36 protein-coding genes and 3 pseudogenes (2 of these 39 only partly in view) are annotated in these 57,671 nt (G+C 73.0%); 23 read left to right on the top strand and 16 right to left on the bottom strand.

What is annotated here, in order from left to right; translation table 11 throughout:
* From ACIGQF_RS02370 to ACIGQF_RS02430, 13 genes and pseudogenes are all read right to left on the bottom strand, one after another.
* Positions 1–1,049 carry the start of an ABC transporter permease gene (locus tag ACIGQF_RS02370; RefSeq protein WP_399704353.1) on the bottom strand. 1,492 nt of this gene lie to the left of the window's left edge, so 1,049 of the gene's 2,541 nt are visible here — the first part of the coding sequence; its start codon is at positions 1,047–1,049; its stop codon lies off the left edge, out of view.
* A complete protein-coding gene (locus ACIGQF_RS02375) occupies positions 1,049–1,834 on the bottom strand; it encodes an ABC transporter ATP-binding protein (protein WP_399704355.1) in 786 nt (261 codons plus the stop codon). The genes ACIGQF_RS02370 and ACIGQF_RS02375 overlap by 1 nt, the downstream gene beginning before the upstream one ends.
* Positions 1,835–1,947: 113 nt before the next feature.
* Positions 1,948–3,648, bottom strand: coding sequence for an MFS transporter (locus tag ACIGQF_RS02380; RefSeq protein WP_399704358.1), 1,701 nt, complete (start codon positions 3,646–3,648; stop codon positions 1,948–1,950).
* Positions 3,645–4,436, bottom strand: coding sequence for a thioesterase II family protein (locus ACIGQF_RS02385; protein WP_399704360.1), 792 nt, complete (start codon positions 4,434–4,436; stop codon positions 3,645–3,647). Before ACIGQF_RS02385 ends, ACIGQF_RS02380 begins: the two co-directional genes overlap by 4 nt.
* A gap of 308 nt (positions 4,437–4,744) precedes the next feature.
* Positions 4,745–6,004: an LLM class flavin-dependent oxidoreductase gene (locus ACIGQF_RS02390; protein ID WP_399704362.1), complete on the bottom strand. Its 1,260-nt coding sequence runs from the start codon at positions 6,002–6,004 to the stop codon at positions 4,745–4,747.
* Between the two features lie 44 nt (positions 6,005–6,048).
* Positions 6,049–6,564: a flavin reductase family protein gene (locus ACIGQF_RS02395; RefSeq protein WP_399704365.1), complete on the bottom strand. Its 516-nt coding sequence runs from the start codon at positions 6,562–6,564 to the stop codon at positions 6,049–6,051.
* A 49-nt stretch (positions 6,565–6,613) separates the two neighbouring features.
* Positions 6,614–8,089: pseudogene (locus ACIGQF_RS02400) on the bottom strand (type I polyketide synthase); the annotation flags it as partial.
* On the bottom strand, positions 7,980–24,011 hold the full coding sequence (locus tag ACIGQF_RS02405) for an SDR family NAD(P)-dependent oxidoreductase (protein ID WP_399704368.1): 16,032 nt from the start codon (positions 24,009–24,011) through the stop codon (positions 7,980–7,982). The gene ACIGQF_RS02405 and the pseudogene ACIGQF_RS02400, both read right to left, overlap by 110 nt.
* Positions 24,012–24,081: 70 nt before the next feature.
* The gene (locus ACIGQF_RS02410; RefSeq protein WP_399704371.1) at positions 24,082–25,398 is read right to left on the bottom strand and encodes a methylaspartate mutase; all 1,317 of its coding nucleotides are present in this window, start codon (positions 25,396–25,398) and stop codon (positions 24,082–24,084) included.
* Positions 25,395–25,880, bottom strand: a complete 486-nt coding sequence (locus ACIGQF_RS02415; RefSeq protein WP_399704374.1) for a cobalamin B12-binding domain-containing protein — start codon at positions 25,878–25,880, stop codon at positions 25,395–25,397. The genes ACIGQF_RS02410 and ACIGQF_RS02415 overlap by 4 nt, the downstream gene beginning before the upstream one ends.
* Positions 25,877–27,115, bottom strand: a complete 1,239-nt coding sequence (locus ACIGQF_RS02420) for a type III PLP-dependent enzyme (RefSeq protein ID WP_399704376.1) — start codon at positions 27,113–27,115, stop codon at positions 25,877–25,879. The genes ACIGQF_RS02415 and ACIGQF_RS02420 overlap by 4 nt, the downstream gene beginning before the upstream one ends.
* Positions 27,112–28,587, bottom strand: a complete 1,476-nt coding sequence (locus ACIGQF_RS02425; RefSeq protein ID WP_399704378.1) for an AMP-binding protein — start codon at positions 28,585–28,587, stop codon at positions 27,112–27,114. Before ACIGQF_RS02425 ends, ACIGQF_RS02420 begins: the two co-directional genes overlap by 4 nt.
* 176 nt (positions 28,588–28,763) lie before the next feature.
* The gene (locus ACIGQF_RS02430; RefSeq protein WP_399704381.1) at positions 28,764–29,612 is read right to left on the bottom strand and encodes a mycofactocin-coupled SDR family oxidoreductase; all 849 of its coding nucleotides are present in this window, start codon (positions 29,610–29,612) and stop codon (positions 28,764–28,766) included.
* A gap of 172 nt (positions 29,613–29,784) precedes the next feature.
* On the opposite strand from ACIGQF_RS02430, the gene mftA reads away from it, so the two are divergent.
* The 12 genes from mftA (at position 29,785) to mftE (ending at position 42,174) form a co-directional block, all read left to right on the top strand.
* On the top strand, positions 29,785–29,967 hold the full coding sequence (gene mftA / locus ACIGQF_RS02435; RefSeq protein ID WP_399704384.1) for a mycofactocin precursor MftA: 183 nt from the start codon (positions 29,785–29,787) through the stop codon (positions 29,965–29,967).
* Positions 29,968–30,058: 91 nt separating this feature from the next.
* Positions 30,059–30,298 (top strand): mycofactocin biosynthesis chaperone MftB, encoded by a 240-nt coding sequence (mftB, locus tag ACIGQF_RS02440; RefSeq protein ID WP_399704387.1) that lies wholly within the window; start codon positions 30,059–30,061, stop codon positions 30,296–30,298.
* Positions 30,295–31,548, top strand: a complete 1,254-nt coding sequence (gene mftC, locus ACIGQF_RS02445; RefSeq protein ID WP_399704389.1) for a mycofactocin radical SAM maturase — start codon at positions 30,295–30,297, stop codon at positions 31,546–31,548. Before mftB ends, mftC begins: the two co-directional genes overlap by 4 nt.
* Positions 31,545–33,602 (top strand): mycofactocin system FadH/OYE family oxidoreductase 1, encoded by a 2,058-nt coding sequence (locus tag ACIGQF_RS02450; protein ID WP_399704392.1) that lies wholly within the window; start codon positions 31,545–31,547, stop codon positions 33,600–33,602. Before mftC ends, ACIGQF_RS02450 begins: the two co-directional genes overlap by 4 nt.
* On the top strand, positions 33,599–35,575 hold the full coding sequence (locus ACIGQF_RS02455) for a mycofactocin system FadH/OYE family oxidoreductase 2 (protein ID WP_399704395.1): 1,977 nt from the start codon (positions 33,599–33,601) through the stop codon (positions 35,573–35,575). The genes ACIGQF_RS02450 and ACIGQF_RS02455 overlap by 4 nt, the downstream gene beginning before the upstream one ends.
* Entirely contained in the window at positions 35,572–36,546 is a 975-nt protein-coding gene (locus tag ACIGQF_RS02460; protein ID WP_399704398.1) for a mycofactocin-associated electron transfer flavoprotein alpha subunit, read from the top strand. The genes ACIGQF_RS02455 and ACIGQF_RS02460 overlap by 4 nt, the downstream gene beginning before the upstream one ends.
* Positions 36,539–37,882: an FAD-dependent oxidoreductase gene (locus tag ACIGQF_RS02465; RefSeq protein ID WP_399704401.1), complete on the top strand. Its 1,344-nt coding sequence runs from the start codon at positions 36,539–36,541 to the stop codon at positions 37,880–37,882. Before ACIGQF_RS02460 ends, ACIGQF_RS02465 begins: the two co-directional genes overlap by 8 nt.
* On the top strand, positions 37,879–38,190 hold the full coding sequence (locus ACIGQF_RS02470; RefSeq protein ID WP_399704403.1) for a ferredoxin family protein: 312 nt from the start codon (positions 37,879–37,881) through the stop codon (positions 38,188–38,190). Before ACIGQF_RS02465 ends, ACIGQF_RS02470 begins: the two co-directional genes overlap by 4 nt.
* A 6-nt stretch (positions 38,191–38,196) precedes the next feature.
* On the top strand, positions 38,197–39,138 hold the full coding sequence (locus ACIGQF_RS02475) for a mycofactocin-associated electron transfer flavoprotein beta subunit (protein ID WP_399704405.1): 942 nt from the start codon (positions 38,197–38,199) through the stop codon (positions 39,136–39,138).
* Complete coding sequence (locus ACIGQF_RS02480) at positions 39,135–39,935, top strand: mycofactocin-coupled SDR family oxidoreductase (RefSeq protein WP_399704408.1); 801 nt, start codon at positions 39,135–39,137, stop codon at positions 39,933–39,935. The genes ACIGQF_RS02475 and ACIGQF_RS02480 overlap by 4 nt, the downstream gene beginning before the upstream one ends.
* Entirely contained in the window at positions 39,932–41,407 is a 1,476-nt protein-coding gene (gene mftF, locus ACIGQF_RS02485) for a mycofactocin biosynthesis glycosyltransferase MftF (protein ID WP_399704410.1), read from the top strand. The genes ACIGQF_RS02480 and mftF overlap by 4 nt, the downstream gene beginning before the upstream one ends.
* Positions 41,404–42,174: a mycofactocin biosynthesis peptidyl-dipeptidase MftE gene (mftE, locus tag ACIGQF_RS02490; protein ID WP_399704412.1), complete on the top strand. Its 771-nt coding sequence runs from the start codon at positions 41,404–41,406 to the stop codon at positions 42,172–42,174. Before mftF ends, mftE begins: the two co-directional genes overlap by 4 nt.
* A gap of 15 nt (positions 42,175–42,189) precedes the next feature.
* On the opposite strand, the gene ACIGQF_RS02495 is transcribed toward mftE, so the two are convergent.
* The gene (locus ACIGQF_RS02495) at positions 42,190–43,398 is read right to left on the bottom strand and encodes an FAD-dependent oxidoreductase (protein ID WP_399704415.1); all 1,209 of its coding nucleotides are present in this window, start codon (positions 43,396–43,398) and stop codon (positions 42,190–42,192) included.
* Between the two features lie 189 nt (positions 43,399–43,587).
* On the opposite strand from ACIGQF_RS02495, the gene ACIGQF_RS02500 reads away from it, so the two are divergent.
* Positions 43,588–44,562, top strand: coding sequence for a TetR/AcrR family transcriptional regulator C-terminal domain-containing protein (locus ACIGQF_RS02500; RefSeq protein WP_399704417.1), 975 nt, complete (start codon positions 43,588–43,590; stop codon positions 44,560–44,562).
* A 42-nt stretch (positions 44,563–44,604) separates the two neighbouring features.
* Here ACIGQF_RS02500 and ACIGQF_RS02505 read toward each other — a convergent pair.
* A pseudogene (locus tag ACIGQF_RS02505) lies at positions 44,605–44,846 on the bottom strand (MFS transporter); the annotation flags it as partial.
* On the opposite strand from ACIGQF_RS02505, the pseudogene ACIGQF_RS02510 reads away from it, so the two are divergent.
* Positions 44,824–44,996 (top strand): annotated as a pseudogene (locus tag ACIGQF_RS02510) (VOC family protein); the annotation flags it as partial. The pseudogenes ACIGQF_RS02505 and ACIGQF_RS02510 overlap by 23 nt on opposite strands.
* Before the next feature lie 540 nt (positions 44,997–45,536).
* The gene (locus ACIGQF_RS02515; RefSeq protein ID WP_399704420.1) at positions 45,537–45,761 is read left to right on the top strand and encodes a cold shock domain-containing protein; all 225 of its coding nucleotides are present in this window, start codon (positions 45,537–45,539) and stop codon (positions 45,759–45,761) included.
* A gap of 974 nt (positions 45,762–46,735) precedes the next feature.
* On the opposite strand, the gene ACIGQF_RS02520 is transcribed toward ACIGQF_RS02515, so the two are convergent.
* Positions 46,736–48,079 (bottom strand): hypothetical protein, encoded by a 1,344-nt coding sequence (locus ACIGQF_RS02520; RefSeq protein WP_399704423.1) that lies wholly within the window; start codon positions 48,077–48,079, stop codon positions 46,736–46,738.
* A 515-nt stretch (positions 48,080–48,594) separates the two neighbouring features.
* On the opposite strand from ACIGQF_RS02520, the gene ACIGQF_RS02525 reads away from it, so the two are divergent.
* The 8 genes from ACIGQF_RS02525 to ACIGQF_RS02560 form a co-directional block, all read left to right on the top strand.
* On the top strand, positions 48,595–49,968 hold the full coding sequence (locus tag ACIGQF_RS02525; RefSeq protein ID WP_399704425.1) for a hypothetical protein: 1,374 nt from the start codon (positions 48,595–48,597) through the stop codon (positions 49,966–49,968).
* A 261-nt stretch (positions 49,969–50,229) separates the two neighbouring features.
* A complete protein-coding gene (locus ACIGQF_RS02530) occupies positions 50,230–51,273 on the top strand; it encodes an acyltransferase domain-containing protein (RefSeq protein ID WP_399704428.1) in 1,044 nt (347 codons plus the stop codon).
* Positions 51,270–53,132: an acyl-CoA dehydrogenase gene (locus ACIGQF_RS02535; protein ID WP_399704430.1), complete on the top strand. Its 1,863-nt coding sequence runs from the start codon at positions 51,270–51,272 to the stop codon at positions 53,130–53,132. Before ACIGQF_RS02530 ends, ACIGQF_RS02535 begins: the two co-directional genes overlap by 4 nt.
* The gene (locus ACIGQF_RS02540) at positions 53,129–54,223 is read left to right on the top strand and encodes a 3-oxoacyl-ACP synthase III family protein (protein WP_399704432.1); all 1,095 of its coding nucleotides are present in this window, start codon (positions 53,129–53,131) and stop codon (positions 54,221–54,223) included. The genes ACIGQF_RS02535 and ACIGQF_RS02540 overlap by 4 nt, the downstream gene beginning before the upstream one ends.
* The gene (locus ACIGQF_RS02545) at positions 54,220–55,059 is read left to right on the top strand and encodes an SDR family NAD(P)-dependent oxidoreductase (protein ID WP_399704435.1); all 840 of its coding nucleotides are present in this window, start codon (positions 54,220–54,222) and stop codon (positions 55,057–55,059) included. The genes ACIGQF_RS02540 and ACIGQF_RS02545 overlap by 4 nt, the downstream gene beginning before the upstream one ends.
* A 39-nt stretch (positions 55,060–55,098) precedes the next feature.
* The gene (locus ACIGQF_RS02550) at positions 55,099–56,199 is read left to right on the top strand and encodes a beta-ketoacyl-ACP synthase III (protein WP_399704437.1); all 1,101 of its coding nucleotides are present in this window, start codon (positions 55,099–55,101) and stop codon (positions 56,197–56,199) included.
* Positions 56,172–56,441 (top strand): acyl carrier protein, encoded by a 270-nt coding sequence (locus tag ACIGQF_RS02555; protein ID WP_399704439.1) that lies wholly within the window; start codon positions 56,172–56,174, stop codon positions 56,439–56,441. Before ACIGQF_RS02550 ends, ACIGQF_RS02555 begins: the two co-directional genes overlap by 28 nt.
* Positions 56,438–57,671, top strand: partial view of a beta-ketoacyl-[acyl-carrier-protein] synthase family protein gene (locus ACIGQF_RS02560; RefSeq protein WP_399704442.1) — the 5' portion only. The gene runs 11 nt beyond the window's last position; the window shows 1,234 of its 1,245 coding nt (coding positions 1–1,234); the start codon lies at positions 56,438–56,440; its stop codon lies beyond the right edge, outside the window. Before ACIGQF_RS02555 ends, ACIGQF_RS02560 begins: the two co-directional genes overlap by 4 nt.

Here is a 57,671-nt window from a genome sequence, read left to right on the forward strand (position 1 = left end):
AAGCCCTCAGGGGCGATGCCGGTGGCGGTCAGCTGGTCGAAGAGCCACTTGCCGGCGGCCAGGCCGGGGAAGGCGGCGAGCGCCGTGGCGAGGACGGAGATGGTGACCGTCTCGCCGACGATCATGCGGCGCAGCTGACGCGGGGTGGAGCCGATGGCCCGCAGCAGGGCCATTTCCTTGTGGCGCTGCTGGAAGGAGAGCGACAGGGTGGAGGCGACACCGAGGATGCCGACCATGAGGGCGAGGGCGCCCAGCAGGCTCGCGATGACGATGAGGTCGGTCATGTCGACGTCGCCGTACTCGGCCTTGCCGCGCTCGTCACCGGTGAGGGTGATGGCGCCGCTGCCGGCGATCGCCCGGTCGACCTGCTGCTCCAGCGCGTTGAGGTCGGTGCCGGGCTCGGTGAGCAGGCCGATGGAGTCGGCCTTGCCGGCGGCCGGGGCGAACTTCTCGGCGTCGGCGGTGGAGAAGAAGAGACTGGACTCCACGGCCTCGGCGGACGGTTCGGCGACACCGGTGACGGTGAACTGCTGGGTGTGCCCCTGGAGCGACACGCCGATGGTGTCGCCGGTCTTCGCGTCGGCTTCCCTGGCGATGCCGGAGTCCAGGACCACCTGGCCGGGCGCGGCCGGTGCCTTGCCCTCGGTGAGCTTGTACGGCATCAGCGCAGCGGAATCCCAGCCGTGGCCGAAGGACTTCTCCGCCTTGCCGACGGGCCGGTCGCCCTTGAGTGCGGTGGCCGCGAAGGACTGGTCGACGACCGCCTTCTCGACTCCCGGCAGTGACCTGACCTTGTCGGCCAGTGACGCGTCTACGCGGACCCGTTCGCTGAGGTGCGCGACGGGGCTGCCGGCCTCTTCGTACTCGCCGTTGCCGGCCACGAGGATCGGCGCGGCGTCCAGCCGTTGTGCGGGGAGTACGGCCCGCAGGCCGGTCTCCATCATGGCGCCGGCGGCCGTCATGATGGCTCCGGCGAGGAACATCGCAACGAAGGTCGCCGCGAAGGCGCGCCAGCGGAAGCGCACCGTGTGCAGGGAGAGTCGGAACATCAGATGCCTCCACCGACCGAGGCGCGGGCGGCGACGACGTCACCGAGATGGGTCATCTGCTCGGCGACCGCGGCCGCCGAGGGGTGATACATCTCCGTGGCGAGCTTGCCGTCCGCGAGGAAGACGACACGGTCCGCGTAGGAGGCGGCGACCGGGTCGTGGGTGACCATGACGATGGTCTGGCCGCTCTGGTGGACGGAGTCCGCGAGCAGCGAGAGCACCTCGCGTGCGGTACGGGTGTCCAGCGCACCGGTCGGCTCGTCGGCGAAGATGACCGCGGGCCGGCTGACCAGGGCCCGCGCGATGGCGACGCGCTGCTGCTGGCCGCCGGAGAGCTCGGTGGGCCGGTGCCCCGCCCGGTCCGTGAGACCGACGCTCTGGATGACCTGCCGCACCAGGCTCTTGTTCGGCTTGCGCCCGGCGAGCTGGAGCGGCAGGACGATGTTCTGCGTCACGGTCAGCGCGGGCAGCAGGTTGAACGCCTGGAAGATGAAGCCGATCCGCTCCCGCCGGAGCAGGGTCAGCTCGGTCTCGCTCTTCCCCTGAAGGCTGATGCCGTCGATGGTCACCGATCCGGAGGTCGGATCGTCGAGCCCGGCCGCGCAGTGCAGCAGGGTGCTCTTGCCGGAGCCGGAGGGCCCCATCACGGCGGTGAAGGTCCCCTTGTGGAAGCCGAGGGACACACCCGCCAGCGCGGCGACGGACGTGCTGCCCCTCGTGTAGACCTTCTCCACGGAGTCCAGACGGACGGTCTCCGTGATGCCCCCGTTGCCAAGTGTGTCCACTTGCCTCTCCTCAGCCTTCAGAATTCTCGTCTGTCGCCTGCGCGATCTCAGGTACGAGATTAGGAATCGCCGCACTTCCCCGGTATGGGCTTAAGGCGCCGCGGGGGGTGGTGCTAGGCCCCCTCTTGCGGGGTGGCGGTAGCGACCGTCCCCTTCGGCGCACCCTGGGCCAGGCTCGCCGCGGCCTCCGTGAGCACGTCCTGCCCGGCCTCCGTTCCCTGCTCGGCGGGGGTGTCGGGGGCAGTGGCATCGCCCTGCGGGGTGTTGCGCACATGGTGCAGGCGCCACACGGTGAACACAGCAGTGGCGAAGGCGACGGCCGCCCCGAAGCCGGCGGCCACCCGCATCGCGTCCGCGAAGGAGGAGTCGGCGGCGGACAGCAGCGCCTGGGACGCCTCCCGCGACAGCCGGCCCGCCGCTTCGACCGCTCCGCCGAGGGTCTGCCGAGCACTCTCCAGAACGTCGGCGGGGACCCCGGCCGGCTTGTTGTCCGCCATCGCGCCGCGGTAGACGGCGGCGCCGATGCTGCCGAAGACGGCGATGCCCAGGGCGCCGCCGAAGTCCTGGAAGGTCTGGGTGAGCGCGGAGACGGACCCGGCGCGTTCGGGTGGCGCGGCGGCCACCACCAGGTCGGTGACCAGGGTCAGGACGATCGCGGCACCGACGCCGATGGCCGTCGCGCCGCCGATGACCAGCGGCAGGTTCTGCTGGACGGTCACCTGCGTCATCGCCAGGAATCCCGCCCCGACCAGGACGAACGCCCCGCCGATCACATAGGCGGGCGGCACCCGGTTGGCCAGCACCACCGCGAACGGGGCAAGCAGCATGGTCAGCGCGGGCGGCGGCATGGTCCACAGGGCCGCTTCCAGCGGCCGCATGTTCAGCACGTCCATGAGGTACTGGGTGGTGAAGACGCTGAAGCCGATCAGGCAGGCGAAGGACAACAGGCTGAGGCTGATCGCCGGGCTGAAGCCCTTCCGCTTGAACAGCTTGGGGTCGATCATCGGGTGGGTCAGCTTCGTCTGCCGCCGCAGGAACACGCCGAGGACAACGATGCCGAAGACCATGGCGGCCACGCGGGGCAGTTCCAGGCCCTTGGTGGCGACCTCCTTCAGCCCCCAGATCACCGAGAGCACGCCGACCAGCGACAGCAGCGCGCTGAGCACGTCAAAACGGCCCACCTCGGCCCGCGGCCGCCGGAATTCCGGGACCAGCGCCGGTACGAGGGCCAGCATGACGACGAGTACGGGGACGTTGATCAGGAAGATCGAGCCCCACCAGAAGTTGTTCAGCAGGCTGCCGCTGATGACGGGTCCGATCGCGGAGCCGGCGGAGTTGCCGATCGCCCAGATCGAGATGGCCGTACGACGCTGCTGCTCGTTCCGGAACATGTTGCTGACCAGGGAGAGCGTGGACGGCATCAGCGTCGCGCCACCGAGGCCCTGGAGGGTGCGGGCGAGGATCAGCATCTCGGCACTGTTGGCGTACGCCGCGAGCACCGAAGCCGCGCCGAACAGCATCGCGCCGATCATCAACAGGCGCCTGCGGCCGATGAGATCGCCGAGGCTGCCCATCGTGATCAGCATGCCGGACAGCACGAAGGCATAGATGTCGATCATCCAGAGCTGCTGAGTGCTGCTGGGCTCCAGATGGGCGGCGATGGACGGCACCGCGAAATACAGCACGGTCATGTCCATGGAGATGAGCAGCAAGGGCAGCACGAGGACGCCGAGCGCCAGCCACTCCTTGCGTCCGGCCCGCGGGCCCGCGGCAGCACCTGCCGTGCCGTTAGAGGCCTTGTCGTTGGCGGTCATGCGACGGCTCCTCGGTCGTCGAGAATGCTTGCCGGCGCCGCCTGCTCGACATGGCCACGAATGACCTCAAGGAGCTGCGCCGCCTGGGAGTTGAGGTAGAAGTGGCCGCCCGGGAAGACCTTCAGCTCGAAGGGGCCGTCGGTGTGTTCCCGCCAGGCCTCGGCTTCGTCGAGGGTGACCTGGGGATCCGCGTCGCCCGTAAGAGCGATGACCGGCGCGGCCAGCTTCGGACCGCCCTGGAAGCGGTAGGACTCGGCCGCCTTGTAGTCGCTGCGAACGGCCGGGAGGATCATGCGGACGATCTCCGGATCGCCGAGCACCGCGGCGTCCGTGCCGCTCAGCCGGGTCATGTCGGCGAGGAGCTGGTCATCGGTGCGCAGATGCACCCGTTCGTCGCGGAAGCGCGACGGGGCCCGGCGCCCGGACGCGAACAGTCCCAGTACCGTGACGCCGCGCTCCTCCAGCTTCCTGGCCACCTCGAAGCCGAGCGAGGCTCCCATGCTGTGCCCGAAGAGCGTCAGCGGCCGGTCGGCCCAGCGCAGCAGTTCGGGCAGCAGCGCGTCGGCCAGCCGGCCGATGTCGTCGATGCACGGTTCGCTGCGCCGGTCCTGACGTCCCGGATACTGCACGGCCAGTACGTCGATCTCCGGCGACAGCGCCTGCGAGACCGGGAAGAAGTACGAAGCAGACCCGCCGGCGTGCGGGAAGCAGACGAGCCGGGTCACAGCATCAGGCGCCGGATGGAAGCGCCGGATCCAGGCACCGGTGTCTGAAGACACTTCTGCCATGTCCCTTCGGTATCCCTTCAATAAGGAACCGCCCGCACACGACGGGCGGTTCACGAACGGATTGCGGGACGCCGGAACGGGCTGTGGGCTATCTCGCCGCCCGCCGGCGTCGGACCTGAGAGCAGTCAAGCCGGAAAGGCACGGGAGCAGCCACCGGCACGGCCCCTAAATCTCCTGCCGAGCCCCCTAACCCGGAATTCCCGGTAGAGCCCATACCGCGTCATCGAGTATTCCAGCGGAGCCGCAGGTCAACGGCTGTTTTAAGCAGGGGAATTGCTGCCGTGCAGGGAGTGGCCACTCCGCGGCCGTCAGGCTCCCAGCTCGGGCGAGATCACGTAGTCGGACACATCGTCCGTGTTGGTCTTCACCCTTGTCAGAGCGGCCTTGACCGCGACCGCGAGCCGCTCCTGCTTCGCCCTGTCGGCCTCCGCACGGCGCTCGGCGAACTCCGGCAGGACCTCGGCGGCGAACAGTTCGAGCGATTCGCAGATGTGGTCGTGCCGGTTCTTGCCGGTCTGCACCGAGAAGATGATCTGGTCCACGCCCGCCGCCTCGTAGCGCCGTACGAGGTCCGTGATCTGCTCGGGCGTCCCGATGCCCCGGCGCAGCGAGGTGATCTGCGCCATCATCGCCTTGGCCTCGGGGGTGGGCTCCTCCCCCTCGGCCGGCGCGGCGGGCTCGCGGGTGAGCCCGGCGGCCTCGCGGTTGTTCTGGAACTCCTGCCACACGTCGCTGGTGCCGGGCCGGTGCTGACCGGTGATGTAGTAGTGCATCAGGGAGTACGAGAAGAAGTGCGCGCCGTCCAGGCCCCGGTCGAGCGCCGTGTCCTCGTCCTGGTGGCACATGAAGGGCAGCACGACGGAGAAGTTGGGGTTGACGGTCTTGCCGATCGGCACGCACTCGTCGGACTCGATGATGCGGTAGTAGGTGTCCACCCACTCCTTGGCCTCCTCGGGGGAGACGAAGGAGAAGGAGAGCGCGCCGAGTCCGTTCCGGGCCGCGGTTTCAATGGTCGTACGGGCGCTGCAGGCCATCCACAGCGGCGGGTGCGGCCGCTGCTTCGGCTTGGGCAGCAGGTTGCGCGGCGGGATGTTGACATACGTGCCCTGGTGCCCGGTGAACGGCGTCTCGGTGAGCAGCCGGGTCACGACCTCCAGGGCCTCCCGCCACTGGTCCTTCTTGGTGTCCCGGTCGACGCCGAAGGCTTCCAGCTCCAGCTGTGAACTGCCCGCGCCGGTACCGAAGTCGACCCGGCCGCCGGAGATGAGGTCCAGCGTGGCCAGGCGCTCGGCCACCCGGGCCGGGTGGTTGACGGTGGGCGGCAGCGAGACGATGCCGTGGGCCAGGCGGATGTTCCGGGTGCGGGCGGCCGCGGCGGCGAGGAAGACCTCGGGCGCGGAGGAGTGCGAGTACTCCTCCAGGAAGTGGTGCTCGGTGGCCCAGGCGTAGTCGAGGCCGAGCCGGTCCGCGAGTTCGATCTGCTCCAGGGACTCGTTGTAGAGGCGCTCCTCGCTGTCCTCGGCCCAGGGCCGCGGGAGCTGGTGGTGGTAGATCAGGCCGAAACGCATGGGTCGGTCCTCCAGAAGGTGGTGGCAGATCGAAAGGAGTGGGGTCAGGCCGCGATGCCGCGGAAGGCGGCGCGGTAGAACAGGAGCGGGTCGGCGTCGACGCCCGCGGCCTTGAGGGCACGGACGCGGCCGACGACGATCAGGTGGTCGCCGCCGGGGTGCACGGCCTCGATGCCGCAGTCGACCCAGGCGAGGGCGCCGTCGATGGTCGGCGATCCGGTGGCCGGCGCCGGGCGCCACGCCACGCCCGCGAACTTGTCGGCCCCACTGACCGCGAAGGCGCGGCAGAGCGCTTCCTGAGGGGCGGCGAGAATGCTGACGCAGAACGCGCCGGAATCCCGGATCGGCGGCCAGCTCGTGGACGTACGGCCCACCGAGAACGTCACCAGCGGCGGTTCCAGGGAGAGCGAGGAAAAGGACTGGCAGGTGAATCCGACGGGGGCGCCGCCGGACATTCCCGCGACAATGGTGAGCCCGCTGCAGAAGTGGCCGAGCACCTGCCGGAATTCTTCCGGAGCTGTCCGGTCCTCCAGAGCGGCGGAATACGCCGGAGTCGTCATCGGGCCCTCTTCCCTGACTCTCGTCCCCCGCTCACGCCGCTGTTCCCTCGGGGGTGGCCGGGGCCTGTTCGATGATCACGTGCGCGTTGGTGCCGCTGATACCGAAGGAGGAGACCCCCGCGCGGCGCGGCCGGTCCGTTTCGGGCCAGGGCTGTTCCTCGGTCAGCAGCCGTACGTGGCCCGCCGACCAGTCCACCCGCGGCGTCGGCTCGTCGACGTGCAGCGTGCGCGGCAGGACGCCGTGCCGGATGGCCTGCACCATCTTGATGACGGAGGCGACGCCGGCCGCGGCCTGGGTGTGCCCGAGGTTGGACTTCACGGAGCCCAGCCACAGCGGCCGGTCCTCGCTGCGCCCCTGCCCGTACGTCGCCAGCAGCGCCTGCGCCTCGATCGGATCACCGAGTCTGGTGGCCGTGCCATGGGCGTCCACGGCATCGACGTCCTCGGTGCCCAGGCCCGCCCCGGCCAGCGCCTGCCGGATCACGCGCTGCTGCGCGGGCCCGTTGGGCACGGTCAGGCCGCTGGACGCGCCGTCCTGGTTGAGCGCGGAGCCGCGGATCACCGCGAGGATCCGCCGGCCGTTGCGCAGCGCGTCCGACAGCCGCTCCAGCAGGAGAAGGCCCGAGCCCTCGCCCCAGCCGGTGCCGTCCGCTGCGGCCGCGAAGGACCGGCAGCGGCCGTCGGCCGAGAGGCCCTTCTGCTTGGTGAAGTACTGGAACGTCTCCGGCGAGGCCATGACGGTCGCGCCGCCCGCCAGGGCGAGTGTGCACTCGTCCCGGCGCAGCGCCTGCATGGCCAGGTGCAGCGCGACGAGCGAGGACGAGCACGCGGTGTCGACCGTCACCGCCGGGCCCTCCAGGCCCAGTGTGAAGGCGATCCGGCCGCTGACCAGGCTGCCGCCGGTGCTCGCCCCCTCGTACTCGTGGTACATCAGGCCGGTGAACACGCCGGTCCTGCTGCCCTTCGCGGACAGCGGGTCGATACGGGCGCTCTCGAAGGTCTCCCACGCGGTCTCCAGCAACAGCCGCTGCTGGGGGTCCATCTCCAGGGCCTCGCGCGGCGAGATGCCGAACAGGTCCGCGTCGAAGTCCGCCGCGTCGTGGAGGAACGCGCCCTCGCGGGTGATGCTCTTGCCCGGGGCACCGTGCTCCGGGTCGTAGAGCCCCTCGACGTCCCAGCCTCGGTCGGCGGGGAAGCGGGTCACCCCGTCGCGGCCGGCCCGCAGCAGCTCCCACAGGTCATCGGGCGAGTTGACGTCGCCGGCGAACCGGCAGGCCATCCCGACGATGGCCACGGGTTCCGTGGCGGCGGCCGTGAGGCGCGCGTTCTCCTGCTTGAGACGTTCGTTGTCCGTCAGTGACGTACGGAGCGCCTCGACGATCCGCTCAACTTCCATGTTGCGTCCAGTCTCCGGATCAGTCCGTGGTGCCGGCGGCCAGAGCCGTCCGCACCAGGTCGTCGATGGCCATGTCCTTGAACTTGCCGGCCCCGTCGGCCGCGGCGTCTTCGGGCTGCGCGGCCGCACCGCGCTCGTCCTCGGGGACGAGCTCGTCCAGCAGATGGCGGGCGAGCACCCGGGGGTTCGGGTAGTCGAACATCATCGTGGCGGGCAGCCGCAGCCCGGTGGCCTCGCCCAGCAGATTGCGCAGCTCGATCGCGGCCAGCGAATCGAGGCCCATCTCGGTGAAGCCCCGGCCGATGTCGATCGCGGCGGGATCGTCGTGCCGCACGGTGGCCACGTGTGTGCGGACGAGCTCCAGCAATATCCGCAGCTGCTCCTCCTCCGCGAGGCCGGCCAGCCGGTCCTCGATCGTGGCCTCCTGGGCCGGGGCGGGCTCGTGACGGCCCGCCGGCCCGGCGCTGCGGCGACCACCCGTACCGGGTTTCACCAGCTCACGGAGGACCGGGGGAACGTCGCCGGACGCCGCGGCCCGCGCGAGGTCGAGCCGGAGCGGCACCAGGGCCGCGGCATCGACGGTGAGCGCGGCATCGAGGAGGGCCAGCCCCTCCTCCGGGGCCAGCGCCGGTGTCCCGAGCTTCTCCTGCCGCTCGAAGACGGCCGAGTCCAGCCGCTCCCCCATCCCGTCACCGGCCCACAGGTGCCAGGCGAGGGAGGCGGCGGGCAGGCCCTGGGTGCGGCGGTGCTGGGCCAGGGCGTCCAGGAAGACGTTGGCCGCCGCGTAGTTGGCCTGGCCGGCGTTGTCGAGGAAGCCCGTGGTGGAGGAGAAGAGCACGAAGTGGGTCAGGTCGAGGTCCCGGGTCAGCTCGTGCAGGTGCCAGGCGGCATCCGCCTTGGGCGCGAGGACCGTGTCGATCCGCTTCGGGGTGAGGGTGGCGAACAGGCCGTCGTCGACGATTCCCGCGGCGTGCACCACACCGGTCAGCGGGTGCAGGTCAGGTATGTCCGCCAGGAGGGCGCCGAGGGCCGCGCGGTCGGCGACGTCACAGGCCGCGAGGGTGACCTCGGCTCCCAGTTCCGTCAGTTCCGCACGGAGTTCGGACGCTCCCGGCGCTTCGGCACCGCGGCGGCCTGCCAGCAGCAGATGCCGTACGCCGTGCTCGACGACCAGGTGCCGCGCCACACGCGCCCCGAGGCCTCCCGTACCGCCGGTGATCAGGACCGTACCGTCACCTCCCCACGGAGGCGCACCGTCGGGCGTCCCGGAGGCCCCCGCCCGCAGCAGGCGCGGGACCAGGGCCCGGCCGGCGCGGAGGGCCACCTCCGGCTCGCCGGCGCCGGCCAGCGCCCCCAGCAGCCCCGCCGACGCCTCGCTGTCGTCCACGTCCACCAGCACGATCCGGCCCGGGTGCTCGGCCTGTGCCGCACGTACGAGGCCCCTGACCGGAGCCTGCACCACATCGACCGGCTCGTCGTTCCCGGTAGCCACCGCGCCGCGCGTCACCACGACCAGCGTCGCGTCGGCCGAACGCTCGTCGGCCAGCCAGGACTGCACCGCGGCCAGCACCGATCCCGTGACCTGCCGGACACCGGCGGTCATCTCGCCGGCCGGCGACTCGACCCGCAGCACCGTGTGTTCCGGCGCCTCGGCCGCGGCGAGGTCCGGCCCCGGCACCCAGCCGAGGCGCAGCAGCCCGTCGGTGGCGGCACCGGTCGCGGCGCGTGAGACCACGGACGCGATGGTGGCGACGGGACGCCCGGACGGGTCGGCCAGCCGCAGTTCCGTCGTCCCTTCACCGGGGAGCCGGTTCAGCTGGACGCGGAGTTCGGCGGCGCCCGGCGCGTGCAGGGTCACACCGTTCCACACGAAGGGCAGCACCGTACTGTCCGCGTCGTCGAGCAGGTCGGCATGGCTCGCCGCGTCGAGGAGAGCGGGGTGGATGCCGTAGCGGACGGCCTCGCCGCGCGCCTTTTCGTCCAGCGCCACCTCGGCGAAGACCTCGTCGCCCCGGCGCCAGGCCGCCTTCAGGCCCTGGAAGACCGGGCCGTAGGCGTACCCCCGGCCGGTCAGCAGCTCGTACGCGCCGTCGGTCGGGATCTCGGCCGCACCGGCCGGTGGCCACTGCGTCAGGTCGAAGGAGGCCGCGGGAGTCTCGGCGGAGAGGACGCCCGAAGCGTGCCGTGTCCACTCCCCCGCGCTGCCGTCCGGCCTGCCGTGCACGGTCACCCGTCGTGTGCCGGCACCGTCCGCGGCGCCGACCACCACCTGGACCGCCACCGCCTCCCGCGCCGGAAGCTCCAGCGGAGCCTCCAGCGTGAGCTCCGTCAGACTGCCGCAGCCGACCTCGCCACCGGCCCGCAGCGCCAGCTCCACGAACGCGGTGCCGGGCAGCAGGACCCGGTCCAGCACCGTGTGGTCGGCGAGCCATGGCTGGGTCGCGGTGGACAGCCGGCCGGTGAGGACCGCGCCGGCGCCGTCCGGGAGTTCCACCGTCGCGCTGAGCAGCGGGTGGCCGGTGTCGAGCTGCCCGTGGCCGGTCGCGCCGGCCACGACGGCGGGCGGCGTGTCCAGCCAGAAGTGGCGCTTCTCGAAGGCGTACGTGGGCAGCTCGATCCGGCGGGCGCCGGATCCGGCGTGGTACGCGGCCCAGTCGATGCGGGTGCCCGCGATGTGCAGGCGGGCGAGTGCGGTGAGCAGCGCCCGGGTCTCGGGGCGGCTCTTGCGCTGCGTGGCGGTCAGCAGCGCACCGGACGCCGCCTCGCCGAGACAGCCCTCCGCCATCGCGGTCAGCACGCCGTCGGGCCCCAGCTCCAGGAAGCGGGTGACGCCCTGGGTGTGCAGGTGCCGGATGCCGTCGGCGAAGCGGACGGTGTCCCGCACATGGCGTACCCAGTAGCCGGGCGAGCACAGCTCCGTCGCGAGCCCACCGCTCACGTTCGAGACCACCGGTATGGACGGCTCGTGGTACGTCAGCGCGGCGGCGATCTGCTCGAAGTCGGCGAGCATCGGCTCCATCAGCGGCGAGTGGAAGGCGTGCGACACCGCCAGCCGCGTCGTCTTGCGGCCCTCGGCGTCAAAGTGCGCCTCGACCGCCAGGACCTCGGACTCCACACCGGATACCACCACGGAGGCCGGGCCGTTGACGGCAGCGATGCTCACCCCGTCGGACAGGTGCGGCAGCACCTCCTCCTCCGAAGCCTGCACGGCCACCATCGCGCCGCCCACCGGCAGTGCGTCCATCAGCTTGCCGCGCGCGGCCACCAGCCGCGCCGCGTCGGGCAGGGGCAACACCCCGGCGACATGCGCCGCCGCGATCTCGCCGATGGAATGCCCGGCCACGAAGTCCGGGCGGACGCCCCAGGACTCCACCAGGCGGTACAGCGCGACCTCGAAGGCGAAGAGCGCGGGCTGAGTGAAACGCGTACGGTTCAGCAGCTCCGCGTCCTCGCCCCACATCACCTCCCGCAGCTCGGGCCCGAACTCCGCCAGTACCGCATCGAGCGCCTCGGCGAAGACCGGGAACGCCGCATACAGCTCCCGGCCCATCCCCAGCCGCTGCGACCCCTGCCCCGTGAAGAGGAAGGCGCTCAGGCCGTTGGAGTGGTCGGTGCCGGTGATGATGTCGTGGCTGTGCTCGCCGGCGGCCAGGGCCGTCAGGGCGCGCAGCGCGGTGGCGTGGTCGTCGGCCAGGACCACCGCGCGGTGGTCGAGCACGGCGCGCGTGGTGGCCAGGGAGAACCCGAGGTCGGGCAGGCGCAGTTCCGGCCGGTCGGTGAGGAGATCACGCAGCTGGGCGGCCTGTGCCGGCAGGCCGCGTCCCTGCTGGGCGGAGAGGACGAGCGGGACCGTGGCGGGTCCCTGCTCCGGTGTCCGCTCCTCGGCTCGGCGCGGGGCGTCCGGCGCCTGTTCGAGGACGATGTGCGCGTTGGTGCCGCTGAGGCCGAAGGAGGAGACGGCGGCCCGGCGGGGCCGGCCGGCCTGCGGCCAGTCACGCGCCTCGGTCAGCAGGCGTACGGCGCCGGACTCCCAGTCGACGTTCGGCGTCGGCTCGTCGACGTGCAGCGTCTTGGGCAGCACCCCGTTCCGCAGCGCTTCGACCGTCTTGATGACGCCGCTGACGCCGGCTGCTGCCTGGGCATGCCCGATGTTGGACTTGATCGAGCCCAGCCACAGCGGCCGGTCGTCGGGGCGCTGCCGGCCGTACGTCGCCAGCAGTGCCTGCGCCTCGATCGGGTCGCCGAGCCGGGTGCCGGTGCCATGGCCCTCGACGAGGTCGACCTCGTCGGCGGCGAGACCCGCGGCGGTCAGGGCCTGCTGGATCACACGTTGCTGCGAGGGCCCGTTGGGGGCGGTGAGACCGTTGCTCGCGCCGTCCTGGTTGATCGCCGAGCCACGGATCACGGCGAGGACCGGGTGGCCGTTGCGGCGGGCGTCCGACAGCCGCTCCACCAGGAGCAGCCCGATCCCCTCCGACCAGCCCGTGCCGTCCGCCGCGCCCGCGAAGGCCTTGCAGCGGCCGTCCGGCGCCAGGCCCCGCTGCTGGCTGAAGTCGACGAAGATCTCCGGCGTGGGCATCACGGTCACACCGCCGGCCAGCGCCATGTTGATCTCGCCCTGCCGCAGTGCCTGGCAGGCCATGTGCAGCGCGACCAGCGACGAGGAGCAGGCGGTGTCGATGGTGACCGCGGGCCCTTCCAGGCCGAGGCTGTAGGCGACCCGGCCGGAGGCGATGCTGCCCGCACTGCCGTTCCCCAGGTAAGCGGACAGGTCGTCGGGGGCCGCGCCGGGGCGGGTGCCGTAGTCGTGGTACATCACGCCGGCGTACACACCGGTCCGGGTGGCACGCAGCGACGTCGGGTCGATACCGGCCCGCTCGATCGCCTCCCAGGAGACCTGGAGGAGCAGCCGCTGCTGCGGGTCCATGGCCAGCGCCTCGCGCGGCATGATCCCGAAGAACTCGGGGTCGAACTCCGCGGCGTCGTGCAGGAAGCCGCCCTGGACCGTGTACGTCTTGCCCGGCGTGCCCGGCTCGGGGTCGTAGAGCGATGCGGCGTCCCAGCCGCGGTCGCCGGGGAAGCCGCCGACCGCGTCCCGGCCCTCGGCGACCAGCCGCCACAGGTCCTCGGACGACCGTACGCCGCCGGGGAAGCGGCAGCCGATGGACACGATGGCGATGGGTTCGTCGGCCGCGCTCCGGTCGGTGCCGGCCGGGGCGATGGGTGCGGCGGTCTCCGGGCCGCCGAGGTCCAGCCGGGTCTTGAGGTACGCGGCGACGGACCGCGCGTTGGGGTGGTCGAAGACGAGCGTGGCGGGCAGTCGGGTGCCGGCGGCGGTGCCGAGCGAGTTGCGCAGCTCAACGGCGGCCAGCGAGTCGAAGCCCAGCTCCTTGAACGCCCGGTCCGGGCCGACCGCTTCGGTGCTGTCGTGGCCGAGCACCGTGGCGACGTGCGTGCGGACCAGTGCCAGCAGGGCGTGGTCCCGCTCCGCGTCGGTCAGTCCGGCGAGCCGCTTCCGGAGGGCCGATCCGCCGTCGTCCTCGCCGGCCGCGCGTACGGTACGGCGCGCCGGCCCGCGGACCAGGCCGCGCAGCAGTGCGGGCAGGTCGTCGGCACGGGAGCGCAGGGCGGTGCGGTCGATACGGACCGGCACGGTGTGCGCGGCGCCGGTCCGAAGGGCGGCGTCGAAGAGCGCGAGTCCTTCGGTGGCGTCCAGCGCGGGCATCCCGAGCCGGCGCATACGGTCCAGGTCGGCGTCGGTGAGCGGGCCGCCCAGGCCCGTGTCGACCGCCCACATGCCGAAGGCGAGGGCGGCGCCAGGCAGGCCCTGGGCCCGGCGGTGGTGGGCCAGGGCGTCCAGGAAGACGTTGGCGGCCGCGTAGTTGGCCTGGCCCGCGCCGAGGACGAGTCCGCCCGCCGAGGAGAGCAGCACGAACGCGGACAGCTCCAGGTCGCGGGTGAGTTCGTGCAGATGCCAGGCGGCGTCCGCCTTCGGGCGCAGCACCTTCGCGAACTGCTCGGGCGTCAGCGCACCCACCAGTCCGCTGTCGACGACGGCGGCCGCGTGGACGACGCCCTTCAGCGGGTGCTCTTCGGGCACGCCGCCCAGCAGTGCGGCGAGCGCGGCCCGGTCGGTGACGTCGCAGGCCGCGACGGTGACCTCGGCGCCGGACTCCTGCAGTTCGGCGCGGAGTTCGGGGGCGCCGGGCGCGTCGATGCCACGGCGGCTGGTCAGCAGCAGATGGCGTACGCCGTGCTCCGCCACCAGATGCCGGGCGATCCTGGCGCCCAGGCCGCTGGTGCCGCCGGTGACGAGGACGGTGCCGGCGGTGTCCCACACCGCACCCGCGTCCGGCTCCGCGGCGCCGGGCGTCGCGGCAGGGGCCAGCCGGGGGATCGCGAATTTACCGTGATGGACGGCGAGTTCGGCCTCTCCGGAAGCGGCGGCCGCCGGCAGGGCGGCCAGGGATTCCGTGCTGCCGTCGGTGTCGACCAGTACGAACCTGCCGGGGTTCTCCGCCTCCGCCGCACGCACCAGGCCCCACACGGGAGCCTGGGCCAGATCGATGTCGTCCTGCGGTCGGGCTGCCACGGCGTACCGGGTGACGATCGCCAGCCGGGACGCGGCGAACCGCTCGTCGGCGAGCCAGGCCCGCACGGTTGCCAGCACCTCCACCGCGGTGGCGTGCACGGCGTCCGGCAGTTCGGCGCCCTCGGCGGCGGCCGGGGCGTACGGGGTGACCGGCCAGAGGACGAGGTCCGGGACGGTCTCGGCGGCTGCCACCGCAGCCAGGTCCGCGAACTCCTCCACTTCATGGGCGAGTTCGGTGAGCCCCGGCAGCCGCCCCACGGTGCCGCGTACCGACTGCGGCAGCGGCAGTTCGCTCCAGCCGACGCGGAAGAGGGCGTCCGGGCGGCCGGTCTGCTCGGCGTGTGTCAGCTGAGCGTCCGACACCGGCCGTGAGACCAGCGATTCGACGGTGGCGACGGGCTGCCCGGAGGCGTCCGCTATCCACAGCGCCGAGAGCTCGTCGCCACGCAGCCGCCGCAGCCGGACGCGTACCGTGTCGGCGCCCGCGCCGTGCAGGGTCACACCGTTCCAGGAGAACGGCAGCAGTGTGTCGCCGCCGGCCTCGCCCCTGGCATCGAGCAGATCGGCGTGCATCGCCGCGTCGAGCAGGGCGGGGTGGATGCCGTAGCGGGCCGCCTCGCCGCGTGCCTGCTCGGGCAGCGCCACCTCGGCGAACACCTCGTCACCGAGCCGCCAGGCCGCCGTCAGCCCTTGGAAGGCCGGGCCGTAGCCGTAGCCCCGGCCCACCAGCCGCTCGTACACGTTCTCCACCGGCACCGGCTCGGCACCCGGCGGCGGCCACTGCACCAGGTCGAAGCCGGGCTCCGAAGCGTCGGGGGCCAGCACACCCGAGGCATGCCGGGTCCACTCCCCCGCTTCCCGCTCGGGCCGCGAGTGCACGGTCAGCGACCGGGTACCGGCCGCGTCCGCCGAGCCCACCGTCACCTGCAACTGGACCCCGCCGCGCGCGGGCAGCACCAGCGGCGCCTCCAGCGTCAGTTCGTCGAGCCGGCCGCAGCCGACCTCGTCACCGGCCCGCACCGCCAGCTCGACGAATCCGGTGCCCGGCAGCAGCACCCGCCCCAGGACCTCGTGATCCTCCAGCCAGTTTGGCGATCCGGCCGCCAGCCGCCCCGTGAGCACGATCCCGTCCGACTCCGGCGAGGTGACGACAGCGCTCAGGATCGGATGGTCGATCGGCTGCAGCCCCGCGGAGCCGACGTCGGCCGCCCCGGCGTCCGCCGCGTCGAGCCAGTAGCGGCGGCGCTGGAACGCGTACGTCGGAAGGTCCAGGTGCGCGGCGGACCGGCCGCCGAAGAACGCGGGCCACGCCCCGTCCCGGCCCCGGGCGTACACCCGTCCCACAGCGGCGACCAGCTCCCGCCGCTCGTCGCGGTCGCGGCGCAGCAGCGGCACGAAGGCGGTGTCGCCGTCCTCCGTCAGGCAGGACGGGCCGGTGGCCGACAGGGCGGCGGCCGGACCGACCTCCAGGAAGGTCGTCACTCCCCGGTCCTCCAGCGCCCGCACGGCGTCGGCGAAGCGGACGGCCTCGCGCACATGGCGGGTCCAGTAGCCGGGAGTGGTCGGCTCGTCCGTGACCGGCGCGCCGGTGAGCGTGGAGACGAAGCCGATCGCCGGGCGCGCGTACGTCAGCCCGGCCGCGATCTGCTCGAACTCGGCGAGCATCGGCTCCATCAGCGGCGAGTGGAAAGCGTGGGACACCTGGAGGCGCGTGACCTTGTGGCCCTCGGCCTCGAAGCGCGCCGCGACCGCCAGCACTTCGGACTCCACGCCGGAGACCACCACGGCCGCCGGACCGTTCACCGCGGCGATGCTCACCCCGTCGGAGAGGTGCGGCAGCACTTCCTCCTCCGAAGCCTGCACCGCCGCCATCGCCCCGCCCGCCGGCAGCGCGTCCATCAGCCTCCCGCGCGCGGCCACCAGCTTCGCTGCATCCGCCAGCGAGAGGACCCCGGCAACATGTGCCGCGGCGATCTCGCCGACCGAATGCCCCGCCACGACATCAGGACGCACATCCCAGGACTCCACCAATCGGTACAGGGCCACTTCGACCGCGAACAACGCCGGCTGCGCGAAGCGGGTGCGGTTCAGCAGCTCCGCGTCCTCGCCCCACATCACCTCCCGCAGCTCGGGTCCGAACTCCGCCAGCACCGCATCGAACGCCTCGGCGAAGACCGGGAACGCCGCGTACAGCTCCCGGCCCATCCCCGGCCGCTGCGAGCCCTGGCCGGTGAAGAGGAAGGCCAGCTTGCCGGCGGTCACCGAGTCGATCCCGGTGTCGCCGTCGCCTTCGGCCAGCGCCTCCAGCGCACCGGCCAGTTCGGCCCGGTCCCCGCCCACCGGGACGGCGCGGTACTCCAGGGCGGCACGCGTCGTGGCGAGCGCCCGGCCCGCCGCGGCGAGCTCGTCGTCGAGGAGGGTGTCGAGGAAGCCGCGCAGCCGGCCGGCCTGTGCGCGCAGCGCCTGCGGGGTTCTGGCCGATACGGGCCAGGCCACCACCGCGGGGGCCGTGCCCGGCGCTTCCGGGCCGGTGCCGGCAGCCGGTGCGAGGCCGGTGGCCTGTTCGAGGATGACGTGCGCGTTGGTACCGCTGATGCCGAAGGAGGAGACGCCGGCGCGGCGCGGACGGTCCCGGTCGGGCCAGGCACGCTGCTCGGTGAGCAGTTCGACGGCGCCCTCCGCCCAGTCCACCTGCGGTGTCGGCGCATCGACGTGCAGCGTCTCCGGAAGGACGCCGTGCCGCATCGCCATCACCATCTTGATGACCCCGGCGACACCGGCAGCGGCCTGGGTGTGGCCGAGGTTGGACTTGACGGAACCGAGGAACAGCGGGGTGCCGTCCTGCGGACGCTGCTGCCCGTACGTCGCGATCAGCGCCTGCGCCTCGATCGGGTCACCCAGGGTGGTGCCGGTGCCGTGGGCCTCGACGGCGTCGATGTCCGCGGCGGTGAGGCCGGCAGCGGTCAGCGCCTGCTGGATGACGCGCTGCTGAGAGGGCCCGTTGGGAGCGGTGAGACCGTTGCTGGCACCGTCCTGGTTGACGGCGGAGCCGCGTACGACCGCGAGGACCCGGTGGCCGTTGGCCTCGGCGTCCGAGAGACGCTCCAGCAGCAGCATGCCCGCGCCCTCGCCCCAGCCCGTGCCGTCGGCGGCGGCCGCGAAGGACTTGCAGCGGCCGTCGGCGGACAGGCCGCGCTGCCGGTTCATGTCGATGAACGTGTCCGGGGTGGACATCACGGTGACGCCGCCCGCGAGGGCGAGCGTGCACTCGCCCTGGCGCAGCGCCTGGATCGCCCAGTGCAGGGCCACCAGCGAGGACGAGCAGGCGGTGTCCACCGTCACGGCGGGGCCTTCCAGGCCCAGGGTGTAGGAGACGCGTCCGGAGACGACACTGGCGAGGCTGCCGTTGCCGAGATGACCGGCCACGTCCTCCGGAACGGTGCCGAGGCGGGTGCCCCAGTCGTGGTACATCACGCCGGCGAAGACACCGGTACGGGAACCGCGTGCCGACTCCGGGTCGATGCCGGCGCGCTCGAAGGCCTCCCAGGACGTCTCCAGCAGCAGCCGCTGCTGCGGGTCCATCGCCTGTGCCTCGCGCGGGCTGATGCCGAAGAACTCCGGGTCGAAGTCGGCGGCGTCGTAGAGGAAGCCGCCTTCCCGGGTGGAGCTCTTGCCGGGCGTTCCGGGCTCCGGGTCGTACAGGTCCTCGATGTTCCAGCCGCGGTCCTCGGGGAAGCCGGAGACCGCGTCGCGGCCCGCCACGACCAGGTTCCACAGCTCCTCCGGGGAGCTGACACCGCCCGGGTAACGGCAGCTCATGCCGACGATGGCGATGGGCTCGTCGGCCGCCGCGGGTGCGACGGCGGCGGGCTGAGCCGCGGGCGCCACGGCCGGTGCGGCGACGAGCTTGGTGCCCAGGTGCTCGGCGAGGGCGCGGGGCGTCGGGTAGTCGAAGACGAGCGTCGCGGTCAGCCGCTGGCCGGCCGCGGCGTTGAGGCGGTTGCGCAGCTCGACGGCGGCCAGCGAGTCGAAGCCGATCTCGCTGAACGGCCGGGCGGGGTCGATGGCCGCGCCGCTCTCGTGGCCGAGTACGCCCGCGACCTGGGTCCGTACGAGGTCCAGCAGCGCCTCGGCCCGGTCCTTCTCGGAGAGTTCGCCGAGCCGCCGGGCCAGGGACCGGTCGCCGGAAGTCGCGCCTTCGGAACCGGCCGGTGCCGCGGCAGCGCGGCGCGCCGGGACCCGGACCAGTCCGCTCAGCAGCGGCGGTACGCCGTCGGAGCGCTCCTGGAAGGCCCGCGGGTCGACGCGCACCGGCACGACGGCGGCTTCCTCGGTCCGGAGCGCGGCGTCCAGCAGTGCGAGGTTCTCGTCCGGCGTCAGGGGGGTCAGGCCCAGCCGGGCGATGCGCTGCAGCGCGGCCGCGTCCAGTGCGGCCCCCATGCCGCTGTCGCCTGTCCACAGGCCCCAGGCCAGTGAGGTGGCCGGCAGGCCCTGGGCGCGGCGGTGGTGGGCCAGGGCGTCCAGGAAGACGTTGGCCGCGGCGTAGTTGGCCTGGCCGGCGCCGTCGAGGAAGCCGGCCGTGGAGGAGAAGAGGACGAACGCGGTCAGGTCGAGACCGTCGGTCAGTTCGTGCAGGTGCCAGGCCGCTTCCGCCTTCGGGCGCAGCACGGCGGCCACCCGCTCCGGGGTCAGCGAGGCCAGCAGGCCGTCGTCGACGATGCCCGCCGCGTGCACGACACCGGTCAGCGGGTGCTCGGCGGGGACCCCTGCCAGCAGTCCGGCGAGTGCGTCGCGGTCGGCGACGTCGCAGGCCGCGAGGGTGACCTCGGCGCCCAGCCCGGTCAGTTCGGAGCGGAGTTCGGCGGCGCCGGGCGCTTCGGCGCCACGCCGGCCGGCCAGCAGCAGATGCCGTACGCCGTGCTCGGTCACCAGGTGCCGGGCCACGAGGGCCCCCAGGCCACCCGTACCGCCGGTGATCAGAACCGTGCCTTCGCCGCTCCAGGGGGAGGTCTCGCCCGTGGCGGCCTCCAGCCTGCTGAGCCGCGGCACCAGCACCCCGCCGGCGCGCAGCGCCACCTCGGGCTCGCCGACGCTCGCCGCGGCGGCCACCAGCCGCTCGGAGTCCGTGCTCCCGTCCAGGTCCACCAGCACGATCCGGCCCGGCTGCTCGGCCTGAGCGGCCCGCACCAGGCCCCACACCGGTGCCTGCGCCACGTCGACCGGCTCGTCCGGTCCGGTCACCACCGCGTGGTGCGTCGTCACGATGAGCGTCGAGTCGGCCGTGCGGTCGTCCGCCAGCCAGGCCTGTACCGACCCCAGCACGTCGGCCGCGATGCCGCGCACTCCCGCGACGGGCTCACCGGCGTACGCGGCGGCGGCCGGCGCGACCCGCAGCACGGCCTGCTCCGGCACGGGGCCGTCGCCGCCCAGGACGTCGTCCACGGACGGCGGTGCGCCGGCCGCCTGCGCCGTCGGCACCGGCCCCGGCTCCCACGCGACCTTCAGCAGCGCGTCGCCCGGATGCTGTGCCGCCTTCAGCTGTGCGGTGTCGACGGGGCGCAGGACGAACGAGCCGATGCGGGCCACCGCGGCGCCCGCCGGGTCGGCGAGTTCCAGCGACACCGCGTCGGGGCCGGTCGCCACGATGCGTACGCGGACGACGGCGGCGCCGGTGGCGTGCAGGGTGACATCGGTCCAGGCGAACGGCAGCCGCGTCACCTCGGGCGCCGGCCCGGGGTACGCGAAGTCCGTGGCGTGCAGCACCGCGTCCAGAAGGGCGGGGTGCAGGCTGAAGGCGCCCGCTTCCGCGGCGATCTCCTCGGGGAGTGCGACCTCGGCGAACACCTCGGCGCCCTGCCGCCACACCGCACGCAGGCCGGTGAAGGCCGGACCGTAGCCGTAGCCCTGGTCGCGCATGTCGGCGTAGAGGGTGGAGATGTCGACGGGCTCGGCGCCGGGCGGCGGCCACTGCACCGGGCCGACGGCGGGCTCGGCCTGCTGCGGCGCGAGGACACCGGACGCATTACGTGTCCACGGGGCGTCCGCGGGCGCGTCCTCCGGGCGCGAGTGGAACTCCACAGGGCGGTGTCCGTCCGCATCCGCCGCGGCGACCACGATCTGCAGGGCGACCCCGCCGGTCTGCGGCAGCACCAACGGCGCTTCGAGGGTGAGTTCCGCGACCCGGCCGCAGCCGACCTGGTCCCCGGCGCGGACCGCGAGTTCCACCAGGGCGGTGCCCGGCATGAGGGGCACACCGGCGACGACGTGGTCGGCGAGCCAGGGGTGCGAGCGCAGCGACACCCGGCCGGTGAGGACGACCCCGTCGTCGTGCGCGAGGTTCACCACGGCGCCGAGCAGCGGGTGTTCGGCGGCCAGCTGGCCGAGCTCGCCCGCGTCGCCCGCGGTCTGCGGAGCGCCGAGCCAGAAGCGGCGGCGCTGGAACGCATAGGTGGGCAGCTCGATCCGGCGTGCCGCGAGACCGGCGTAGTGCGCGCCCCAGTCGATGCGGTGGCCGCGGGTGGCGAGCCGGCCGGCGGCGGAGAGCAGTTCGCGCTGTTCTTCGCGGCCGCGGCGGAGGGCCGGGACGAAGGCGAGGTCGCCTGTCTCGTCGGCGACGCACTGCTCCCCCATGGCGGTCAGGACGGCGTCGGGGCCCAGTTCGAGGAAGGTGGTGATACCGGCGGAACGCAGGAAGTCGATGCCGTCGGCGAACCGTACGGCGGCGCGGACGTGTTCCACCCAGTACTCGGGCGAGCACAGCTGCTCGGCCGTGGCGGGTGCCCCCGTGACGTTGGAGACGACCGGGATGCGCGGCGCCGCGTAGCTGAGGATCTCGGCGATCTGCCGGAACTCCGCCAGCATCGGCTCCATCAGAGGCGAGTGGAAGGCGTGGCTGACGCGCAGCTGCTTGGTCTTGTGCCCGCGCTCCGCGAGCCGCGCGGCGAGCTGCCCGGCGAGCTCCTCGTCGCCGGAAATTACCACGGACCGCGGCCCGTTGACGGCGGCGATGCTCAGCCGGTCCTCGTGGCCGGCGATCAGCGGCAGCACCTCGTCCTCGGTGGCCTGGATCGCGATCATGGTGCCGCCGCGGGGCAGCGCCTGCATCAGCCGGCCGCGGGCCGCGACCAGGGTGGCGGCGTCCTCCAGCGACAGCACGCCCGCGACGTGTGCCGCGGCCAGTTCGCCGATGGAGTGGCCGGCGAGGTAATCGGGGCGTACTCCCCAGGACTCCAGGAGGCGGAACAGCGCGGTCTCCACGGCGAAGAGCCCGCACTGCGCGTACATCGTCTGATCGAGCAGCGCTGCCTCTTCGCTGCCCGGTTCGGCGAACAGCACTTCCCACAGGGAGAGTTCGAGCTGCAGATCGAGGTGGCCGATGGCGTCCGCCAGCGCTTCGGCGAACACGGGGTAGGCGTCGTACAGCTCGCGGCCCATGGCGAGCCGCTGACTGCCCTGGCCGGTGAAGAGGAAGGCCAGCCGGCCGGTGGCCGGCGCGCCCTGCACCAGCCCCGGTGCCTCGGTGCCGTCGGCGACGGCCCGCAGCACGCGTGCGAAGTCCGTACGGTCCCCGGCCAGGGCGACGGCCCGGTGTCCGAGCGCGGCGCGCGTCGTGGCCAGCGAGTAGCCGATGTCGGTGAGCGCGGCGTCCGGCTCGCGGTCGAGGAAGGCGAGCATGCGTTCCGCCTGGGCGCGCAGTGCGCGGGCGCTGCCGGCGGACAGCGGGAGGGGGACCAGCGCCGGTGCCGACGCGGGCGCCGGGTGGTCCGCGGCCTCGTCCTCGGGGCGGGCTTCGGGCGTCGGCGGTTCCTCGATGATGACGTGTGCGTTGGTGCCGCTGATGCCGAAGGCCGAGATTCCCGCGCGCCGCGGCCGGCCGTCCGGCTGCCAGGGCCTGGCCTCCGTCAGCAGCCGCACCTCGCCGGCCGACCAGCGGATGTTGGGCGAGGGCTCGTCGACGTGCAGGGTCTTGGGCAGCACACCGTGCTTCATCGCCATGACCATCTTGATGACGCTGGCGGCGCCGCCAGCGGCCTGCGTGTGGCCGAGGTTGGACTTCACCGAGCCGAGCCACAGCGGGGCGCCCTCGGGGCGGCCCTGACCGTACGTCGCGATGATGGCCTGGGCCTCGATGGGGTCGCCGAGCGTGGTGCCGGTGCCATGGGCGTCCACGGCATCGACGTCGGCCGCGGTCAGCCCCGCGGTGGCCAGGGCCTGCCGGATGAGCCGCTGCTGCGAGGTACCGCTGGGGGCCGTCAGGCCGTTGCTCGCACCGTCCTGGTTGACGGCGGTGCCGCGGACCACGGCGAGCACGGTGTGCCCCTGGGAGCGTGCGTCGGAGAGCCGCTCGACGACGAGGAGGCCGACGCCCTCGGAGAACCCGGTGCCGTCCGCGGCGGCCGCGAAGGCCTTGACCCGGCCGTCGGGTGCCAGGCCGCGCTGCCGGCTGAACGCGGTGAACATGCCGGGGCTGCCCATGACGGCGACGCCGCCGACCAGCGCGAGCGAGCACTCGCCGCGGCGCAGCGCCTGCGCGGCCAGGTGCAGGGAGACGATCGAGCCGGAGCAGGCGGTGTCGACGGTGACCGCGGGGCCCTCCAGGCCCAGGGTGTAGGCGATGCGGCCCGACGCGACACTGGGCGCGTTGCCCGTCATCAGGTAGCCGTCCAGGCCCTCCGGCGCCTCGTGCACCCGGAGGCCGTACTCGTGCACCTCCGCGCCGATGAAGACGCCGGCCCGGCTGCCGCGCAGCGACGTCGGGTCGATGCCGGTCCGCTCCAGCGCCTCCCACGCGGTCTCCAGGACCAGCCGCTGCTGCGGGTCCATGGCGAGGGCCTCGCGCGGGCTGATGCCGAAGAAGTCGGCGTCGAACTCGGTGGCATCGCCGAGGAATCCGCCCTTGTTCACATAGCTCTTGCGGGGGACGTCCGGGTCCGGGTCGTACATGCCCTCGACGTCCCAGCCGCGGTCGGTGGGAAAGTCGCCGAGTACGTCGCCGCCCTCGTCGACCAGCCGCCACAGGGCCTCGGGCGAGTCGATGCCGCCGGGGAAGCGGCAGCCGATGCCGACGATGACGATCGGGTCGCTGTCGTCGACGGTCTCCGGCCGCACCTCTTCCGAGGCGGCGTCGGCTTCCGCACCGAGGAGTTCGCTGCGCAGCCGGGCGGCGAGCGCGGCCGGTGTGGGGTGGTCGAAGCCGACGGTGGGCGGCAGCGTCAGGCCGGTCACGGCGTTGACGCGCTGGTGCAGTGCCACCAGGCCCAGGGAGTCGACGCCCTGCTCCTTGAAGGGCCGCTCGGCGTCCACCGCGTCCACGGCGTCCGCCGCGTCCGGCCGTATGGTGCGCAGCACGCCGAGTGCCTCCGTGCATACCAGGTCGACCAGTACGCGCAGCTGCTCGACGGCCGGGAGCAATTCCAGCCGGCCGATCACACCGGACGCCGAGGTTCCGGACCCGCTCATTCGCACACTCCACACCTATGAGAAATAACCGCGCCTGACACTAAGGCGGAATAGTGTCCGCCCCACACCCCTAATCGGCCCCTACCACCAATTCCCGCACGTCGTTCGACGGCTCGTCGTACGTGCGCCGCATATGGAATAGGTCGGCCAGGAGTCCCGCTGAGGTGACCTTCCGCGCAACACCGGAGTTTTCCGCTTCGGCACCGAGCGGCAAGGACCCGGTGTCGGCCCACTGCAGCTTTCCTTCGGCGTCGATATAGCTGCGGGTGGCGCCCGCGTTGTCCGGATGCAGGCAGTACGGCACGTCGAGATATCCGCGGCGGAAAGCGGCGATCAGCGCCTCGCCCACATCGTCGTCGAGGCCGAGCACGGCTTCGACGAGGGCCCGCGCCTCCAGATACGTACGGGAATCCCGCGCCAGGTCCGGGCCGGGCTCGTAGCGGGTGCGGGCCGCCTTCCGTGCGGCGTACTCCAGGGCGTGGACGTTCTCGGCGATGGTGGGGATGCGCCGCGCCTCGGACACCGTCTTCACGATCAGCCGCTCGCTGCCGGTGACGACGGCCAGCTCAGCGGCCTGGCCGAGCAGCCGGTGCGCGCCTCGGTAGGACTCGGGGAAGACGCCCATGTACGCGTAGACGACCACATGCCAGTTGTCGGTGGGCAGCAGTTCGGCGCTCAGTCTGCGCAGCGCGGCCACCGCTTCCCTGTCCTGCTCCCGGTTGGTCTGCTGCGCGTAGCTGAGCGACAGGCTGTGGATGCCGTGCTGGGCGAAGAACAGCGCTTCGAGGACGCTGATGGCCACCAGCTGACCCGGCGGGCACAGCTGCCCCATCATGCAGCCGCCGAAGGTCTCCAGGTGCGGCTCGGCGCCCACGTCGCGCAGCCGCGCGAACAGCTCGCAGCAGACCTTCCAGTTGTGCACCGACTCGGCGAGCGGGGTACGGCCGTAGGGCAGGCAGTACGAGACGGGGCCGCCTTCGGACGCGTTCAGCCGCAGCCGCACCAGCGCCCGGAAGATGTCGGCGGGCGCCGCCGAGCCGTGCCGGACCTGGACCGGGAAGCCGCTGTCGCGCACGCCGGACAGGACCGCGCCGGTCGTGGCCGTAGGGTGGCTGACCACCGGGTAGCCGTTGAGGTCGCGGCCGGCACGCAGCGCCGCCTCCACGGCACGCAGTTCACCGACGCGGGTGTAACTGTCGAGGGTGACGGTCCCCACCGTCGTCGCGTCCGCCGCCTTGGTGGCGAGCAGTCCTTGGCGCATCCTCGCCGGGTCGCCGAAGCCCATCCGGGGCTGTACGACGAGCCGACCGTAGCCGCCGGCCTTGCGGACGAATTCCCCGAAGTCGACCGGATACTGCTGTTCCAGTTCCAGGTCAGCACCGGTCATGCCAGTTCCCGCAATTCAGCGGCGAAAATTCCGTCCAGCAGGGCGGGGAAAGCCGTATAGGGGTCGGCTCCGTCCTCGAATACCGCGTCGAATCCGGCGGCGGCCAGTTCCTGTGCGTACGACGAGCCTTCGCTTCCGGTGGTGCCGAGTTTTCCCCCGATGACGGCGGGGGTGCGGGCGGTTTCCGCTGCTTCCCGCAGGAGTTTGATGGCACGCAATCCGTCCTGGCAGCCGTGGCCGTTCACACTGCTGAAGACGATCAGGTCGGGACGGATCTCGGCGCATCGGGAGACCAGCACGTCGTCCGGTACGCACGGTCCGAGATTCACCACGTCGTATCCGAGTTCCTCGATGAGCAGTTGCAGGAGGACCAGATTCCAGGTGTGGGAGTCGGAGGCACCCGTGGTGACGACGACGGTTCCCTTTGCCTGACGGGCCACCGCGACGGAGCCCGCCGGGGGGCGGGTGGGCACCGGCTTCATACCGGCGTCCGTATGTGCTCGATACGGGAGACGTGCACGATCTCGTCGCCGCGGACCACCGCCTCCGTCGGCGCGGGCCGGCCGAGGAACATCAGCAGGCTGGCCGTGGGCCCGTACGCACCGGTGTTGGGGATCGTCAGCACGTCCCCTTCGGCGGCCTCGGGCACCTCGATCTCGCGGCCCAGGATGTCGCCGGGCGTGCACAGCGGGCCGACGAGGCTGGCCTTCTCGACGGCCCGCCCGTTGTCCTCGGTGTCGACGGCCACGGAGACCGGCAGCAGCCTGCCGAGCCCCGACATGCCGCCGAAGGTGTTGATGCCCGCGTCGAGGATGACGAACTTGCGGCCACGGCTGACCTTCACGTTGCTGACTCCGGCCAGCAGCGTGCCGCTGTCGCCGACCAGATAGCGTCCGGACTCCACCGCGAGCCGGGGCTCGCCCTGCCGCCAGCCCGGGAAGGCCGCGTCCAGCTTCTCCTCCAGCGCCGCGCGGAGTCCGGGGTACCGGTCCCGGCCACCGGCCTGCGCGTACGGGGCGGCGAAGCCACCGCCGATGTCCAGGATGCGCAGGCGTACGCCCAGGTCCTCCTGCATCGCGGCGGCCACGTCGATGCTGTGCAGCAGCTCCGCGATCAGTGACTGCTCATCGCGCGCGTTGCTCTGCGAGAACAGATGCAGGCCCGCGACGGAGACCCCCGGCACCTCCCTCAGCTGTGCGGCGATGCCCGCGACGGTCTCGCTGTCGATGCCGAACTGGGTGGGCTTCCCGGTCATCCGGATGCTGGTACCGGCGCCGGCCGTGGCGCTGTTGATGCGCAGCAGGGCCTCGGCATGCACGCCGTGCGCCCGTGCCGCCGCTCCGATGTGCGTGAGGTCCGAGAGGGATTCGGCGGAGAAGAGCCGCACTCCGCCGGCCAGCGCGCCGGCCAGCTCGTCGCGGGTCTTGCCGGGGCCGGTGTAGAGGATGTCGGTCCCCGGGTAACCCGCTTCGAGCGCGGCGGCCAGCTCGCCGGCCGAGCTGATCTCGGCCTTGCACGCCGGGCCTTCGCCGGTGCGCAGCGCCCGTACGAGCTCCACGTGCGGGTTGGCCTTGAAGGCGTAGAACACCTCGAAGCCGTCGGGCAGCGCGCCGAAGAGGTCCCGGCGGGCGGCGTCCACGCGCTCCAGGTCGTAGACGTACAACGGCGTTCCGTACTCCGCCGCGAGCTTCTCCAGCAGAGGGGTGTGCGCCGTCACTTGGCATTCTCCTCAAGCAGCTTTGCGAGTGCGTCGCGGGCGTTCTTGCCGTGCGCGGTGAGCGGGAAGTCGGTGAGGACCTTGCAGACGGACGGGACCTTCGCGGGCTCCAGGCGCTGCGCGAGCTCCTTGAGCACCTCGCGCGCCCCCAGGTCGCTCTGCACGAACAGCGCGAGGTCGTGGCGTTCGCCGGGCGGGAGCACCGCCGCTGCCTGCACGCCGGGGATGTCCATGGCCGCCGCCTCGATCTCGACGGTGGACATCCGGAAGCCCTTCCGTTTGAACATGTCGTCGCGGCGGCCCTGGAAGTAGAGGTAGCCGTCCTCGTCGAGATGCCCGTAGTCGCCGGTGTGCAGCCGGTTCCGGCCGGTGGCCCCGTCGGGTCGGAAGGTACGCGCGGTCACCTCGGGATTGCGCCAGTAGCCGGCCATGACGTGCGGGCCGGCCGCCACGATCTCGCCGACCGTACCGGGCGGCACCGGCCGTCCCTCGTCGTCCAGGATCAGCACCTCCGTGCCGGGCAGTGGCAGCCCGACGGCCCCGGGGCGCTCCCGGTCCTCCTCCGGAGGCATGACGGTGATCCGCTTCGCCTCGGTCTGGCCGTACTGACGGACCACCCGCGCGCCCGGGAAGTGCTCCCGCAGGGCATCGATGGTGGGCCCGGGGAGCGCGGCGCCGGTGTTGGTGAACATCCGCACCGGGGGCACGGGCTGCTGCTCGCGTCGGCAGAGCGTCACCAGCATGGTGGCGAGTGAGGGCACCAGGGGCACCACGGTCGCCCCGGTCTCCCGCATGCGCCGCAGCATCAGAAGGTCGGACTCGCCGTCCGCGAGGACGATCTCGCAGCCGCTGATGCAGGTCATCAGGACCTTGTAGAGGCCGTAGTCCCAGGACATCGGGAAGCGGCAGAAGACCACGTCGTCGGAGCGGTAGCCGAGGGCCCGGACCAGCATCCGGCTGGCGAAGGCGACCTGGGCGTGCGGACACACCACCGCCTTGGGCGCGGCGGTGCTGCCGGAGGTGAAGATGAGGGTCGCGATGTCGTCCGGCCGCACCGCTACGGACGTGGCGCGCTCGCCGCGTTCCGCGAGCACGCCGACCTCCTCCCAGACCTCCGCCATGTCGTGCACGGGGGCGGTGGTGAGGGACCGCAGACCCGCCGCGTCCGGCGCACCGCCGATGACGAGAGCGGGTTCGGCACTGCCGAGTACGGAACTCAGGTGGTAGGGCCGCATGGCGGGGTTGAGCGGGACGAAGGCCGCTCCGCGCCGGGCCGCGCCGTAGAACATGGCCGCCAGCTCGCGGGTGGTCGGAAGCCTGACGACGATGCGGTCACCGCGCCCGATGCCCTGCTTCTCCAGCCAGGCCGCGAAGGCGTGGCTGTGGGCGTCGAGCTGCCGGTACGTCCACTCGCCCGCCTCGTCGCGAATGGCCGGGGCGTCCGGTGCGGTGGCCGCCGTCTCGTCCAGCAAACCGTGGACGAGTTCGCCGCCGGAAGGTTTCCCGGGATCTCCGGGTATCGCATACTCAAGGCTTCCCAAGGCCGTTCTCCTGCCGTGATGTGTGAATCAGGACCGATTGGGACTGCTGTCACGGTAAGGAGCCAGGACCGGCGGCCCACACCCCTAACTGCCCCTACGGGTAACGCCTACAAGCCCTGTTTCACGGTCGCTCCCGCATCGACCTTCAGATGCAGTCCCGTCACATAACGGGACTCGTCGGAGGCCAAATAGACGACCGCGTGCGATACGTCGGAGGCGTTCACGAACGGAATCCTCATCGACTGAATTCCCGTGAACACCGGGTCGACATCCTCGCGCGAAGGGCTCTCCAGATCGGGCCTGAAGGTGCGGTACACCGCGTCGTTGAGGAGCATGTGCGTGTCGACATTCGTCGGATGCACGGCGTTCACCCGGGTGCCGGCCGGAGCCAGCAGCTGCGAGAGCGTGTTCACGTACTCGACCAGGGTGTGCTTGGCGAAGCGGTATCCGGCGAAGCCGGGGCCCGCGGGCGACACGTCGGCGTGGCCGGGCTGGAGGCCGGTCATCGAGCCGATGACGATGATCGAGCCACCCTCGCTGAGGTGCGGGATCGCGGCGTGCACGGTGTTCAGTACGCCACCGAGGTTGATGTCGGCCGTCGCCGTGAACGCCTCGATGGGCCGCTCGGCCCCGATGGGCAGGATGCCCGCGTTGGGCACCACGATGTCCAGCCGGCCCAGTTCCGCGACGCCCTCGTCGATGGCGGCGCGCAGCGCGTCCCGGTCGCGGACGTCCGCGACCTTGGTCACGGCCCGCCGGCCGGCCTTCTCCACCAGCGCCGCGGTCTCCGCGAGTTCGGCACCGTCCGCCATCGGATACTCGACGACGGATATGTCCTCGCAGAGGTCGATGGCGATGATGTCGGCGCCTTCCTCGGCGAGCCGGACGGCATGACTGCGGCCCTGCCCGCGAGCCGCTCCCGTAATGACGGCCACTTTTCCTGAAACCCGGCCCATCGGCCCTCCTGGAATGAGTTCGCACACGGTCGGAGCGCACTGCCCCATAACTTTTCTAGCGCCGGAAAGGGCGCGGCGAGCGCTCCGCCCACCCCTAAATGTTTAGGGGCTGGTCTTTGCCTGCTCCTCTGCGACGATCGGCGCACACCACGTCGAAGGGAAGGAGTCGCCCGTGTCCGAGACCGAAGCCGCGACGGACGGATTCCCCACGGAAGCGCGTGCCGCGCGGGGCCAGGAGCAGGGCGGCCGGCCCCTGGGCGCCGGCCAGGAGCCGGCCGGCGGGGAAGCGTCGCTCATCGAGGAAGAACTGCTCGTCGAGGAGGTCTCCATCGACGGCATGTGCGGCGTCTACTGAGCCCGCACCCGACCTCTGTCGAACCCGCTCCCGGCCGCATCGAGGTGTCCCCGTGTTCCGTCCTGGCCTGCCGTACAGGTGTGCCCCCAGCGTGGCGCTGCGTCCCGAACCCTTCGGGGCGCTGGCCTACGACTTCACCACCCGCCGACTGAGCTTCCTCAAGAGCCTCGAACTGGTCGAGGTGGTCCGCTCGCTGGAACACCACCCCGATGTGCACGCGGCCCTCGACGCGGCAGCGGTGCCCGCCGAGCGGCACCGGCCCCTTCTGACGGCGCTCGCCGCGCTCAGTGACGCGGGCACGATCGAACCCCGCGGGAGTGTCGCGGCATGACGCTCGTGGACCGATTCCAGCAGGGTCTGGCGGCCCCGATCTGCCTGACCTGGGAGCTGACGTACGCCTGCAACCTCTCCTGCGTGCACTGCCTGTCCTCGTCGGGGCGCCGCGATCCGCGCGAGCTGACCACGGCCGAATGCAAGGCCGTCATCGACGAGTTGCAGCGCATGCAGGTCTTCTACGTGAACATCGGCGGCGGCGAGCCGACCGTACGGCCGGACTTCTGGGAGCTGGTCGACTACGCCACCGCGCACCAGGTCGGCGTGAAGTTCTCCACCAACGGTGTTCGGATCACCGAGGACCGCGCCCGCCGGCTGGCGGCGAGCGACTACGTCGACGTACAGATCTCCCTCGACGGGGCGACCGCGGAGGTCAACGACGCGGTGCGCGGGCCGGGTTCGTACGACACCGCGGTCACCGCGCTGCGCAGGCTCGCGGCGGCGGGCATACGCGACGTCAAGCTGAGCGTCGTGATGACCCGGCAGAACATCGGCCAGCTGGACGAGTTCGCCGCCCTCGCCGAGGAGTACGGCGCACAGCTGCGCCTGACCCGGCTGCGGCCCTCCGGGCGCGGCGCGGACGTGTGGGACGAGCTGCACCCGACCGCACAGCAGCAGCGCGCGCTCTACCACTGGCTGGTCGCCCACGGCGAGAACGTCCTTACCGGCGACTCCTTCTTCCACCTCAACGCGCTCGGCTCGACGCCGCTGCCGGGCCTGAACCTGTGCGGCGCGGGCCGGGTGGTCTGCCTGATCGACCCCGTCGGTGACGTCTACGCCTGCCCCTTCGCCATCCACGAGCAGTTCCTCGCGGGCAACGTACGTGCTCCGGGCGGCTTCGCCGGGGTGTGGCGGGACTCGGAACTCTTCGCCGAGCTGCGCAGCCCGCAGAGCGCCGGCGCCTGTACGTCCTGCGCGGCCTTCGACGCCTGCCGGGGCGGGTGCATGGCCGCGAAGTTCTTCACCGGGCTGCCGCTGGACGGCCCCGACCCCGAGTGCGTACAGGGGCACGGCGAGCGCGCGCTGGCCGGCGTCGCCGCGGGGGCGGCTCCCCGCCCCACGGCCGACCATTCGCACCGGACCGGGCCGCGCCGGCGCGCCGGCGGTGCGGTCCCGGTGAGCATCGGTCGTATTCCGGACGGTTTCCACGCGCGGGGCGGCGCCGCTCCTGTGCCACCGATGGGCCGGGCCTGCGACACCAGCCCGCTGGCGGGCCGTACCGCTCCGGAGACGGGCGGCGCGGGATGACCGGACCCGCGGCCGAGCCGCCCGTGTCCGCGCATCCGGGCGCGGCGGGGCGGCCGGCCGGTCTGACCGATCCCGTGCGGCTGGCCGGGCGGACCGCGCCCAGCCGGGTCGTCTTCGGACCGCACGAGACCAACCTGGCGCGGCGACGGGCCGTCTCCGAACGCCATGTCGCGTACTACGAGCGGCGGGCCGCGGGCGGTGCCGGGCTGATCGTGACCGAGACGGCGAGCGTGCACGCGTCGGACTGGCCGTACGAGCGCGCCCCGCTGGCCGGTGACTGCGCGCCGGGCTGGGCCGCGACGGCCGCCGCCTGTCACGCACACGGCGCGCTGGTCGTGGCGGGCCTGGGCCATGCCGGCTCCCAGGGCTCGTCCGCCTACTCCCAGTCCGCGCTGTGGGCGCCGTCCCGGGTGCCCGACGTCGCCTCGCGCGAGCTGCCGATGGAGCTGGAGCAGCCGGAGATACGGCAGCTCCGCGCGGCGTTCGCCGGCTCGGCCGGCCGGGCCGTGGCGGCGGACCTGGACGGTGTGGAGCTGGACGCCGGGCCGTACAGCCTGCTGCGCCAGTTCCTCTCCGGACTCACCAACCACCGCGAGGACCGCTACGGCACCGACCGCACCCTCCTCCTGCGCGAGGTCGTCACCGCCGTGCGCGCCGAGATCGGCACCGACCACATCCTGGGGCTCCGGCTCTCGTGCGACGAGCTGGCGCCCTGGGCCGGCATCACCCCGGACCACGCGGCAGGGATCGCTGCCGCGCTCGCCCCGCACCTCGACTACCTCACCGTGGTACGCGGCTCGGCCATGAACACCGCTGCCTACCGGCCCGATCTGCACACCGGCCCCGGCTTCGGCACGGCTCTCGCACGCACCGTCAGGGAGGCGGTCGCCGGCGCGGCCCGCGTCGTCCTCCAGGGATCCGTCGTCGACCCGGCCCAGGCGCAGCAGGCACTGGACTCGGGTGCCGCCTGCCTGGTCGAGATGACACGCGCACAGATCGCGGAACCGCGGCTGGTCGCCCTGTGGCGGGCGGGCAACGGGGCCCGTATCCGGCCCTGCGTGCTGTGCAATCAGCGGTGCCAGGTGCGGGACAGCCGGAACCCGGTGGTGAGTTGTGTCGCGGAACCGCGCAGCGGTCATGAGACACAGGACCTGGCGGCGGAAGGGCACGACAGTACGGCCCGGGACGTCCTGGTGGTCGGCGGCGGCCCCGCCGGACTGGAGGCGGCCCGGGTGCTGGCCGGCCGGGGCCACCGGGTCGAGCTGGCCGAGCGCCGCGCCGACCTCGGCGGTGCGCTGCGCACCGCGGCGGCCACCGGTGCCCGCATCCGGCTCGTGCGGCTGACCGACTGGCTGGAGGCGGAGGTACGCCGACTGGGCGTCACGGTCCGCACCGGCACTGAGGTCACCCCCGAGGAACTGGCCGCGGTCCGCACGTCCGGCCGTGCCGTCCTGCTCGCCACGGGCTCCGTGCCGGGCCCCCGCGCGTACACCTCGGAGGCGGGCAGCATGGTGGTCGACGCCGCGGAGCTGCTCGCCGGCTGGCCCGCCTCGGCGGACCGGCTCGGCGACGGCCCCGTGCTGGTCCACGACCCGGTGGGGGACCCCGTCGGGGTGGGCGTCGCGGAGGCGCTGGCCGCCCTGGGCCGTACCACCTCACTGGTGACGCAGGATCAGGTCGCCGGGACCCAGCTGTCGCTCACCGGGGACCTCGCGGATGCCAACCGCCGGCTGCAGCAGGCCGGTACGACCGTGCACAAGCGATCGGTGCTGCGGCGGGTGACGCCCGGAACGGCACTCATCGAACACGTGCTGACGGGCGAGCGGAGCGAGGTGCCCTGCACCGCGGTCGTGCACTGCGGCCACCGGCTCCCCGACGAGACCCTGCCGGGCGCGCCACGGGCGGGCGACTGCGTCGCGCCGCGCACGGTGTACGAAGCGATGCTGGAAGGGCGGCGTGCGGCCCTTGCGCTGGCGACGGCCGACGCAACGCCGTACGGCGGCGCCTCCGGGCGCGTCCCCGCGCACCCGCCCATGGCCGGAGCCGCGCGATGACCCAGTACCGGCATCTCTTCTCACCGCTGCGCATCGGTCCCCTGGAGGTCGCCAACAGAGCAGTTTTCTCGGCCCACTTGACCAACTATGCCGAGGACGGTCTGCCGAGCGCACAGCACGCGGCCTACTACGCGGCACGCGCCGCCGGCGGCACCGGGCTGGTCATCACCGAGGAACACTCGACGCACCCCGGCGACTGGCCGTACGAGAAGCTCATCCACGGATTCCGTCCCGAGGTGGTGCCGGGCTACCGGCGCATCACCGAAGCCGTGCACGCCCACGGTGTGCCGGTCCTTGCGCAGCTGAACCACAACGGGGGCCAGGCCTCCGGCATGTACTCCAGGCTTCCGGTGTGGGCGCCCTCGGCCGTGCCCGATCCGCTCTTCCGCGAAGTCCCGAAGGCGGTGACGCCCGCCGAGATCGACGAGATCGTCGCCGGGTACGCCACCGTCGCGCAGCACTGCGCCGAGGGCGGCTTCGACGGAGTGGAGTTGCAGTGCTCGCACTCCTCTATCGTGCGCAGCTTCCTCTCCCCCGCCACGAACCGGCGCACCGACGGCTACGGCGGCACCCTGGAGCGCCGCGCCCGGCTGCTCCTGCGGATCATCGACGCGGTACGGGAGGCCATCGGCCCCGGCCGGGCCCTCGGCGTGCGGCTGTGCGGCGACGAGCTGATCGAGGGCGGCATCACCCTCGACGAGGGCGTCGAGACCGCCCGGCTCGTGGAAGCCACCGGCGCCGTCGACTACCTCAACACCTCGATCGGCGTGGCGACATCGACGCTGTACATGATCGAGGCGTCGATGGCGGTGCCGCCCGGGTACGGGCTGTTCATTCCCAACGCCATCCGGCGCGCCGTGCGCCTCCCGGTGGTCGGTGTCGGCCGTATCAAGGACCCGGTACAGGCCGAACGCGCACTGGCCGAGGGCCACTGCGACCTGGTCGGCATGGTGCGCGGCCAGATCGCCGACCCCGAGCTGCTGGCCAAGGCCCGCAGCGGACACGCCGCCCACATCCGTACGTGCATGTCCTGCAATCAGGAGTGCGTGGGCCGGATGGGTCAGAACCGCTGGCTGGGCTGCGTCGAGAATCCGCATGCGGGGCGCGAGGCCGAGACGTCACCACGTTCCACGGCGCTGCCCTCCCCGCGCCGCCCCCGCCGCCTCCTCGTCGTCGGCGGCGGGCCGGCCGGGCTGCAGGCCGCGGCCACCGCGGCGCGCCGCGGCCTCCGGGTCACGCTGTACGAGCGAGGCGCGGCCACCGGCGGCCAGGTGGCCGTCGCGGCCGGCGCGCCCCATCGCGCGGAGTTCCTGGACGTCGTGCGCAATCTGCTGGCCGAATGCCGCCGCCTCGGCGTGGAGATCCGTACCGGAACCGAGGCCGAAGCGGAGCAGCTGCGCGCCGAGGCGCCCGACGCCGTGGTGCTCGCCTGCGGCGCACGCCCGCAGCGTCCGCACTGGGCCGGGGCGCTGCCGCGAGTGGTGGACGTGCGGGATGTCCTCGAAGGCCGCGCGGAACCGTCCGGTGAGGTCCTCGTCGTCGACGAACTCGGCTTCCACCAGGCCACCTCCGTCGCCGAACTGCTCGCCGACCGCGGCTGCCGGGTCCGCGTCTGCACCCCCGGCATGGTCGTCGGGCAGGACCTCGGCAGCACCCTGGACCTGGAGACCTTCACCGTGCGGGCGCACGCCAAGGGCATCGGCCTGGCCACCGACCGAGTCGTGCTGTCCGCGGCCCCCGAGCCGGAGGGCGGCGACGGGGTACTGCTCGACGTCCTCACCCACACCACAGGAGAGACGGTGCAAGAACGCTGGGACTGGGTCGTCTGCGCCGTCCATCAAGCGCCCGAGGACGAGTTGTGGCACGCCCTGAAGGGCGCGCCGTTCCCCGTGGAGCGGGCCGGCGACTGCCTGACACCCCGTCGCGCGCACGCCGCGGTCATCGAGGGCCACCGGGCGGGGGCCGCGCTGTGACCGTCGCTCATCAGGGCCTCGTGCGCCCGTCGCTCGCCGTGGTGCAGGTACGCGACGGTGCGGTGCCACCCGGCGCGGAGGAGGTCGTGGCCGAGGCGGGCGGTGCGGTGCTGCTCGTCGGCGACGGCACCCGGGCGGCCCTGTCCGGGCTGGCATCGGCCGGGCAGGCGTGGACAGCTGAATTCCCCGGCGGGCTCCGCCCGGGGCCGGGCACGACGGCCACCGCTCTCGCCCCCTTGCTGAGGGGAGTGCACGCCCTGCTCCTGTCCGCTTCGGCCGACGGCCGCGAGCTGGCACCCCGGCTCGCCCACGCCCTCGACCGGCCGCTGCTCGCGGGTGCGGTCGAGGTGCTGCCGGACGGTGCGCTGGTCTCCCGGCAGGAGGGAAGGGCGCAGGCCCGGCTGACGGCCCGAGGAGCCTTCGTGACCACACTGGTGGCAGGCGTGCGCGGCGTGGACCCGGCCCTCGCAGCCGCGTCGGCCGGCGAACGCCCCACCCCGCTCGTACCCACCGAACTCGCCCCCGGCTGGCCTTCGGACATCCCCGACCCCCGGGTCGTCGACGTTCTGCGTCCCGGCCCCACGGGGGACGACCTCGCCGACGCCCCGCGCATCCTCGGCGCCGGCGGCGGCCTCGGCAGCCCCGACGCCATCGCGCTGCTGCGGCAGGTGGCCGGGGCGCTGGACGCCTCCGTCGGTGCGACCCGCGTCGTCACCGACGCCGGCTGGCTGGAGCACGAGCGGCAGATCGGCACCACGGGCGTGGCCGTCGACCCGGACGTCTACATCGCCTTCGGAGTGTCCGGTGCCGGCCAGCACACCGGCGGCCTCGGCACACCGCGCCTGGTCATCAGCGTCAACACCGACCCGCACTGTCCTATGACGGCCATGGCCGATCTGGGCATCGTCGCGGACGCGCCCGCCGTACTCGCCGAACTGCACACCCGGCTGGGAGCCGCCGGTCATGAGTGAATCGACGCACGGCGCACGCACCGCCACCGCCCCGGACTTCGACGTCGTCATCGTGGGCGCGGGCCCCGCCGGCAGCGCCGCCGCGCTGGAGGCGGCCCGCGCCGGCCGCTCCGTGGCGCTGGTGGAGCGCGGCCCGTACCCCGGCGCGAAGAACGTCTACGGCGGTGTGGTCTACGGCAGGGTGCTGGACGAGCTGGTGCCCGGATGGTGGGAGCAACTGCCCGTCGAGCGATGGGTGACCCGCCGTTCGACCATGCTCATGACGGGCCATCAGGCACTCACCGTCGATCTGCGCACCGAGGACTGGGGCCGCCCGCCGTACAACGGTGCCACCGTCCACCGGGCGGCGCTGGACTCCTGGCTCGCCTCGCTCGCGGAGGAGGCGGGCGCCGTGCTGGTGCCGTCCACCGTGGTCACCGGTCTGCTGCGCGGTCCTCGCGGCGAAGTCACCGGCGTACGGACCGACCGCCCGGACGGGGATCTGACGGCCCGGGTGGTGATCGCCTGCGACGGCGTGAACTCCTTCCTCGCCAGGGAGGCCGGGCTCCACCGGGTGCCGGAGAAGGGCGGTGCGCACCTGGCCCTCGGCGTGAAGGAGACCCTCGCGCTGCCCCGCGAGGTCATCGAGGAGCGGTTCCAGCTCACCGGACGTGACGGCATGGACATCGAGATTCTGGGATGCACACGCGGCATCCCGGGCGGCGGTTTCCTCTACACCAACCTCGACACCGTCTCCGTCGGCGTGGTCCTCGGCCTGCCCGGCCTGGCCCGCTCCGGCGTCCGCCCCGATCGGATACTCGCCGAGCTGAAGACACATCCGGCCGTCGCACCTCTGGTGCGCGGGGCCGAGGTGAAGGAGTACGCCGCCCATCTGCTCCCCGAGGGCGGTTACGACACCATGCCCGAACTCGCCGGCGACGGCATCCTCGTCGCCGGGGACGCCGCCCATATGTGCCTGGCGGCGGGGATCTGGCTGGAGGGCGTCAACTACGCGCTCGGCGCCGGCATGTACGCGGGCCGCGCCGCGGCGGCCGCCGTCGCCGCCGGCGACACCTCACGCCGCGGCCTGGCGGGCTACCGGCACATGCTGGCGGACTCCTTCGTACTGGCCGACCACCGCAAACTGCGCAGGGTTCCGGGCCTGGTCCTCTCCGACCGGGTGCAGCAGGCCTACCCGGGCCTCGCCTGCGATGTCCTCCAGAGCCTGTACCAGGTCGACAACGCGTCCCCCAAGCCCGGTCTGCGCCGCATCCTGCGCCGTACGGCCCGGCGGCACGGCGTCGCCCTGCACCATGCCCTGTCCGACGCATTCACCGCATTGAGGTCCTTCGGATGAGCACCGACCAGCCGCTCCCGTCGTACGGCGGAGCGTCCTTCGCCGACCGGATGTCCACGGTGGAGTTCCGGGTCGCGCAGCGCCCGCACATCACCCTCGACACCGATGCCTGCCGGTCGTGCCCCACCCGCGCCTGTGTGCACTCCTGCCCGGCCGACCTCTTCGTGCCGACGTCCGACGGCGGGCTCCTGTTCAATTACGAGCAGTGCTTCGAGTGCGGCACCTGCTTCCAGGTGTGTCCCACTGAGGGTGCGCTGACCTGGACGTATCCGGACGGCGGCCATGGCGTCGCGTTCCGGCGGGGGTGAAGGCCGATGACCGTGGCACCACACCCCCGTCCGCTGATCGTGGCGGTTCTCGCGCCCGCACCAGAGGCACTGGCCGACCAGCCGTCCGGTCGTGGACACACCGAGCACCTCACGGCCGGTGCGAGCCCCGCCGACCTGGGTGCGCTGGAGCAGGCCCTGCGGGTGTCCGAGGCGCTCGGCGGGCACTGCCTCGCGGTCTGCGTGGGCCCGCCCACGGCCGAGCCCGTGCTGCGGGAGGCACTCGCCGCGGGCGCGGACGCCGTCCTGCGCGTCGAAGGCGATTCCGGCGCGAGCCCCGAGGACCCGGCGGGAATCGCGCGCGGACTGCATGCCGCGTTCCGCGCCCTGCCCGGTCTTCCCGTGACCGGTCTTCCCATGGCGGCCGGAACGGACGGTACGCCGGGCCTCGTCCTGTTCGGCGACCGCTCGCCGGAACACGGCGCGGACTCCGTACCGGCCTTTCTGGCGGCGCGCCTGCTCGCCGCACAGGCCCTCGGCCTCAGCGAACTGACGGCCGTACAGGGCACGGCCGGAGTGCCGGCCGGGGTACCCGCGCTGACGGCGGTCCGCCGGACCTCCCACGGCGTCCGCGAGCGGCTCACCATCCCGCTGCCCGCGGTCTGCTCGGTCGAACCGGGGGAGGTACGGCTGCGCCGCGCCGCGCTGCCCGCCCTGCTCGCCTCCCGCACCGCCGCCGTCCCCGCGGTGAACGTGCCGGGCGGCCCCGACCACCGCGTGCAGGCCGGCCCCGTACACCCTTATCGGCCCCGCCCCCGGCCGCTCCCCCCGCCCACGGCGGCCGACCCGCGGGAACGGCTGCGCATCCTGACCGGCACCGGTGCCCGGCCCACCACGGCCCGGATCGTCGCGCCCGAGACCCCGGCCGCGGCCGCCGACGCACTGCTCGCCGAACTCCGCGCCCACGGCTACGTGGCGGAGACCTCATGACCGGCACCGGCCCCGCCCCGAGAGTCGCCCTGGTGACCGGCGCCGCCCGTGGCATCGGCGCCGCCGTGGTCCACCAGCTGGCGGCCGAGGGCTGGCGCGTCGTCGCCCTGGACCGCTGCGCCGACGAACCCGGGGCGGCCTACCCGCTCGGCAGCGAGAGCGAGCTCTTCGCCCTCGCCGACGCCTGGCCCGGCACCGTACGTCCCGTCATCGGCGACGTACGCGACCTCGCGTCCCTGCAAGGGGCGGTCGAACTGGCCCGCGACGCGTTCGGCGGCCTGGACGCGGCCGTCGCGGCCGCCGCCGTCATGGTCGGCGGCAGGCCCCTGTGGGAGACGAGCGACGAGGACTGGGACGCCCTGTTCGAGACCGGCGTACGCGGCGTCACCAACCTGGCCCGCGCCGCGGTCCCCGCACTGCTGGCCAGGCCCGCGCCCCGGGCCGGCCGGTTCGTCGCCCTGGCCTCGGCCGCCGCCCACCGCGGCCTGTGGCACCTCGCGGCCTACAACGCGGCCAAGGCCGCCGTCGTGGGCCTCGTCCGCGGCCTCGCCACGGACCTCCGCGGCACCGGGGTCAACGCCACCGCTGTGTCCCCCGGTTCGACCCGCACCCCGATGCTCGACGCGAGCGCGGACCTCTACGGCCTCCCGGGCCCCGAGGAGTTCACCCGGTACCACCTCACGGACCGCCTGCTGACGCCCGAGGAGGTGGCCGCCGCCGTCTGCTGGCTCTGCGACGAACGGTCCTCCGCGGTCACCGGCACCGTCCTGCACGCCGATGGGGGATTCACCGCATGACGTCCGACGCCTCGCGAGACCGGCACGGTGCGGCAGACGGGCCGGCACCACAGAAGGCGGCGGACCGCACCGGTCCCTCCCAACGGCCCGCGCTCCGGCTGGTCCCGGACCCCGCGAGCCGCTTCCTCGCCGGCGGCCGGGCCCTGCTCGGCGGCTCGCCGTACCGCGTGCTGCGGCTCTCGCGCGAGGGCGCCCGGCTGGTCGCGGGCTGGCTGGCCGGCGCGCCGGTCTCCGCCTCACCCCGCCACCGTCGCCTCGCCGCCCGCCTCGTCCGCGCGGGCTTCGCTCACCCTCAGTACGCCGCGGGGCCGTTCACCGGCCGGGATGTCACCGCCGTCGTACCGGTCCGCGATCACGCCGCGGCGGTCCGCCGGCTGCTCCCCCATCTCGACGGGCTGGCGGCCACCGTCGTCGTCGACGACGGCTCGCGGCTCCCCCTGCCGGAAGCCACCGTCCGCCATGCGCACTCCAGGGGCCCCGCCGCCGCCCGCAACACCGGCTGGACCACGGCCGCCACTTCCCTCGTCGCCTTCCTCGACGCGGACGTGGCGCCGGACCCGGACTGGCTCGGGCCGCTGCTGCGGCACTTCGAGGACCCGGACGTGCTCGCCGTGGCCCCCCGCGTGCGCAGCGCCCCCGGCCGCACCGCCCTCCAGCGGTACGAAACGGCTCGCTCGTCGCTCGACCTCGGCACGGCAGCGGCCCCGGTCCGCCCCGGCAGCCGCGTCGCCTACGTACCGTCCGCCGCCCTGATCGTGCGCACCTCCGCGCTCCGCGCGCTGGGCGGATTCGACGAACGCATGCGGTTCGGCGAGGACGTCGACCTAGTCTGGCGGCTGGCGGCCGCCGGCCAGGTCCGCTACGAGCCCACCGCCACGGTCCGGCACACCCCGCGCGCCCGCTGGCGCGACTGGGCCCGGCAGCGCTTCGACTACGGCACGTCCGCCGCGCCACTGGCCCTCCGCCACGGGCGGGCCGTGGCCCCCGTAAGAGTGTCGGTCTGGAGCGCGCTGGCCTGGGCGGCACTCGCCGCCGGCCGCCCGCTGCCCGCGCTGCTCGTCGCGGGCTCGACCACCGCACTCCTGCCGGGCAAACTGCGCGCGACCGGCGTCCCGGCCGCCGAGGCGCTGCGGCTGGCGTCCATGGGGCACTGGGGCGCGGGCCGGGCGCTGGCGGACGCGGCGACCCGTACCTGGTGGCCGGTGGCCCTCCCTTTGCTGGCCACCGGCAGGACAGGGCGGCTGCTGCTGGCGGCGGCGTACGGCCGGCATGTGGCGGACTGGCTGCGCACCCGTCCACCGGTGGGCCTGCCGCACTGGGTCGCCGCTCGCGCCATGGACGACTTCGCGTACGGCGCGGGCGTCTGGCGGGGCGCCCTGCGCGCCCGCACCCTCGCCCCTCTCCTGCCCGACCTGGCCGACTGGCCTGGCCGGAACGGCATCCTCAACGACCAGGGCGGAACCACCACATGAGTTCTCCGACGCCTGCCGCGGAAGACCGCGCACACCCCGCCCCACCGGCGCTGCGCCTCGACTCCGCCCCATGGCCCGACATCGCCGCCGTCGCCGCGCACAGCCTGCTCGCCGTTCCGCTCGGCGCGACCGAACAGCACGGACCGCATCTCCCCTTCACGGTCGACACCGACATCGCCGTCGCTCTCTGCGAGCGTCTCGCCGTGTCCCGCCCCGCCGTGGTACTGGCTCCGCCCGTGCCCTACGGCTCCAGCGGCGAACACGCCGGCTTCCCCGGCACCCTGTCCATCGGCCAGGCCGCGATGGAGGTCCTCCTCGTGGAACTCGTGCGATCCGCCGACGACTTCGCGGGCGTCGTCCTGGTCTGCGCCCACGGCGGCAACGCCGAACCCGTGCGGCGTGCCACGGAACAACTGCGTACCGAGGGCCGCAACGTACTGTCCTGGCTCCCCACCGGCGACCCGGCCGACAGCCACGCCGGCCACCAGGAGACCTCCGCCGTGCTCGCCCTGCGCCCCGAGGCCGTGCGCGGCGACCGCGCCGAACCCGGCTGCACCCGTCCCCTCCGCGACCTCATGCCCACCCTCCGCAGCTCGGGGCTGCGCGCCGTGACCCCCAACGGCGTCCTCGGCGACCCCACCCGTGCCTCGGCCTCGGACGGCCACCGCCTTCTCGACGTCTGGGCGCAGTCCCTGCGGTCCGCCGTGCACGCCTGGGCCGGACCCGGCACACCCGCCCGCACACCACAGCCCCGGGCGGTGAGGTGAACCATGTCCTGCGCACTACAGCACGGCTGCGCGGCCGTAGTCGGGCAGCGCGACGTCGCCTGCCTTGGCGAACTGCGCGGCGAGCAGCTTCCGCATCGGCCAGCGGTTCATCGAACGCACCGAGGCGTCCCGCAGCCGGATGGCCAGCGCGCTGGCGGGCGCGTATCCCGAGGCTCCGCCGGGCGGCAACTGCTGTGCCCTGCTGACGTAGGGGCGCATGACCCGGTCGTAGTTCCCGAAGGCGGCGCTGTGGTCACCGTCGGCGGCGCCGAGCTCGCCGGCCAGCACATACGCGCCGACCAGGGCCAGGCTGGTCCCCAGGCCGGTGAGCGGCGACGGGCAGTACCCGGCATCACCCAGCAGCGCCACCCGGCCCCTGGACCACTGGTCGAGGCGTACCTGCCCCATGGAGTCGAAGAAGAAGTCGGGCGCGGCACGCATCGCGCGCAGCAGGCGAGGCACCTCCCAGCCCGCGTGGGCGAAGCGTCGGGCAATCAGGTCCTGCTGCTCCGAGGCGTCGCGGCGGTCGTAGGAGAGCTGCTTCGCCCGGAAGCTCAGCCCCGCCTTGATCTCGCCGGGGAGACGCCCGGGCCGGGCCGAAGCGACGAGGCCACCGGGGGCGTTGTGCATCTGGTACCAGCCGTCGAGGGCCAGCTCATCGGTGACGGTGAACCATGCGGTGTAGAGGTCCAGCGGGTGCACATACTGCGACTCCGGGCCGAAGGCCAGCGCACGCACCACGGAATGCAGTCCGTCCGCGCCGACGACGAGTCCGAATCGCCGCGACTCGGCCTTCTCGAAGGTGACGGTGACTCCGGAGGCGTCCTGGTGCAGTCCGGTGACCGTGTCATCGAACAGGTACTCCGTGTCCGGCAGGGTCGCCTCGTACAGCAGCCGGCCCAGGTCACCACGGAGAATCTCGATCTCGGAGACGATCCCCTCGCCGCCGAAGCTGTCCGCCGGCATCCGGGCGGTGGTCCGGCCGGCGGAGTTCACGTAGGCCAGTCCGCGCTGATCGACGCTGAGCGCCCGGGCCTGCTCCAAGAGCCCCATCCGCGTCATCACGTCCCGGCCGGCGCCCCGCAGATCCACGGTCTGGCCGCCCGGCCGGGGGGCGGGTGCACGCTCGACGACAGTGACGGAGAACCCGGCCTTGCGTAGCCAGTACGCCAGCGCGGACCCGGCGATACCAGCACCGGAAACAAGTACATCGGTGTTGTCCATGACACCGAATGTACGACGTACGCGCACTACCTGCAAGCAGCAAAAGCCAAGCTAGAGAAGCCCTTTACCGTCCTGGTGCACTAGTGCTCACCTCGATGGCAGGGGGCAAGTCGGCGCCGCGGGGAGACATCGTCCCAGCGTGGCCGTTACGGTGATGACGTTCAGGTGCACTAGTACGGAGGGGACAGCGTGAGCCCACAGAACACGCCGCGCTACGGCCAGATCGTCGACGAACTCCGGCAGCGCATCACGGCGGGCGAGCTGGGCCCGGGCGACCGTGTGCCCTCGACCCGCGAGATCACCCGGCAGTGGGGCGTCGCCATGGCGACCGCGACCAAAGTCCTCACCGAATTGCGCACCGAAGGCCTGGTCCGCGCGGTGCCGGGCGTCGGCACGGTGGTCGAAGCCGTGGGCCGCCGGGCAAGCCCCGGCCGGCCTCCCGCGGTGCGCCCGCACCCGCCCGCCTCCCCGCCCCCGTCCACCCCCCGCGCGCAGACCACCGAGCAGGCGTTCACCCTCGAAAGGATCGTCGCCGCTGCCGTGCGGGTCGCCGACGCGGAAGGACTGTCCGCGGTCTCCATGCGCCGCGTCGCCACCGAACTCGGCGGCGCGACCATGTCGCTGTACCGCCACGTCACCGACAAGGACGACCTGCTCATCCAGATGATGGACGCGACGTTCGCGCAGTGGCAGTTCCCCGCCACCCCGCCGGAGGACTGGCGGGAGCGGCTCTCGCTCGCCGCTCACATGCTGTGGGACATGTTCCGCCGCCACCCGTGGCTCGCGCCCGCCCTGTCGGTGACACGGCCGCAGCCGGTCGCCGGCCCCATGCCGTTCACGGAGTGGGTGCTCGCCACCCTGGAGGACGAGGGCCTCGATCTCTCCACGGCCTTCACCACCCACCTCGCGCTGTTCAACCACATTCGCGGCACCGCCGTCCACGTCGAGATGGAGGCGGAGGCAGAGGCGGTCAGCGGCCTGAACGACGAGGAGTGGATGGACACGCAGGAACCGGCCCTCCAGGCAATCCTGGCCACCGGCCGCTTCCCGACCCTGGACCGCCTGGCCACAGCCGGCTACGACCTCGACCTCGACCACCTCTTCGAGTTCGGCCTGCAACGCTACCTCGACGGAATCGCGGCGCTCCTGGAGAGCAAGCCCTGACCGGCCCTCGAAGAAGCCACCCGGCGGCCGGTGCCCCCACCCTCACCGCTCCAGCGGCCGGTGGGCGGCCTCCGGCAGCCGGAGGTAAACGGCGGAGGAGACCAGGCACAGCACGGCCACATGCACGGGGAAAAGGCCGGCCTGCTCCAAGTCCGCGAACAGGGTGCCGATGCAGGGGGCCGTGCCGCCGAAGAGGGCGACGGTGACCGAGTAGGGGAACCCAACCCCGCGGCGCGCACCCGAGCAGGGAACGCCTCCGCGTTCACCGCCGCCGAGATGGCCGTGGAGCGCGGCATCGAGCACTATGCCGGCCCGCACCGGCAGCAGCCCAGCGCGATCAACCACAACGACGGCGGCCGGGCGGTGTACTTCACGGATCCGGCGAGCCAGGCCATGGACTGATCACCGTGCCTTACGGCGGCTGGACCTCGTAAGCACATACGCCGAGCGCCGCACCCCGGCCCGGGGTGCGGCCTCTCCATCGCTGCTCGTGCCCGTTGTGCTCGCGGCCGGCGCCCTGCGATTACCTGAGCCGTCACCAGGCGGGGAGCTTGCCCTCCCTGCTTGGGACGAACGCCGGCAGACGCTCCATAAGCCAACACCGGCGCCAAAGGAAACGGCGTCTAAAGGGCCAGCGGCCGCGGAACGTATCGGCTCCAGGCACTCACCGGCCACCTCGGGAATCGTGAGCGCGCCGCTTGCCGTGAGCCGGTGCAGTACGGCAGCGGACCGCCGCCTCCCATTCATGCCAGCAATTCACTCACACGAGTTATCAAAGGGAGATTCTCACTTCCATGGCACTGGGCGCGTGGAAGCCTTCCCTGCCGTTCTTGCGCGCTGGTGGGCTTTTAGTGCTCCTTGTTGTTCTGAATGCGCCGGATTACCTCGACAGATAGCGGTTACAGCTGAAATTAGGCGCACGACTGGTCCGAGGACCCTTTTTGCGCACAGTGCCTACACAACAAGGAGTTCAGATGGAGATTCGACGCTCAGGAACCGTCCAGGCCATCGACGAAGGACGACAGGACTCCCTCATTCGAGCGGACGAAGATGGAGCCTGCGTCGTGGCCCACTACGCCGAGATGTTCCCGGAGGGCGCTGCTCCGCTGCAGGTCGGAGAACGCGTCACGTACATCCGCGAAGAAGAGCAGGGAAGGCCGGTCGCGCGCGGCGTTCGCCGTCAGATCGGAGGCGGGTGACAGCCCACGGCGGTGGCAAGGTTGTGCAGTCGGGCGGTGCCGAGAGGCGTCGTGTCCTTCCTTCAGGCAGTTCGGTCCGGCCGCGTTCGCGGCGGTGCGGGATGACCAGATCGATGCCCCAATAGCCGCCGTACGCCACGACCGCAGGCCGGCTGGCTGCCCCACCGCAGGACCGCGCGGGGCGCGTCGGGGCTGAGGTGCGCGGCCCGGGGCGGGCAGGGGTAGGAGCGCTGCAGCAGGCGCCAGCCGGACAGGCCCCACCCGGACTCACTTATTATCGCCGCTCTGGCCCTGGTCGTCCCCGGGATCTTCGCAGGGCATTTCCCGAAGTCGGCAGCTCTCTCTTCGGCGAGCGCGCCGTGGGAAACATCGATGCAGTCGATGTCGGTGCATTCCACTTCGAGGTCGTTGGCGCGACGACCGCCGCCCTTGAAATCGTTGTCGGTCGTGACGATGGGCACGGTGTGGCGGGCGCGGGTCTCGCTGGTGTGCCGCAGTTGGCGGTCTGCTTGCGGCGGCGCTGCCGGACCCGCGGCTGCCACACCTCCACCGTCTCGCGCTTCATGACCTCCGCGGGCCAGGAGGCGGTTCTGCGCTAACGGGTTCATGGGCAGCCGACCGTGGACGCCCCGCGCTCGGCGCGCTCCAGGACGTCCTCGATGCCCCCACGGGTTGCTTCCCTTCGTCCAGGACCGGCCCGGGCGGGGCCGAGGCGGAAGGAAGCCGCCCAGTAGCCCCGCTCGTCGCGCGCGGATGCTTATGGGTGATGTGCCTAGCCTGATCGGTGATGTGGGCCGAGGAGGCGGATTGGGCGCCGGTGTGCGCCGATATCTGTAGTGGTGTGACAGATCCTTTTGATGTGGCTGCGCTGTTGCTGATCGCCATGGCCGGGCCGCATGTGGAGAGCGACGGGCCACCAGTCGCGACACGCACCGGATGGGCTCCTGCGGCCGAACCGGACGAGCGCGCCGGTGTTACGGCGCCGTCGCCCGCAGCCGCTCCCTGAGGGCTTTGGCGGAGGCGATTCTGCGGTAGGGGGTGAACTCCCGCAGCAGGGAGCCGGGTACGCCGTGTGCGGACCCCCTGGCCAGCCGCTGGTAGTGGTCCAGGAAGTCGTGGGCGTGCGCGACCGCGGCTTCGACCTCGTGGTCGGCCAGTAGGGCGCGGGCGAGCCGGGCGTGCAGCAAGGCGCGTGCCCTGTGGTGGTCGGCGGGGCGGCGGGTCAGGGAGGCTTCCAGCTCCGCCCGCCCCTCGGCCCGGTCGCCGAGGAGTGAAAGGGCTTCGGCCCGTTGGTAGCGCAGGGCGGCTTCCGGATAGCTGGTGAAGGCCCCCTCGGCTCCCGTCGCGCGTGCCAAGTGGCGCTCCGCCGCCGTGAGGTCCGCCACGGCCCGGCGGCTGCCGCCGCCGGCCCGGACGACGGCGCGCCCCGCGTGTGCGAACGCGCGGACGGCGTGCGGAACGTCCGCGTCGGCGAGTTCGACGGCCGCGTTCCCCCATGCGACGGCCTGGCGGCGGTCGCCGAGCCGGTGGGCCTGCAGGCTCATGCAGCGCAGTGTGATCGTGTAGGCAGCACGGTCCTCGGCGGCGTGGGCGAATTCGAGGGCAAGGGTGTGGTACTGCTGCGCCAGCGCGGGGCGGCCGACCTCGTACGTCATGTTGCCGAGCAGCAGCGTCAGGTGGCCGGCTCCAGTCAGGACGGCGCGGCGTACGGGCGGGCGGGCAGGCGCGGTGAGCAGCGTGGTGACGTCCTCGGCGAGGAACAGCGCGAGCGCGGACCTGCCGTGTGCGCCGCCGTACCGCTCACACATCAGGGCGGTGAAGGCGGCCATCGTCTCCAGCCGGTCCGCGTCCGCCTCGGTGGCCCGGCGTCTGCCGCGGCCCGCCGGGCAGGCGAGCCGGGGCCCGGTCCCCCACCGCGGCAGCGCGGGAGGCACAGCACAGACGACCGAGCGGTCCAGCACGGCACGGCCGGCGGGCTCGCTGTCCATCCGGCACAGCAGGCCGAGCCTCTTCACCGGTTCCCTGACCGTCAGCACCGACGCCACCGGCATGCCGGCCCCGCCGGTGCTGACCAGCCCGGTATCGGCTGACGTGACGAGGCGACCGACGTGGCGACTCAGCGCCTGGGCCACCAGACCGGCGACCTCGGGGCGCGGGCGTGAGCCGGCCAGCCAGTGGGCCACGGCGGTCCGGTCGTAGCGCAGGGACATGCCGTGCAGGTCGCCCAGGGCGTTGACGGCGCGGGAGAGGTCGGCGGCCGACCAGCCGGCTTCGGTCAGCAGGGCCCGGAGAAGGTGATTCGTACTCTTGCGCGCCATGGCGGTAACCGTCCCGGAGAGAGTGGCGCGCGCCGTTGTGACGCCAGCCTTCAACACGTTCACGCCTCTGAGCAAAGACAGACTTCCCACTGCGTACGCTTCATGATTCCGTTGACTGGAGGCCTTGGGCCATACCCGGACCGTTCGCGGGGAGGGTATTCGGCCAGCCCTCTCGGATGACCGGACGGTCCGGCCGGGCCTCTTTAATTGCCGCAGGCGGCAGGACTCTTTCCTCCTGCCTCGGGCCGAGCCGCCGGAACAATCGCCGGTGGCGCCGCCACAACGCGGTGTGCGGCATTTCAAAGGTTTGAGGATTCGATCCTCCCCAGCAACAAGAGACACAGTGGTTACAGCACAGTTACTCCATTCATTCCACGTAGCTCTCCCACGGCGCCTTTTTGCGGCGCGGAGACCCAACGTGAATGTCTCAGAATGATCGGACCGCTCCCGGTTTTTCGCGGTTCCGGGACGGTGAAATCGCCCTCCGCACCCCTTCCAGTACACAGGAGCATTCCATGCCGCGCCGTCGCAACGAGAAACTTCGGGCCCTGCTGGCAGAGGCCCGGTGGACGCAGTCCTCCCTGGCCCGGTCCGTCAACGCACTCGCCGCGGAGATCGGCCTGAACCTGACCTACGACCGTACGGCCGTGGCCCACTGGCTGAGCGGTACCCAGCCGGTGCCCCCGGTGCCGGCCCTGGTGGCGGAGGCGTTCGCCCGGCGTCTGGGAAGACCTCTGCCGCCGGGCGCCACGGGCTTCGACACCTCCAGGGCGAGCATGGCTAAAGGGGTGGACGAGCGCGCCACGGAGCGGAACCGCCGGGCCGAAACCGTCCTCGCGGAGCTGTGCGGCGAGGAGAACGACCCCGCGCTCCGGGTCACCGCCCGGTTGCGGCCCTACCGGGAGGCGGACCTCGCGGACATGTACCGGGCCGTTCCCCGGTCGTCGCCCCTGGAAGCCGCCGCACGGCACGGGAGCAACGAAGGGGACCTCGCCGTCGTCCGGCTCGCCGTCCGCTTCTACGCCGCGTCCTTCAATGCGCACGGCGGCAGACGGGGACGGTCGTCGCTGGCCGCCCACCTCTCCGACGACGTCGTTCCGCTGCTGCGCGAGACAAGAGGGGAAACGGTACGCCGGTCCCTGTTCGTCGAGGCCTCCCGATTATCCTTCCTGCTCGCCCGGATGCAGCAGGACGCGTCCGCACACGGGCTCGCCCAGCGCCACTTCACCACCGCCCTGCGCCTGGCCGCCGAGTCCCGCGACCGTACGGCATGGGCCGTCGTACTGCGCGGGCTCAGCTCCCAGGCACTCGCGCTGGGGCACCGGCGCGCCGCCCTGCACGCGGCCGAGGCCGCACTGGGGGACGGCCTCGGCGGCCCGGGCGGGGCGACCGGCGCCTACCTCCTGTCCCAGCTCTCCGTGGCACAGGCCGCCTGCGGCGCGCGCCGTGCAGCGCTCGACTCCCTCGGCCGGGCGGAACGCGACTCGGCTTCCCCCGCGTCGCACGCGGACGCGGCCGGGCCCTTCACTGCCTACTCGCCGGCCGCGCTCGCCTACCAGAGCGCGGAGGTGTTCCGGCACCTGGGTGACCTGGCCGCCGCCCGCAAGGCGCTGGACCGTTCCCTGGCCCGCCGTCCGGCGGAGGATCACCGCGGGCTCGCGTTGAGCCACGCGTGCCGGGCGGAAATCCTGGTGGGCAGCGGCTATGTGGAGGAGGCCTGTGCCTCCTGGCAGTCCTTCCTCGACCACTGTGCCGTCCTCCGGTCGGGTACGGCGGACAATGCCGTGAGCCGAATGCAGCAACTCCTCGCGCCTTTCAGCCGGGTACCGGCCGCGGCCGCTGTCCTCGACCGCGTGCCTACGAGCAGGCCGTTTCGGCGCACTCCGTGAAACGGCAGCCAGAGGTGGAACTTTCACGCCCGGCCGGCGCCGGAACTTTCACACCCTTCAACAAGCCCGCGGCCACCGAACCGCCCGACGGACCGGCACGCCTTGTTCAATCGCTGACGGGGGCACCGCGGACACCGCCGGCCATTATGCGGCGCCGCCACCGAAACGGGACGGAAAGCGTCCCGGTGTCCCGGCCCGAACGGCCACGCCCCCACAGCCAGAACCAGGACCCGCACCGGAGAGAAGGAAGGAACAGCGGTGATGAGCAGCCCTCCCCGCGCCACGCGGAACGAGCGGTATCCCCAGCCGTACGACATCGTCCATCTTTTCCCGGGACAGGGGGACTTCGCGCTCGGACCGCTCGTTCAGGCCGTACGCGCCCACGCCCCGGTGCGCGCAGCCGTCGCGGACACATTCGGCGAAGCAGCCGAAGCCGGGGCCGAGTTCGGCATCCCGCCACTGGCCGAAGCGCTCCTCGGCGATTCGCCGCCCAGCAGCAGGGACCTCGCGGAGGCCCCGGTCGGCACACCGCAACTGGCCCTGTTCTGCTCCTCGATCGCCGTGCACCGCGCGCTCTGCGCGATCGGGCTGCCGCCCCGGCAGGTGGCCGGGGTGAGTTTCGGTGAGATCGCCGCCCTCACGGCGGCCGGGGTGTTCTCCGTACCGGACGGAGCGCGCATCGCCTGCCTGCTGGCCCGCCGGCTGGCCGAGTGCCCAGGTGGCATGACGCTGTTCAAAACCGGCGAGAGCCACACCGTCGCCCTGCTGGCCGGCGCCCCCGACGTGGCTGTGGCCTGTGTCAACGACCCTGAGGAAACGGTCGTCAGCGGCCCCGTCCCGGCCCTGCGCGCCGTGGAGGAGATCGCCGAGGGGCAAGGGGTTTCCGTCGTACGGCTGCGGCTGCCGTTCCCGTCCCACCACCCGTCCCTGTGCGATGCGGCCGAGGCGTTCCTGGCGTCGATCCGCCCGCTCCCCGCGCGCCCGGCCCGCGTCCCCGTGCACTCCGCTGTGCGCGGCCGCGCCTACCGGCCCGGCGACGACGTCCACCGCGGGCTCGCCGACTGCCTGGTGCGGCCGGCGCGCCTGCCCGGACTGCTGCACGAACTGACGTCGTCCAGAGGTGCGTTGCTCTTCGAAGCCGGTACGGGCCGTGCGCTGACCCGCAGCGCACGGCGCGTGCTGCCGGACACCGGCGGCAGGACGTACGCCACCCTGTGGGACCCCGGCGTCCCGTGGCCTTCGCCCGGCGCGGCGGACACGCTCCCTGCCGGCCCGGCCGCCCGTTCTGCGGGGGTGTCCCGATGACCTCTGCCCCGCACCTGGACGCACTGTCCCGGGTCATCGGCGGCACCTGCCCGGACGCCGGGCTGCGCGACCGTCTCGTGACCGCGCTGGCGCCGGACAGGGAAGCCGCGGCCTCCGACGGCAAGTACGGCCTGGCCGTCCACCGGAGGCTGCGCCGGCTCACGGAGCAACTGCCACCGGCCCGAGAGCTGCTCGGCGACCCGGGCCGGCTCGCCCTCCTCAGCGAATGCGTCGCGGTCGCCGATCCTCCCCTCTACATGGCTGTCCTCTCCCACTACACCCTGTGCCTGAGCTCCCTCGTCTCCCTCATGGCGGACCCGACCGAGCTGGGGGAACGGTGGCGGGCGCTGGAGACGGCGCGGACGAAGGGGGTCTTCCTCGTGACGGAGATCGGGGAGGGCAGCAGCCACCTGGGCATCCGGACGACCGCCGAGTTCGATGCGGGTAACGGGGAGTTCGTGCTCACCACCCCGGACGCGGGGGCGGCGAAGTTCTCGGGAGTCGGGTCCCCTTCGTTGCCGCAGAGCGCGGTGGTGTGCGCCCGGCTGCTCGTCGGCGGCGTCGACCGCGGGGTGTTCTCCTTCCTCGTGGACCTCAGCGACGAGCGCGGGCCGCTGCCGGGCGTGGAGATCTCCCGCAGTGTCGGACTACCCTCGCTCCCGCTGGATTACGCGCTGGTGCGGTTCCGCGGCGTACGTCTCGGCCACGGGCAGTGGCTGCGCGACAGCGCGTCCATCGACGGGCAGGGAGTGTTCCGCGATCCGCTCGGGGGCCCGGATGCCCGGCTGCGGCGCACCCTGTGCGTGGGACAGGCCCTCTGGGCGACACTGCCCTCGGCGATGGCCGCCATGGCGCGCCGGTGTGCGGTCCAGGCGCTGCGACACTCCGCACGCCGCCGCGCCCACGGCCGGCTCGCCCCCGGCGAGCCGGTACTGGCCTACCGGCCTCAACAACGCGCGCTGCTCAACTGTTTGGCGGAGTCCTTCGCGCTGACCTGTGCCGGCAGCACGGCACAGCGGCTGTGGGCGGACGCCCTCACCGCGGCCGGCCGCCGCGGTCCCACGACGGACCGTGGTGATGGGATGGCCTTCGCCCCGTGGACGGCCGTCGACCGCCCACTCGCGGTGCTCAAGGCGCTGTCGGTGCGCAGCGCCGCGCGTGTGGCCGCGGAGTGCCAGCACCGGTGCGGGCTGCCCGGATTCCTGGCGGCCAACCAACTTTCTGCCTACCACGGCTTCGCGCACGCCTTCGACAGTGCCGGCGGTGACAGCCATCTGATCCTGCTGGACGCGGGGCGCGCCATGGCCGCGGAGTACCACGACGCCCCCGATACGGCACCCGAGCCGTCCGGCCTGCCGGTGACGGACCCCGCGTGGTGGCCCGCTCTGGCGAGGAGACAGGAGCAGCGGCTGGCGGGGGAACTGCGGCAGGCCGTACGGGAGGGCACTGAAGCGGGACTGGAGGGCCTGGAGCTGTGGAACCCTCTGCTGGACCCGGCGCGGGAATTGGGCGAGGCGTACGCCGACCGCCTGGCCGCCGAGAGCGTGGCCGAGACCCTGGCCACGGTCCACGACCCCGCGCTCCGCACCGTCCTGGAGCCGCTGGCCGCGCTGTACGGAGCAGCACAGGCGCGGCGCCTGGCCGGACGTCTGCTGTCCTCCGGCGTCCTGAGCACGTCGCAGGCGCGTGCCCTGCACGGAGCGATGGACGGCTTGTGCGACCGGCTGCTGCCCCACCTGCCGCTGCTGACCGAGGCGATGAGCACGCCGCGGTCCGCCCCGCCCGCTCCGCTCGGCGCGCACGACTACGCCGCGGCGCTGACCGACCACCTGAACCGGCCACCGGAAGGGCCGTCATGATCCGTTCGTCCACGACCGCTCCGCGCATCGGGATCCTGGGGATGGGTACCTACCTGCCACGGACCCGGCGCGCCAACCACGACGTCGCCGGCCCCGTCGGCGTCACCCCCGACTGGATCACCGAACGCACGGGAGTACGCGCCCGGCACGTCGCTGCCCAGGACGAGGCGGCCTCCGAGCTGGCCGCGGCGGCCGTACGGGCCGCCGTCGCCGCGGCGGGCATCGACATCGACCAGCTGGACGTCCTGGTGGCCGCCACCTCGACCCCCGACGAACTGGGCCCTTCCACGGCCTGCCGCGTCCAGGCCCTGACCGGTGCCCGCAACGCGGTGGCCCTGGACGTCAGCGCGGCCTGCTCCGGCTGGCTCTTCGCCACCCGGGTCGCGCACAGCTGGCTGCGCGAGGACTCCTGCACGCGCTACGCGGCCGTCGTCGGCGTCGAGGCGTACTCCAAGTTCGTCGACCCCACGGACCGCGGCACGGCAGTGCTCTTCGCCGACGGGGCGGCCGCCGCGGTGCTGGGGCCCGTGCAGGACGGCGGATTCACCGACTTCCGGCTCGGGTCGGACGGGACCGGGGCCCACCACGTCCTCATTCCGGCCGGCGGCAGCCGCGCGCCCGCCAGCACGGCCACGCTCGACGACGGCCGGCACCACATCCACATGGACGGCCGCGCGGTACGCGACTTCATCACCGAGATCTTCCCGCGCCTCGTCGACGAGAGCCTGGCCCGCAACCGGCTCCGCCTGGAGGACATCGACGCGTTCATCACCCACCAGCCCAACCCTGTCCTGCTGCGAAACCTCGGCGACCGCATCGGCATCCCGTCCGAGCGCCTGGTCATCGTGGGCGACGAGGTGGGCAACATCGGTGCCGCCAGCGCCCCGTACGCCCTGGCCGGCGCGGCCGCCCGCGGACTCCTGCCGCGCGGCGGCCGGGTACTGATCGCCGCCTTCGGCGCCGGCCTGACCTGGGGCAGCTCACTGCTGACCTGGACCGGCGCGCCGACCATCCGCCTCGCGCCCCGCCTGTGCGCACCCCCTCCCCCGCACCACGCAGACACCCCCGCCGTTCAAAGGAGTCCGTCATGAAAGCACTCGAATCCTTCCGGCTCGACGGCGCTCGCGCCCTCGTGACCGGGGCCTCCCGCGGCATCGGCCGGGCCGTGGCGCTGGCCCTCGCGCAGGCCGGCGCCGACCTCGCCCTGTCCGCCCGGAGCGCCGGAGCCCTGGAGGAGACCGCCGCGCTGGTACGGGGCGAAGGGCGCACCGCGGTCCTCGTGCCGGGCGACTTCGCGCGGAGCCGGGCGGCGGAGGCGGCGGTGGACGACGCGGCGGCCGGGCTCGGCGGCCTGGACGTCGTGGTCCACAACGCCGGCCTCCTCCCCTCCCTGCCCGACGGCAGCCCTGCCATGGTTCCCCTGCAGGACTCCGCGCAGGAGGACTGGGACCAGGTGCTGTCGGTCAACCTCAACGCCACGGCCGCGCTGTGCCGGCGCGCGTACCCCCACCTCGCCGCCTCCTCCCGGCCCTCCGTGGTGCTGATGTCCTCCCTCGCCGGCGTGGCGGGAACGCCCCGGATGGAGGCCTACGCCGCATCCAAGGCGGCCCAGATCTCCCTCGCCCGCAGTCTCGCGTCGGGCTGGGCCCGCGCGGGCATCCGCGTCAACGCCCTGTGCCCGGGGTGGACCCGTACGGACATGACCGCCTTCGCCTACTCCACGGGGCCCCTGTCGGACTGGCTGATGGCGCACGTGCCGATGGGCCGGTGGGCGGAGCCGGAGGAAGTCGCGTACGCCGCGCTCTTCCTCGCCTCCCCCGCCGCGTCCTTCCTCACCGGGCAGGCCCTGCTGCTCGACGGCGGCGCGTCCGTGCCCGACGGCGGACTCGCCGGCATCCCGAAACCGGCCTCGCCCTTCGCGGCCTGACCGGTACTCCGAGAGCTCCGAGAGCAAGGACTGCAGACCATGGCACAGCAGAGTCCTACGGCCGTCGTCCACGGCATCGGCGCCTGCCTGCCGCCACGCGTCGTGTCGAACGACGAGGTGACGCGCCGCGGGGTGCTGGAGACCACCGACCAGTGGATCCGCTCCCGCACGGGCATCGCCCGCCGGCGGCAGGCGGACGAAGGTGTCAGCACCGGTGACCTGGCCGTGGCGGCCGGCCGGGCCGCCGAGGCGTCCGCGCGCTGCCGCGCCGACCTGGTCCTGGTGGCGACCACGACACCGGACCGCCGCTGCCCGGCGACCGCACCCGAAGTCGCACACCGTCTCGGCCTGGGTCCGGTGCCTGCCTTCGACCTGGCCGCGGTGTGCTCGGGCTTCGTCTACGGCGTCGCCGTCGCCACCGCCCTCATCAAGAGCGGTGTCTGCGAGCGGCCGCTGGTGATCGGCGCCGAAACGTACTCGACCATCGTCGACCCGCTGGACCGCGACACCGCCGTGATCTTCGGTGACGGGGCGGGGGCCGTGCTGCTCCGTCCGGGGCACACCGGCGAGGCCGGTGCCGTCATCGCCGTCGACCTGGGGTCCGACGGCGCCGGCAGCGACCTGATCGCCATCGCGGCGGGCGGCTCCCGCCGGCCCGACACCTCCGCGCGGCTCGATCGCGGAACACGCTACTTCCGGATGCAGGGCCGAGAGGTGTACGGACAGGCCGTGCGCCGGATGGCCGAATCCTCGCAGGCCGTGCTCGACCGGGCGGGATGGCAGCCGGAAAGCGTCGGGGCCTTCATCGGCCACCAGGCCAACCAGCGCATCCTCGACTCCGTCGCCGACCGCATCGGCATCCCCGCCGCTTACCGCCACGGCAACATCCGCGACGTCGGCAACACCGCCGCCGCGTCCATCCCGCTCGCCCTGGCCGACACGGCGAGGCACACGGCCGTCCGCCCCGGAGCCCGCAGTCTGCTGACGGCTTTCGGCGGCGGCCTCACCTGGGGCTCGATCGCCTTGCGGTGGCCAGAGGCCCGGTCGCTGAACCGCGACCCCGAAATCCGCACTGCCGAAACCACCCCCCGATCCGCAAGGAGGAAGCAGCCGTGGAAGCTGTCTACGACCACCTCGTGACCGTCCTGACCGACAAGTTCGAGGTCGACGCCGAGCACATCCGTCCCGATGTCACGCTCGCCGACCTGGAACTCGACTCGCTGGCCCTCGTCGAGCTCTACGTCACCCTCCAGGAGCACTGGGGCACGGAACTGGAGGAGGACGAGGCCGCCGCCGACCTGACGCTGGAGGAGTTCGCCCGCGTCGTGCAGGAGCAGGTGTCCGGCGGACCGGCGCCGACGGCGCCCGGGACCCCGCGGTGACCGAAAGCGGGCAGGCCGGGGCCGTCGCCGTCACCGGCATCGGCCTGGTCACGCCCGCGGGCATCGGCACGGAAGCGACCTGGGCGGGGGTCTGCTCGGGGCGGTCCGCGGCGGCTGCCGATCCCGCGCTGGCGGGGCTGCCGGTCGCGTTCTCGTGCCGGGTGCCGGGCTTCGACCCGCGGGCGCACGTGCCGGGGCCCCGGCCGTCCCGGCACGACAGGTTCACCCAGTTCGCGCTGGCCGCCGCCCACGAGGCCGTCGCCGACGCCCGCCTCGCGCCCGCCGAGTGGGACGGCACCCGGGTGGCGGTGGTCCTCGGCTCGGCGGCCGGCGGCGTGGGGACGTACGAGGAGCAGTCCCGGAGGTTCCTCGACACCGGCGACAGGGCGGTCTCGCCGCTGACCCTGCCCGCCTTCCTGCCCAACATGGCAGCCGGACACCTGGCCATCGGCCTGCGGGCCACGGGGCCCGTGCTGCACACGGCCACCGCGTGTGCCTCGGGCGCGAGTGCCGTCGCCACCGCGGCCATGCTTCTGTTGAGCGACGCCTGCGACATCGCCGTCGCCGGCGGCGCCGACGCCATGGTCACACCGCTGTGCACCACGGCCTTCGCGCGGATGGGGGCACTCTCCCGCCGCCACGACGCCCCCGCTGCCGCCTCGCGGCCCTTCGACCGCGACCGGGACGGCTTCGTCATCGGTGAGGGAGCCGGCGTGCTGGTACTGGAACGGGCCGACGACGCCAGGGCACGCGGGGCCCCCGTCCACGCGCAGCTGGCCGGCTGCGCGGCCTCCGCCGACGCCCACCACCCGGTGGCACCGGACCCTGAGGGGCGCGGCCTCGGCCGGGCCGTCCGGGAGGCCCTGCGCACGGCCGGTGCCACGCCGGACGAGGTCGACCACATCAACGCGCACGGCACCAGCACTCCCCTCAACGACCGCGTCGAAGCCGCGGCGCTGCACGCGCACTTCTCCGCCGATCCGCCCTCGGTGACCGCTCCCAAGGGCGTCACGGGGCACACCATGGGGGCGGCGGGAGCCATCGAAGCCGCACTCACCGCACTGACGGTCGAGCACCGCCTCGTACCGCCCACCGCCAACTTCCTGCGCGCCGGCCCGGGAACCGACACCGTGGACGTGGTGTCCGGCGCTCCCCGGCCACAGCGGATCCATCTGGCACTGAGCAACTCACTGGGGTTCGGCGGGCACAACACCGTGCTCGTCTTCCGCC

The organism is Streptomyces sp. NPDC053560, from assembly GCF_044544605.1.
Taxonomy (GTDB): Bacteria; Actinomycetota; Actinomycetes; order Streptomycetales; family Streptomycetaceae; genus Streptomyces.

What these genes read in the sequence shown, in the direction of transcription:
- ACIGQF_RS02380 (WP_399704358.1), bottom strand. Translation starts at nt 3,648, where the DNA reads ATGACCGCCAACGACAAGGCCTCTAACGGCACGGCAGGTGCTGCCGCG.
- ACIGQF_RS02385 (WP_399704360.1), bottom strand. Translation starts at nt 4,436, where the DNA reads ATGGCAGAAGTGTCTTCAGACACCGGTGCCTGGATCCGGCGCTTCCAT.
- ACIGQF_RS02390 (WP_399704362.1), bottom strand. Translation starts at nt 6,004, where the DNA reads ATGCGTTTCGGCCTGATCTACCACCACCAGCTCCCGCGGCCCTGGGCC.
- ACIGQF_RS02395 (WP_399704365.1), bottom strand. Translation starts at nt 6,564, where the DNA reads ATGACGACTCCGGCGTATTCCGCCGCTCTGGAGGACCGGACAGCTCCG.
- ACIGQF_RS02405 (WP_399704368.1), bottom strand. Translation starts at nt 24,011, where the DNA reads ATGAGCGGGTCCGGAACCTCGGCGTCCGGTGTGATCGGCCGGCTGGAA.
- ACIGQF_RS02410 (WP_399704371.1), bottom strand. Translation starts at nt 25,398, where the DNA reads ATGACCGGTGCTGACCTGGAACTGGAACAGCAGTATCCGGTCGACTTC.
- ACIGQF_RS02415 (WP_399704374.1), bottom strand. Translation starts at nt 25,880, where the DNA reads ATGAAGCCGGTGCCCACCCGCCCCCCGGCGGGCTCCGTCGCGGTGGCC.
- ACIGQF_RS02430 (WP_399704381.1), bottom strand. Translation starts at nt 29,612, where the DNA reads ATGGGCCGGGTTTCAGGAAAAGTGGCCGTCATTACGGGAGCGGCTCGC.
- mftC (WP_399704389.1), top strand. Translation starts at nt 30,295, where the DNA reads ATGACGCTCGTGGACCGATTCCAGCAGGGTCTGGCGGCCCCGATCTGC.
- ACIGQF_RS02450 (WP_399704392.1), top strand. Translation starts at nt 31,545, where the DNA reads ATGACCGGACCCGCGGCCGAGCCGCCCGTGTCCGCGCATCCGGGCGCG.
- ACIGQF_RS02455 (WP_399704395.1), top strand. Translation starts at nt 33,599, where the DNA reads ATGACCCAGTACCGGCATCTCTTCTCACCGCTGCGCATCGGTCCCCTG.
- ACIGQF_RS02465 (WP_399704401.1), top strand. Translation starts at nt 36,539, where the DNA reads ATGAGTGAATCGACGCACGGCGCACGCACCGCCACCGCCCCGGACTTC.
- ACIGQF_RS02470 (WP_399704403.1), top strand. Translation starts at nt 37,879, where the DNA reads ATGAGCACCGACCAGCCGCTCCCGTCGTACGGCGGAGCGTCCTTCGCC.
- ACIGQF_RS02475 (WP_399704405.1), top strand. Translation starts at nt 38,197, where the DNA reads ATGACCGTGGCACCACACCCCCGTCCGCTGATCGTGGCGGTTCTCGCG.
- ACIGQF_RS02480 (WP_399704408.1), top strand. Translation starts at nt 39,135, where the DNA reads ATGACCGGCACCGGCCCCGCCCCGAGAGTCGCCCTGGTGACCGGCGCC.
- mftF (WP_399704410.1), top strand. Translation starts at nt 39,932, where the DNA reads ATGACGTCCGACGCCTCGCGAGACCGGCACGGTGCGGCAGACGGGCCG.
- mftE (WP_399704412.1), top strand. Translation starts at nt 41,404, where the DNA reads ATGAGTTCTCCGACGCCTGCCGCGGAAGACCGCGCACACCCCGCCCCA.
- ACIGQF_RS02495 (WP_399704415.1), bottom strand. Translation starts at nt 43,398, where the DNA reads ATGGACAACACCGATGTACTTGTTTCCGGTGCTGGTATCGCCGGGTCC.
- ACIGQF_RS02515 (WP_399704420.1), top strand. Translation starts at nt 45,537, where the DNA reads ATGGAGATTCGACGCTCAGGAACCGTCCAGGCCATCGACGAAGGACGA.
- ACIGQF_RS02520 (WP_399704423.1), bottom strand. Translation starts at nt 48,079, where the DNA reads ATGGCGCGCAAGAGTACGAATCACCTTCTCCGGGCCCTGCTGACCGAA.
- ACIGQF_RS02525 (WP_399704425.1), top strand. Translation starts at nt 48,595, where the DNA reads ATGCCGCGCCGTCGCAACGAGAAACTTCGGGCCCTGCTGGCAGAGGCC.
- ACIGQF_RS02530 (WP_399704428.1), top strand. Translation starts at nt 50,230, where the DNA reads ATGAGCAGCCCTCCCCGCGCCACGCGGAACGAGCGGTATCCCCAGCCG.
- ACIGQF_RS02535 (WP_399704430.1), top strand. Translation starts at nt 51,270, where the DNA reads ATGACCTCTGCCCCGCACCTGGACGCACTGTCCCGGGTCATCGGCGGC.
- ACIGQF_RS02540 (WP_399704432.1), top strand. Translation starts at nt 53,129, where the DNA reads ATGATCCGTTCGTCCACGACCGCTCCGCGCATCGGGATCCTGGGGATG.
- ACIGQF_RS02545 (WP_399704435.1), top strand. Translation starts at nt 54,220, where the DNA reads ATGAAAGCACTCGAATCCTTCCGGCTCGACGGCGCTCGCGCCCTCGTG.
- ACIGQF_RS02550 (WP_399704437.1), top strand. Translation starts at nt 55,099, where the DNA reads ATGGCACAGCAGAGTCCTACGGCCGTCGTCCACGGCATCGGCGCCTGC.